Genomic DNA, 57,671 nt, shown 5'->3' with positions numbered 1-57,671 from the left:
TTCAATAATTCATTTTTTCTAACGGAATCCTGACATCCATCCGCTAATCTTTGAGCAAGTTCTGAATACCTTTCGGCATAATTTATCACAGCTCTACAGGAAATGATAACAGCTTTCCAAAATTCCCTTTTCTTCAAATAATCAGGATCGTTTTTATCTGCATTCTCAGCAGCTGTCTTCACTTCCTCTATGACACCGTTAAAACCATTGGCTAATATCTTACCATAATCCACGGAAACATGTCCTATCCCGTTGAAATAATAATTTCCAACGGTGAATACATTTGCATTCATAGCATCAATAGTTTCTTCAGGCATATAAGAAGTAGCCAGTTCATTGGTGGTCTTACCATCCCAATATTCAAATATATCTGTCAATTTAGACTTTACTTCTTCCGAAATTTGAAATGAATCACCTTTCCTTTTTCCAAGAGTGTCAAATTCGTCTTTCAACCACTTGTTTGAAAATTCCGGATAAATCTGAGATGATCTTGGATTCTTAGTTATACTTCCAACTATAAGTTCACCTTTTCTAATAACTATGGGAATTTCATTTAAGATTTTCTCCAGTGCCTTAGCTCTTCGAATTATTATTGGTTCACCTTCAGTTTCTTTGTAAGACTGAGTAACCAAAACAGCTCTTTCCACTTCAATACAAGGAACTGATGACAGTATTTGTTCCTTCAGCATTTCTACTCTCTTTGTTGGTTTGCTAAACCCCCTATTTAAAGCATCCATTACTTTTTCCTCCCATCTGAATATACAGATAAATTAAATTTCACTACACTTATTATCATATCAGTACAACTATATTTCTTTTAATATTTTTTTGTCCTCTTTAGATAAATTTTTATCCTATGACTATATTGATATTGCAAAAAATGACATGGGCTTCCAAAATATTCAGAATCCCATGTCATTTAATTTTATTTTTTATTTAATTTTTTTCTGTATTCAGAAGGCGTTATTCCCTCTTTTCTTTTAAAGACCCTGCAAAAATAATTGGGTTCATTATACCCTACGTTAAATGCCAAATTGTTTATACTTACCCTTCTATCACTTAAAATAATTTTTGCTTCTTCTATCCTGCGGCTGGTAAGATATTCATTGAAATTCATACCTATACTTTTTTTGAACAATTTGCTCAGATAACTTACGCTCAAATTTACATAGGCAGCAGCATCTTTTAATGTAATGTTACTTTTAAAGTTCTTTTCTACAAAATTCAATACAAACTTCATTTCATTTCCGTACAAAAAAAATTTGTTGTCAATTATTATATCAAATATCCCATCCAGTATACCCATCAAATAATTTTTGATATCCTCTATGTTTATAAATGTTTTAAAATCACAGATGGGAGCTCTCCTAAAATAAACATCCCCAAACATTTCACCTGCTAAATTTGTCATCTGTCTTGCCAACTTGATACAGTATCCATTGACATCGTCCATACTAAAATATTCAATGCATTTTATTATTTTAAGCAGCATTATCTTTGCCTGCCTATATCTAAACTCCTTAATATTCTCCAAAAGTTTAAACTTATACTTACAGGCAAAATACTTCTTATCACTACTTATAAACTTTCTAAGCAGCTGAATTATCTTTTCAGGTCTTACAGGTTTTAGCAAATAGTCATCAACTTTTACCCTTATAGCTTTTTGGGTATACTCAAAATCACCATAGGCACTTATAAGAACAATTGGCTTATTCTTGTCCTTCTCTTTTATCATCTGTGCAACTTCAAGTCCATTCATTACAGGCATCTTTATATCCATAAATATTATGTCAGGGTTTAAAGTCTCATTCATTTCAATAACCTGTTTACCATTACGTGCTTCACCAACAACGCTATTTTCTCCCATCTCTTTACTTATAATAGATTTTAAAACTTCTATCTCCAAATATTCATCATCAGCAAGTAGTATCCTACACATTTTATAATTCTCCTCTACCCTCAACTGTGAAAATTTAAGATTCTGCTTTAAATTTTTAGGTTGATTTCTATTAGCTTCATATATGCCAATATGTCAGTAGATTCACTTTTACATTTCTATTCCCTTTTGAATTTTAGAAGCCGCATCCACATATTTCACCCGTCAATATACCAGCTCGAGTAAACATTTACAGCCTTTTTATATTAACATATTACTATACTTAAAGATAATTTTCAACAAATTCAAAAGTAAAAGCCATGGATTTAAATTTTTCTATATTCATCTGGAGTAATACCTGTATCCTCTCTAAACTGCTTATAAAAATAGCTTAAATTGGAATATCCAACCCTTGAAATAACATCGGATATAGACATATTTGAATTTTTAAGCAAATACTTGGCACGCCGCATTCTTATATCCCTACGAAGTTCATTAAACGTTTTCCCTGTAATCTTTTTAACCAATTTACCCATATAGTCGGTACTATAATTAAAATGCTCGGCTAAATCCTTAAGCACTATGTTCCTATAATCGTTTCCTATATACTTCATAATTTCTACCGTTGCACTTGAATCTATTTTATAAATTATGTTATTAGGCAAATATCTGTTATAGTCTCTCAATAATTCATTGAACAACAGTATCATGTATGCCCTTATGGCGGTTTTCATACCAGTTTTATTATCGTAATATTCCATCAATATGTTGATCATAAAATCCCATACTTTTTTATTGTCTGAAGTCTTAAAATATAAAAAGCGCTTAAATTTATCCTTTTCATACAATGATTTGACAATAAAATTTGACATTAAATCATTGTCTGCAATCTGATTCATAAATACCCAGTCGAAAAATTCTTTTTTTATCAATACATTTATAGCTATATCATTTTCTCCTGATTCTTCAATGCTGTGCTCTACATTCATATCCATAATCAGAATTTCACCTTTTTTCATTTCAATAGATTTATCATCAACAATCTGCCTTATGCTCCCAGAATAAACAAACACCAATTCAAGATAGTCATGCTTGTGCTTATCAAACCTAGTAAACCGGTCATGCTTATGAATAGAGATATCCTCAGATTTCTTCATGAGCTTAGAGTTGTTTATCACCCAGCTGTTATCCCCGGTTTCATTTGAAAAATAGCCCTCAAGTCTCTTGCTATAATTTTTATCTTTCTTATATTTTGACAATTTCCTCAACTTTTTTTCACTGGGGCTCATTTCTCTGAGTTTTTTATCCAAATCTCCAATGTCCACATATATCACCTTTTATAATTTATTTTTATGGTCCAAGCAATCTGCAGTGACAGATTGGGGCCTGGTATTACTAGACCAATGCCCCTTACAGCTCTCCCGTATATATTTTACATTGAGTAGGATTAAAACACAATCTATCTTTTATTTAATAATTATTTCCATATCTTTTTTCCTCTATTTCATAAACACTCATTCCTCTGGTTTCAGGCGTATATACCAACCCAATAATCAGCTGAATAGCCAAAACTGCAATTAAGAGAAGACCTGTTCTCTGAAAACCAAAGGCCGTCAACATAGTCGGGAAAACCAAAGAAATTACCCCAACTCCACCACGTACCAAAAAAAATATAATTCCCTGTGCCTTGGCTCTATATTCTGTCTTAAACAGTTCCACACTCCACAGTGCAAAGAAGCATTGCGCGCTGAATCCTGCAGAGATTCCCCACAATATATCAAAAATTACAAGTGAAGTCCATTTCATAGGAGCAAAAACAAGGATAATCCACGCTATAACTTCCATAACACATCCTACCGAAAACACTACTTTTCTATTCCAAATATCTCCTTTCCTTATAAATACAAAATAAGTGGATACAACTATCATAAACCAAATAAACGCATTTAAACCATTGGATTGTAAATTATTCAAGTTGCCTATTCTGGTAAAAATATAAGGTAGAAAATATCCCTGAAGTCCTGCAACCAAATTCCACAGAGTATAAGTTCCCGCACATAAAACAAAAGCTTGCCTGTTTGCTTTAATTGTAAATATTTCACTAGTAGGAGATTTCACAAAATCCTTTGATTTCTCTCTCTGTTTTTCTTCTTTCCAGATTTTAGATTCTTCAATTTGCTGCTGTAAAATCCATGTGATCAATGCCACAACAAACAACATCCCAAACATAATCCTGTTGCCCAGAAGCCCAAGTCTGTTTAAAAAAATAGACATGATAAATATTGTCATAGGTGCAAACGACCAAGAAAATTGGCCCCATCCAATATTTGCACAGCGCTTTCCAGCGGGAGCCTGTTCCCCCAAATAACTCCATGAAGCCGGAACCACCGCACCTACTGCCATTCCCGTTATAATATAGCCTATCAAAAGCATAGGAAAATTGGCCGATAGAGCTATCAAAGCAACACCAAGCATATAAAACAGCAGATCATACCTATAGATAAATTTTCTTCCATATTTGTCAGCCAAAGGACCACCTATCAGTGCTCCAAGTGCTGCTCCAAACCCATTGGCACTAACTGCTCCAAGAAGTCCTAGAGACATATCATTCAAATGCAGGAAATTCATCCACAATGTCAGTCCGCTTGCGCCTGCCACTATTGCGCCCGCATCCAAAAAATTAGACATGGAAACAGTTAATGTTTCTTTAAAATTAGTTTCTTTACCGGACATCTAAATTCCTCCCAATTACCATTATTAATCCATATGAAATACTTCTTTTAAATCCACTGATACAGGACTATTGTCTGGATTCGTTTCCATTATGTCCTTCATATAATTCCACCATTTTCTACAGATTTTTGTCTCTGCACTCCTGTTCCACTTTTCTTCATCTTCTATTTCAATATACCCAAACAAAGTATCTGTTTTTTTATCCAGAAATATGGAATAATTTCTTGCTCCATATTCGTGCAGCATGTCAACCATTTCAGGCCAAATCTGGCTATGTCTTCTTTGATATTCATCTTCAAATCCTTTATATAATTTCATTATGGTTCCCTTTCTAATCACTTACATATACCTCCTATTTCACATAAAATATAATAAATATTTCTGCATTCCGCATCCATAACCCAGGGTATATAGAATACAGAATGCAAAATAACATTTTAAGTAATTTATTTTTCATATAAAAATTTTTCAGGTAAAGTAACATGGAAAGCTCCGGCAAGATCTCTAAAATCACTTGCAGTTATAGTCTGCCTTTTTCCTCCCATAGACAATACCTTTACAAGAATTTCAGCTGATTTCTCAACTGTATCCATAAGACCAAATGCGCTATCTAAGGTTTCACCTGCAGCAAAAACTCCATGATGAGCCCATACTACTACATCGAATTCCCTCATAAGTTTACTGGTTTCCTTTGCAATTGCCGTACCTCCCGGTACCATCCAAGGTACAACCCCAATTCCTGAGGGAAATATCACAGGGCATTCAGTGGCCATCTCCCAAAGTTCCCTTGTAAATACTCTGCTGTCAAGCGGCAATACAAAAGTAAGTGCAATCAGGTTAGTAGCATGCGCGTGGTATATGACCCTATTTCTACCGTCTGTAATTTCTTTTTTAACAGAATGACTCATGAGATGTGATGGAAACTCACTGGTGGGATTTGCACCATTTAAAAGTCCCCACACTTTTTTATAATTTTCTCCATTTCCATCTATTTTGACTATACCTATATTAGCTTTGGGAGCAAGCTTTACATTTCTCATATATTTTCCACTGCCAGTTACCAGAAAATACTCATTGGCTAAATTGGGAACAGATACACCTATAGATATAAACTCCGAATTTTGATCTAATTCCTCCTCTACGCCCTTTATTTCATCTTCTGATATTCTATAGCTCAAATTTCCACCATTACGCTCGTGCCAGCCTTTAAGCCAAGCATCATAAGTGAGTTTTATAAAATCTTTTACAAATTTTGAATCTTCAACTTTCAATTTTATCCCTACTCTCTCTTTGCTAATTCTTCTTTTTCATACCTCTTTATTTCATCAAGCCATGATTCTTTTATAGGGACATCATTTATTTTGCAATAATAATCCCATATAGCGCCAAAAGGATATGTCTTGAATTCTTCCATCAGGGCAAGTCTGTCAGTATAATTTTCTTCATCCTGGAGTTTTTTTAACTTTCCATTCGGCAGAAGCATCGCATACAAAAGTGCTTTTATCATATTTCTCGTTCCTATAACCCATGCAGCTATTCTATTGATACTTGCATCGAAAAAATCAAGTCCTATTATCACCCTGTCAAGTGCATTATCTCTTACTATCTCCTTTGCAATCTCCTTAAGTTCATCATCAAAAACTATAACATGATCACTGTCCCAATGAACCGGTCTGCTTACATGCAGGGCAATTTTATCGTAAAATAGAAGCATTGATGAAATTTTGTCTGAAACTTTTTCCGTAGGATGATAATGCCCTGTATCCATCAAGCACAGCACATCATTTTTTGCTGCAAAATTCAAATAAAATTCACTGGAACCTACAGTATAGGATTCAGCTCCTATTCCAAATACCTTTGACTCCACAGAATCCAAATTATACCTTTTATCTGTCTTTACCTGGAATATCTTCTCCAGAGAATCTTTGAGCCGTCTTCTTGGCCCTAGCCTATCACTTGGAATGTCCTTGTATCCGTCTGGTATCCAGATATTTGTCAAACAGGTTTGACCAAGTTCTTTTCCAAAATATTCTCCAATTTTTCTTGAAATGATACAGTGTCTTATCCAAAAATCACGAATTTCCTTGTTTGGATGAGAAAGTGTAAGACCATCATCAGCCTTTTCATGAGAAAATATAGTCGGGTTGAAATCTAAACCCAGGCCATTTTTCTTTGCCCAGGACACCCAGTTTTCAAAATACTCAGGCTTTATTTCATCTCTATCTACAAATTTTCCACCAGTTTCAGCATATATTGCATGAAGATTAACCTTATGTTTTCCAGGAATAAGGTTCATTGCTTCACTCAAATCTTTTCTTAATTCTTCCGGGTTTCTCGCTTTACCAGGATAATTCCCTGTGGCGGCAATCCCTCCTGACAGTTTTCGTGGGTTCACTTCAAACCCTGTAATATCATCACCCTGCCAGCAATTTATGGATATCTTGATCTTTTTCAATTTTTCCAAAATATCGTCAACGTCTATTCCCCACTTTTCATATTCCTGTTTCGCCGCTTTATATTTTTCTTCAACATTCATCTAATTTACCTCACTTTTCCATTTTTATTTTACTAGCCTAAATATTTTCTGATATTAAAAGATTTTCTTATTAGCTTTCTCACCTCGCTTATACCTTTACATACTCCAGTACTTAGAAGCTGTGCTGAAATATTTCCTATGGCCGTTGCTTCTGAAGGTCCGGCAATTACAGTTTTCCCGGTAACTTTCGCTACCAGTTCATTTAAAAATTCATTTTTACATCCGCCACCAAAAATATTTATTTTTTTAAATTTTTTTTCAAATATTTCCTCAAGAGACTCTACCGAAGCTTTGTAACTGCGAGCAAGGCTATTGAAAACACAAAATGCAATCTCCCCCAAATTTTGTGGAATATCCTGTGACGTTTCACTGCAGTACTTCTTTATCTCCTGAATCATATTCTGCGGTTTCAAAAATCTGTCATCGTCCACATTGATTATTGACTTGAAATTCATATGTTCTCCAGCCATATTTGCTATTTCCTCAAAACTGTATCTATTGTTTAAATTTTTTCTCACTTCCTGTATAATCCAAAGTCCCATTATATTTTTTAGAAATCTATATCTATAATCTATACCGCCTTCATTAGTAAAATTGTAGTTCATAGCCTGGGGTACACATATCGGAAAACTGTTTTCTACACCAATAAGTGACCATGTTCCAGAGCTCAAAAATATACTTTCATCATCATTGCAGACTGAAGCAATAAAAGCAGACCCAGTATCATGAGATGCAACCAGGATAACATCTGCATCAAAGCCAAATTCATCAGCAAGTTCGGACTTCAACCTACCTAACCTTGTCTTAGGCAGTCTTATCTTTTGAAAAATATCTTTATCTATTCCAAAAGTATCTAAAATATTGCTATCCCAGGTTTTATCAAAAGAATTTACAAGCTGTGTGGTTGAGGCATTGGTGTATTCTGCCGTCTTTTTTCCAGTTAATAAAAAATTCAAGTAATCAGGTATCATTAAAAATGTTCTTGTCCTGTCTAGATAATCATTATGTTTTTCCTTTACAGCCAGGAGCTGGTAGAGAGTATTAAATCTTTGAAATTGAATTCCCGTATGCAGATAGAGTATATCCTTTGGCATCTTTTCAAATGCTTTCTCCATAATTCCTTCAGTTCTGTCATCTCTATAGGATACTGCATTTCCTATTAGTTTATCCTTTTCATCAAGAAGTACAAAATCAACTCCCCATGTATCTATTCCTATGGTTTTAGGAATTTTACCTATCTCTCTGCATTTTTTTATACCCCTCTTGACTTCGTTGAATAATTTTTCAATATTCCAACAGTACTCGTCGTTTATTTTACTTATTCCATTTTCAAATCTATAAATTTCCTCAATTTTTAATTTGCCGTTTTCCATATGGCCTAAAATATGTCTTCCACTAGAGGCACCAATATCTATGCCTAAATAGTAATCCATAATTTTTACTCCCCTTATTTAAAATTTACTGACTTTAAAATATTTAATCACTTGATATTATCCCTATAGATTAATTTATATTTAAAATTATATATTAACTTAATCGTTATCACAGTGTCTAGAAAAGCTTTACTTACTGTCAAAATCAGACTTAAATAAAAAAAGGGTCACTGCTTTACGGCAGCTGGACCCTTTTTTTCAAATATCTCTTTTTTTAAATTCTTTTTCTCCCACAAGTGTAAATACTATAAACAAAATAACAGATACCGCATACATATAAGGAGGAAAATTAAAACTTTCATTTGCTGCACCTACCAATACCCTGCCCGGATAATCCCATGGGAAAAACATCCAGTATCCGGTATTGTCAATCAAAACCGCAGGGAGAGAAAATACAAGTCCAATTCCAAGAGGCACAGCAATATTTTCAAATTTCATACTCAGATAATATTGAACTGCTATAACAGGCAATGAAGCTATAATACAAAGCAGTGGAGCATATATGAACTCTTCAGGCATACTTTGATTCTGCGGTGCCACAATCAATCCGGCCAGAATTGTAAGAAGCATAAACAGTACAAGATTTAAAAACACTATGCCACAGGCCACAAGAAGCTTCGCCCTATAAAGCTGCCCCCTTTCCACAGGCAAAGTCAGCATCCACTTAAAATTATCCTCGCTGTTTTCTATTCTCACCAGAATAGCTACAACTATAGTAATAAACAATGCTATAATAAACAAGCCATAAAACAGCGAGCTTTGAATATATACTTGATTCCATACATTTTGTCCTTTTGATGTAAAAAGTTCTCTATACCTAAGAAAATTCGTAAGACCCAATATTACAAAGAAAAGTGGAACAAACATAACTATGTTCAATATTTTAGAGTGCTTCAACTTTAATAATTCCACTTTATATATACTTTTCATATTATTCACCACCTACTTTATATCCCTTCTATTGAATTCAAGTATACCTATCACAAGCCACAGTATTCCGGAAACTATACCAAAAAAAGCTGCCTTACATGCATCACTGCCATCTCCAACCGGCATTGCCATCAATACATTTGCATAGGGAACCAAATACGAAAGGAGCTTACTCTGTGCAAGCATATAGGCCCCTATACTTCCTGCAAAACCTACAGCTGCAGCTGCCAGCGAATTTTCCATATAACAGCTTATAAACTCCTGAAAACTCACCACTCCCAAAATTGTACACAATTCAAATCCTATATATCTTAAAATCAAGTTGTAACTGCCCTGGACATGGAACAAATTTTTTATGATTATCAGAAACATACCGTTTAAAATCACCAGGATAAATGCAGCTGCAAGCACTACAATCCACTTTGACAAATAAACTTTACTTCTTTCAACCGGTCTTGCCATAAGCTGCTTCCATGTTTTTTCGCTGTATTCCATGTAATTTACAATAACCGCCACTACAACAATTGATAAATTCAGTAGGACAAACCACAGGGTAGCGGCATGGCTCTCATAGATAAGAGCACCTACTCTGTCGTAAATTCCAAACTTGGACAGGGATTTTATATGCTCATCTGTCATTAAAAAACTGTATCTCATGTGTAAATCCATACTTAAAAGTATAAAGGAAAGAACTGGAATAAAAAATACACCCTTCCAAAGTATTGACCTCTTGTACTTCATGAGTTCGGATTTTAAAATTGAAGTAAATGTCATATATTTTCTCCCCCTCCAGTAAGATCAAGAAATATTTCTTCAAGAGATTTTTGCACTTCTACAAATTTAAATACTCTATTGTCCTTCAATACCAGCTGTCTTAAAATCTCCTCCGGCTCCTCTCCCCGGGGCTTTAATAAAACATCTTTTCCTTCTGTCCTGTACTCGTATCCGCAGCTGTCCAATGTATTTTTAAGTTTTTTAGGATCTCTGGCCCCTATACAGATCTGCCCCTTGCTTTTTGAATGAAGCTCTTCAAGAGTTCCCTGAAACAGCATATTTCCCCTGTTTATAATTCCTATATCATCTGCTACAAGTTCAATTTCACTCAGATTGTGGCTGGATATGATGACTGTCATGTTGTAGAGTTTGGGAAGTTTTTTAACAAGACCTCTTATCTCATGAATTCCAGAGGGATCAAGCCCGTTGGTTGGTTCATCCAATATAAGAAGTTCCGGTTTTGATATTAGAGCCTGGGCAATTCCAAGTCTCTGTTTCATGCCGAGTGAAAACTTACTAGCCCGTCTATCTTTCCACTCTGTTAGTTTTACAACTTCCAGAACTTCATCAATATATTTATAGTCAAGTTCCAGAAGTTCCGCCGATACCCTCAGATTTTCATAAGCTGTCAGATTCCCGTAATAAGATGGCGCTTCCACCAGGGATCCAACTCTCCTCAAAATATCCATCCTGTTTTTCTGAAAATCTTTGCCAAACACACGGACTTGTCCACTTGTGGGTTTTATAAGACCCAGAAGCATCCTTATAGTTGTAGATTTTCCCGCCCCGTTTGGGCCAAGGAATCCATATACTCTTCCTTTTTTTACAGATAAATTTATTCCCTTTACTGCATTGAAGTTTTTAAAACTTTTTGCTAAATTTACAGTTTCTACAATATTTTTCTCCATACAATTTCCTCCTTGAATCAGCTTAAGTCATATGATAGACCCTCCAGTTTAAATCCTATTTACCGCAACCTTAATGGAACCTTAAATTTCATCATATAAATAAAAAAGCCTTCTATGAAAATAGGCTCTATCATAAAAGGCTTAAAATTTTATCATATTTTTTATATTTTTGAAATGTATCTTTCTATTTTCTTCTAATGGTGAAACAGCCTTAAATCTGAAAAGGCCATTATAATATTATAATCATTGCAGGCTTCTATCACAGCATCATCTCTTATGGAACCGCCTGGCTCAACAATGTACTCAACCCCGCTTTTAGACGCCCTGTCTATGTTATCCCTAAATGGGAAAAATGCATCAGAGCCTAGAGAAACTCCCTTAAGTTTTGAAATCCAATTTTTCTTCTCCTCTTCCGTAAGCTTTCCCGGAACTTCAGTAAATACATCTTTCCAGTGTCGTGTCCCCTCTTCCGTTACATCATTACGAAGATACTGATCTATTGCATTATCTTTCTCAGCTTTTTTAAGCCCCTTTCTAAATGGAAGTGATAAGACTGAAGGATGCTGTCTTAAAAACTATATATCTGCTTTTGATCCGGCAAGTCTTGTGCAGTGAATTCTTGACTGCTGTCCTGCACCAACTCCAATCACCTGTCCATCAAGTACAAAACATACAGAATTGGACTGAGTATACTTAAGTGTAATCATTGATATTAAAAGATCTCTCTTTGCATTCTGAGTGAGATCTTTCCTTTTTGTTACTATATTTTTCAAAAGTTCATCTGTTATAATTGCGTCATTCCTTTTCTGCTCAAAGGTTACTCCAAATATTTTTCTTTTTTCCATTTCACAGGGCTCATAATCTTTGTCAATTTGAATTATGCAATAATTCCCCCTCTTTTTCTTCTTTAAAACCTCAAGAGCCTCCTTACTATAGGACGGCGCAATTATTCCATCAGAAACGGTACTTTTTAATACTTTAGCCGTAGATAAATCAACTTCATCACTTAAAGCCGCAAAATCTCCATAAGAAGACATTCTACCGGCACCTCTCGCCCTGCAATATGCAAGCTCCTCATTCTCAACACCATATACCTTCTTCAGTATGTCATCAAGCGGCACTGCAACTGCAGCACCGGCAGGACTTACATGTTTAAAAGAGGCCGCACTTGCAAGACCTGTAGTATTTTTCAATTCCTTAACAAGCTGCCATGAATTAAGTGCATCCATGAGATTTATATATCCAGGCTTGCCATTTATAATTCTAAATGGAAGTTCTCCTTTTTTCATATAAACCCTGGCAGGTTTCTGATGTGGATTACAACCATACTTTAATATAATTTCATTATTTTTCATCTGCATTACTCCCTTCCAAATTTGAACACAAAAAAACCCGGGTAAATTATTAATTACCCAGGCGGTCGATACAACTTCTATTCAATCATGCTTCCCATGGTAAACTCCATTTCCGCCAGTCACATGATCATTTATTTGTCCATTAAATTATATTATACTCCAATATCCATGTCAATGATTCAAACCTTAACAGAACATTAAAATTTTGTATCTTAGGGGAAGAATGCTTAAATGATGCTATAATTAAAATATATATATTTTTGACCATTGGAGGTAAAAATGCAGGATCAAATTTTAGATAGAAAGGTACTTTTAATAGATGATGAAATCGAGCTTTTAAAGCTTATGGAAACAGTTCTCAGAAAAGAGGGGTTCAGGAGAATATTCAAAGGGAAAAATGGATCAGAGGGTATAAAAATATGCAGAAACGAAAAACCTGACATAGTAGTCCTGGACATAATGATGCCGGATATGGACGGATTTGAGGTGTGCAGAAATATAAGGAATTTTTCTTTTGTACCAATTATCTTCCTGTCTGCAAAATCTGAAGATGTAGACAAAATACTTGCCCTGGGACTTGGTGCGGACGATTATGTGACCAAACCTTTCAGCCCCAAAGAGGTGGCCTTCAGGATCAAGGCACATTTACGAAGAAACGTATATATCAAAAATGAAATGTCAATGAAAAAGGAAAAAATAAGTTTTGGAGATATAGTGATTGACCCTGCAGGCGGCGAAGTGTCAAAGGCAGATAAAATTATAACTCTCACCCCCAAGGAATATCACCTGCTGTGTTATATGGCTCAAAATGCCAACCAAATTCTGACCAAACAAATGATATGCAGTGAAGTCTGGAAAGACAGCTATGAGGGATATGACAACACAATTATGGTTCATATAAGAAAACTGAGGCAAAAATTAGAAGACAATCCTTCCAGTCCAAAATACATAATTACAGTCAAGGGCCTGGGTTATAAGCTGAAAATTCAACGAAGAGGTAGCTTAATATGAAAATCAGGAATAAGATCAAAACCAATTGGAATATTACTACAAGATTTCTCGTGACATTGGTATTTATAATTATAATTGAATTATTCATAAATCTGCTTTTCTGGAATCAGCTAATTTTATATACCAAGAAAAACTTTACTGCCCCCACCCCGGAAAAATTCACATTGAATTTTTCCAAATATGTGGCCTTTAAAAATGGAATGCCCTTTGTAAAAGAGGAAGGTATAAGGCAAATTAAAAAAAATAGTGCCTGGATTCAAATAGTAGATGAAAACTTCAGGGAGATGTATTCTTTTAAAAAGCCCGCTGCAGTTCCCGTTAAATATATTCCCATAAAATTCGCCCATATCTATAAATATGACACAGCCAATTCTTCCATATTTATAGGTGAAAAGAAATACGGCGGCAGGAGCTTTTCCTATATAATAGGTTTTCCTCTAAACAGAGTGGCAAAACACACCCTTGTCTTCAATCCTTCTTCACTGAGAAGTTTTTTCTGGAACGGAGTTCTGCTGCTGCTGGGCATGGATATACTGGTGGCAATAATTATCTCCTATTTTGTATTTGGAAAGAGGATGGGAAAACCACTTCAAAATATAATCAACGGCATAGATGAGCTTTCAAAGGGCGCTTATGAAACAAATTACCAGGAAAAAGGTGTCTATAAAGGCGTTTTTTCAAACTTAAACAATCTGGGCAAAACTCTCGGGGAAAACAGGAAAAGAAGAGAAGAACTCGAGAAGATGAGAGCTACCTGGATTTCCTCCATATCCCATGACCTGAAAACTCCACTATCCTCCATAAAGGGCTATGCCGAAATAATGAAAGATCCGGACTACGCTTTTTCCAAAGAGGAAATTCAGCAGTATTCCGAGATAATATACAACAAATCCTCCTATATACAGTCATTAATCGAAGACTTGAACTTAACTTACAAATTGAAAAACAAAGCTGTACCTTTAAAAAAAGAAGAGACAAACATAACCCTGCTACTGCAGGATACAATCATAGAAATTTTAAACAATCCGCTTTACTCCAATAAAAATGTGAATTTCTATCCTGAAGATGAAAATATAAAAGCTTTCGTAGATAAAAAATTTTTAAAAAGGGCTCTGGGCAATTTAATTTTAAATGCCATAATTCACAACAAGGACAGCGTGCAAATTGACATTTCAATTTATAAAAAAAATAGGATCCACATTACAATAAAAGATAATGGCAGAGGTATATCTGAAAAAGATCTAAAATACATTTTTGAAAGGTATTACAGGGGAACAAACACCAGCTCTTCAATTGAAGGTTCAGGCCTCGGCATGGCAATATCCAAGCAGATAATAGATGCACAGGACGGGAGTATAAATATAGAAAGTGCCCTGGGAAAAGGCACAACTATAAATATAATACTGTAAATTCTACTACTTCCAGATTACATCTGCCTGTTTCCGCGGAACTGTTCTAAAATATCTTACATCAGGATATCCCATCATCATACAGGTCATAATTTTTTTCCTTTTTTTGACCTGAAGAAAATCAATAATATCCTGACTTTCATTTGCCGCCCTTACGAAGAAACCGCTAAAAAGAACACCAAGTCCTAGTGTATCGGCAACAAGCTCCATATTTGACGATGCCAATGCAGCATCTACCGCAGACAAAGCTGTGACGACCACGACCGCCGGTGCATTAAAAAATATCCTGTCATTTCTGGAATTCTGTCTATAGTCCCTGCACATTTTTATCCATATTTTTGCATACCTTCTATACAACCTAGCCTCAGCGGTTCTACTTTCAAGGACACTGTGAGCGATCCTTTCCATATTTTCAAAGGTAAGATCTTTTAACTGCTTTAGATTGTCCCTTACAACTATGTAGGATACATCCTGTGCGTTGCTTCCTGTCTCAGTAAATCTTCCAGCTTCTATTACCTTGTCAATCTTCTCCTGTTCGATTTTCTTATCTTTAAACTGTCTTATGCTCCTCCTAAATTTTATAAAATTCAACAGATTGTCCGGATCTACTGAAAAGTTTTTCTCATCATACTTTTTTACATCTCTCATATTGTACTCGTCTATGGATATGGCTCCCTTCGGACAGACAGCAATGCAGTGACCGCATTTAATACAGTAATTGTCATTGAGTTTTGCCGTATTTCCATCCATTTCTATACACATGGGAAAACAGTCCCTGGCACATTGACCACATCCTATACATTTTTCGGTATCTATTTTTATCACTTAATCCATCTCCTCAATAAAATCTCATTCATAACATATATATGGCTTCTTCTGCCTTTGAATAATTGAATCAATTTTATCTAATACTATTATAATATCATTTAAACTCTCATTTTACGAGTATCCCTTTTTAATATAAATGTCAGCACAAGGTAATATACAACCCCTATAGCCAGCCAAGCTAACCCTATGATTTTCGACATGCTGGCAAGATGTATCCAGATGTATACCACTATAATAAGCCCAATGGTGGGTAATACAATATGTTGAAAGAAATTATATTTTTTAGTTTTAAATACAAAATAATTAATAACTGCTATATGAAGTATAGCAAATGAAGTTAAAGCACCAAAATTAACCAGGCATGACAATACATCAATCGCATTGCTAAATATGCTGCATACTATTATAGCAATTACAGCTACAAAAATTGTCGCAACATATGGTGTTTTCAATTTAGGATGAACCTTTGAAAAAGCTTTTGGCATAAGTCCATCTCTCGACATGCTAAACAGCACCCTTGAAACTGCAGTTTGAAATGACAATGCACATGCAAATCCCAATGCAATAGTTATACCAATTTCACATGTAAGTTTAAGTGCATTTCCCCCTATGCTAAATGCAATTGCATAAAATGCTGTATCGGGATTTTTAAGGGCACGCCAGTTTGGATATACCATTCCGGCTATCCAGCACTGTATAAAGAATATAATGCCTGTAACCAATAATGCGATTATAGTAGCTTTACCCACGGTTTTGGCGCCACCTTGATTTTCTTCAGCCAATGTACTTATACCGTCGAACCCAAGATAACTCAAAACACAAATTGCTACTCCCGGCATTACCGCTGAAAGTCCAAGGTTTGGATTGAATAATGGTTTAATGGAAAACTCAGCACCATTCACCCCGTGAACTATTCCAGATATTCCACAGATTACAAAATACAAAAATATGATAAATTGAAAGACGAGAAGTATTTTATTGGCTTTTGCAGCTATTTCAATTCCCCTGATGTTGATCAAGGTATTACATATGATAAAAATAAATGCCCACAGGAAGATAGGAATCGAGGGCATTATATCATGAAGGGCAGCTCCGCTTAACAGATATAGAAGTGCAGGTATAAACGCATAATCAAGTAATATTGACCATCCAGCAAAAAAACCAACAATCGGATTCAAACCTTTACTCGCATAACAGTATACCGAACCTGCAATAGGAAACGCTTCCGCCATTTTCGCATAACTAAACGCCGTAAAAAGCATTGCAAACATACCAATGAGATATGCCAACGCAGCCATACCGTTTGCCGCCTTATTTACAATCCCATATATACCAAAGGGTGCAATTGGAACCATGATGATCAATCCGTAAATCACCAGATCTTTTGTCTTCAGCACTCTACTTAATTCCTGCTTGTACCCAAACCGTTCAAGGACAGTTTCTTGAGAATTTTCTTGATATTTTTCTTTCATAGTTAATAACCTCCTACTCATTAGTCTTAATGTTAACGTTATCAGAGATACAATTAAATTTAAAATATGATATTGTTACAGATATTTTAGAATTGATACAAGTTTTTGGAATAAATTGCAATATTAACAGTAATTTCTTTTGATATATGCACAATTATTACTGAAGTTGATGTCTTAATATTAACATAAATTAGAATATTCTGAAATTTGTTATTAGCACACAATATTTTCATACATCATTATTTCTTAATGACATTATACCATATTCTTTAATATACTTTCATCTTCATGAATAAGCTAAGGATTCAAGCAAAAAGGCATAAAATCCGTTCTCAAGTATTTATCCCTATAATTTTAGAAATTTTGCCTATTTTTTCGCGATTTTTATACTTTTTTTAATTTTACATCTGCAATGTCGCTCACTTAAAGTAAGAAGAGGTAGCAGTTCCCCCTACAGATGACAACTGCTATCTCTTCTTTACAATAACATTCCTATTCAAAAAAACTATTTGCATATTTCATAACTTCCGGATCTTTCTTTTTTACTTATATCAAAGCCTTGTCCCAATACTTCATAGGTATTGCTTATTATCACAAAGGCACCGGGATCAATAGATTTTATCAAAATTTTGAATTTATTCAATTCAGATTGACTCATAACAACCATCAAGACCATACGCTTTTGGTCAGTATATCCCCCTAAACCTGAAATCTCCGTAACCCCTCTATTCAGGCCCTTTAAGACTGCACTTCTTATAACTTCCGTTTTATCGGAAACTACAAAAGCTACTTTTGATGCCGTAAATCCAAGCTGGATTAAATCAATAGATTTACTGGTTATAAACAGTGCTATTACAGCATATAAAGCCTTGTCAGCGCCAAATACAAATCCTGCAGCCAATACTACGATTCCATCTATTATTCCCTGAGAATTTCCTATACTCATCCCCGTATATTTATTGACAATGCTCGCTATTATTGAAGTTCCTCCGGTAGATCCGTTGCTTTTAAATACAAATCCAAGTCCTATTCCTGAAAGTAAACCTCCAAATACGGTCCCTAAAAGAGGATTTAAAGTTACATAATGTAAATTTCTCATAAAAAATATACAAAATGGAAGAGCCAATGATCCAAATACAGTTTTTGTAGTATATTCTTTTCCCATTACAAATAGGCCTAAAAAAAGCAGCAGAATGTTTATATACCATTGCACAATAGCAGGTTCTACATTAAATAATCTCTGTATCACCAAGGAAATACCTACAACTCCACCACTGGCTATCTGATTGGGCTTTAAGAACAAACTGAATCCCAACCCTGCTATTATACATCCAACTAACATCTGCCCATATTGAATAAAATAATTATGTTTATTTTTTATAGTCATTTTTTTCAACCCCCAACTTTGATTTTCACAAATATACTGATAATATGTTTAATATTGTAGATTATAACATTAAATTTATCTGTTATAATTTTAACATTTATTCAGGGTCACAAACCCACTTTTTCATTTTCCGATCACAGTGCTCATATTTTCATATTAAACTATAAGATATCATTTTACAATATAACATACTCCCTTAATTCTTCACATATATTTAATTATATACCAAGCAGTACTTCTTTTCATCACTGTTAAACAGGGTCAATGTTGAGGTAAAAGCTAATATTCCCGACGATTATGACATTTATATTCTGTTCATAAATTCGGGATTTACCTTGATTTACCCATTTGACACAAATATGTATCTATCTTATAATTTATTTACATGACTATAAAAAGCAAGGAAGCGAATTTAATATGCTGGGCGTTATCAAAACTGCAATTATCACTATAGTAATATCGTTTATATCTGGATTGCTTTTAGATTATTACAAAAATCTGGCACCCAGATTATTATGCCGTGTGGGAGATGCCATCCCAATGAATCTAGAAGGTAAGAAAGTTTTTGCATACATTGTTACGATTGTCAATGTATCAAATAAAATAATTCATGAGATAACCTTAGATATACAAAATAGACAAAACAATTTAAAAATTGCAGAGACAAAGATAACAAAGGGGTTGAAATTTAGCTCTTCAATAAAAGATAAAACGTTAGATGTAAATATACCTTTTTTGAGTAAAGGCGATAAATTTTCAGTTACACTTTATGCAGAAGGTCAACATGCACCACTTTCTAAACCTGCTGTCATAGTTAGATCACCTGAAAAATTCAAGAGGATAGAATCCATGGAACAAAAAGGGCTTCTATTTTTATTGCTCAATATACCCAAAAATATAACTAACGCAGTTTCAAGACCAACTAAAAAAGATAATTCTACCAAAACCATGAATAAAAATTCTTATGGAAATAAAGAATTAGGTGGTCAAAAAAAACGAGGAACTTCAAAACCTGTTTTAAATAAAAAGGCTCTGATAGCTATGGCATCAATTGCCCTGGTCGTAATTGTGGGACTTTCAAGTAGAACTCTTTTTAAGGCAAAATCCAATAATACAAAAACCCCTCAAATAGACAACACCGTTAACAAAGAACCCACTACCAATTCAACGGGGGGAACAACCAAGACCAATGGCACGACTAAGTCGTCTTCAAAAGGTACAATTAAGAACACAAATACAGCCAATCCTTCTTACAAGAGTACTGAAAATAACAAAGGAACTACCGGCAGCGGCAGTTCCAATAAAATATACCCTGGAAGCAGCACTGGAAATACAAATTCAAACAGTTCTTATCCAGGAAGTACCAAAAATAATACTGGAAATACAAATACAGGCAATCCGTCTTCCGGAGGAAGCAATACCGGAAATACGAATACAAACAATCCGTCTTCTGGGGGAGGCAATACCGGAAATACAAATACAGGCAGTCCATCTTCCGGAGGAGGCAATACTGAAAATACGAACACAAACAGTTCATCTTCCAATAATAATAACGTAAAAGGAGGCACATCAGTCTCCAATTAGCAGAAAAATCTGGGTCTGCTGCACAATTTGGCATCGGACCCTTTTTATTATTTCAAATATTCCAGTTTTTTCTTTATCCCAGTAAAAACTTTTTTCAAGCGATTTTGGGTTTTTTCAAACAATTCATAATTTATTTTTGGCAGGAATTCTTCACCAAAGAATCTGTTTTCTATATATGCCGTATACCTTATCTCAATTTGTATAGTTTCAACATTCTCCATAGAGGCATAATGATATGTTATGTAGCCCCCTCTTAGTCCTATTTCATCAACCTTTACAGTAAATCCTTCCTGCACAAATGCACTGTATACAATATGCAAAAATTGTTCCGAACATGTTTTTCCATAACGAGTACCCAGTACTATATCTGACTTGGATTGAATATAAAAGCTGTGTAAATCAAGCAGATAAACTCTTCCTCTTTTTTTCAGGACGTCATTTATTTTATCAAGCAAGCAAAAATGATATGGTATATATATTTCATTTATTCTATAATTTATAATATCCTTATCTGGAAGCTCGGTGTAAATCTCCCTATTAAAGGTGGTTTTAAAATATATCAGGGATTTGGTATATTTTTCATGATTAATATTATCCTTAATACTTCTATTTACGTCAATTACATATCTGCTGTAATTGGCCGATACTGTAACTATATCCAATTCATCCAAAAAGCTATACAATTCCCTTAAAAACCAGTCGTTATTTGCCAATATTATATCAGATCTCAGGTTCTTTTCCATCTCAGGTAGAATCTTGTACGAGCTATGGGGAATGCTTGCAATTATCCCACAGGAATTTTTACATTGTCTTAAATTTACAGCTTTCATACCTTTTTCTATATTTCTCCCCTCTTGCTTTTTTCAGACAGTTCAATGTATTTAACCGGTACATTGTCTGTAAGCCAGATACCATTTTTAGACAGATAAAATTTAAATCCATCTTTCTGCATCCGTCCTGAAGCTATAATTAAAACAACTGGAGATCCGTGTCTTTCCCCAACCTTTACAGCCGTAGGATAATCTTTTGACAAATGTACATATTGTCTCGTTCTTTTAACTAACCCTATGGACAATATACTTGAAAGGTATTTCTTACCTGTACCGTGATATAATAAATCAGGCGGCTCAATTACCTTTAATCCGAGATCTACTTTTATTGAATGCCCCTGATTTGCCCTTATCTTAACCTTGTCTTTATCAAAGGAATATCTTTGTTTTTCATCTTCTGCTACTATTTTTTCTAATAAAGCCATGTTTATTTTATATCCATGTGCATTTATCCCGTCCAAAAGATCTTCTACAGGCATATATCCATTTTTATCTATTCTATTGCCTATTACCTGCGGTTTATGCCTCAGTATAAGTGAAATGAATTTACTCAATCTAGTTTCATATAATTTATTATTTTTCATATAACATCACGACACCCCTAATATTTTTAAGATCAATACAGATAAATTATATCACTTATAAGGCAGAAAAATTTTTCTTCAAAATATTACAGGCAGCCCTACTTAATAAAATTTGTCATGATATGACCTTCATCGGCGGGTAAAGGAAACTTTTCCTTTCCAAAGTTAACTACTTCAAGCAGCCAGGCCATAGCCCTCGCATTTTTACGAAGCGTCTGTACTCCCTCGCTGTCTTTCATAACCTCACCTTTATCCATACCATAGGCAGAAGTCCAATATTGGGATGGCGGCAAAATCGTCTCTGCCAGATTCAGATAATTATTCAACTGGTGAACTACATCTACGCCTCCTGCACGTCTGACAACCGAAATGGAAGTTGCCACTTTAAATCTGAAATAATTTGAACTTGTCAAGAATGCCCTGTCTAAAAAACACTTCATATTTCCGGCGATCCCAGCATAATAAGTGGGTGACGCCAGAATAAACCCATCTGACTCCCTCATTTTTTCTGCTGTTTCATTGACAATGTCATCTTTAAAAACACATCTGTTTTTTTTAGAGGAAGAACAGTATCCACATCCTGTACACCCATGAATATTCAAATGTCCAATTTGAATAGTTTCAACATCTATACCATGTTTTTTTAATTCATCTGCCATTACCTTCAAGGCTTGACTTGTATTCCCGTCTTTCCGCGGGCTTCCATTAATCGCTATAACTTTCATAATTAAACCTTCTTTCAGATATTTCTCAATAAAACTATACACCTTATAGCGAATCATTACCATAGTCAATCTCTCAACTTGACAATCGCAAAACAAAGTTATATACTAGGTTAGAATTCTTAAAGTTAGAATTCTAACTAATAACTATTTGAAAGGTGATATACATGACATATGAACAGCTTCAGGAGTTATACGACTTGTTATTTAAAACCATGGGTTTGTTCCATGAAAGATTTCTCCGCCAATTTCCAAAAGAAAGCCGTCAATACCCTGGAATTAAAAAAAATCACATCATGATTATAGGTTTTCTCTACCAGAATCATGTCCTCACTGCAACCCAAATTGCCAAAATGCTCAATATGAAAAAAGGCAGTTTAACGACTCTGATTGATCAATTGGAAAAGCTTGATCTAGTTGTTCGGCATAATGACACAAATGACAGACGAAAATCCCTTATATCTCTTACAGACGCCGGAAAATTAGAAATAGAAGATATAATGAAAAGCTCTGTTCAGTGCATGGGGAAAATCTTAAGTAATACAGATCCTGAAGATTTGTCGAAGTTTGTTGATAGCCTTAAATATGCTGTCAAATTCATGCAAAAATTAAGAAGGTGAATTACAAAATGAATAGTACAGTTGAACTCAAAAACGGAAAAATCGGCAGTCTATTGTGGAAATTTTCCTGGCCTGCCGTTATAGCCATGCTGGTGAACTCTATATATAATATTATCGACCGTGTATTTGTAGGCCGTGGAGTCGGCTCAATTGCCATCGCAGCAATAACAGTAGCCTTCCCGATTATGCTTATTCTTATGGCGGTATCCGTATTGATCGGTGTTGGTGCCACGTCGCTTATATCCATACGTCTGGGAGAGAAAAAGTCTGAAGAAGCTGAAAAAATTGCAGGAAATGCTATATTGCTGCTGATCCTGCTGCCAATATGTATAAGCATCATCTATTTTTCCTTCAGTGATTCCATTTTGACTTTTTTTGGAGCAAGTGCCAAAGTCCTGCCCTATGCCAAAGATTTTACACATATCATAATGCTGGCATCGGCATTTGGCTCTATAAGTATGGGTATGGTCAATTTTATCAGAGCGGAAGGCAATCCCAGAATGTCCATGTATACTCAGGTAGCTGGAACTATAATAAATATAGTTTTAAATTACGTTTTTGTAATGAGATTACACATTGGAATCAAGGGATCCGCATTGGCAACCATCTGCGGTCAAATATTTTCATCTATTTGGGTTCTTAGTTATTTTCTCTGGGGACCTAGTCTGCTCAAAATACGGTTAAAAAATCTCAGGTTACAAAAAAATTTAGTCACCAGCATCGTATCCATTGGATTCGCTCCATTTTCAATGCAGCTGGCCAACAGTTTGCAAAACCTTATATTAAACAAATCACTGGCATCTTACGGTGGTAATATGGCACTGTCGGCCGTTGGCATCGTCGGAAGCATAGCTACCTTAATGTTTATGCCTATTCTAGGTGTCAGCCAAGGTGCCCAGCCCATAATAGGTTTCAACCATGGTGCCAAGCAATTCAACAGGGTAAAAGAAACCTTGAAAAAAGCGGTAATCGTCGGTACTATAATAGCAACATTCAGCACTGCAGTGGTACATTTGTGGCCCATTCAGATCGCCAGCATGTTCAACAACAATAATACAGAACTAATCCGGCTCACTGCACATGCAATGTCAGTCTTTTTTTTAATGTTTCCCGTAGCCGGCTTCCAGATTATATGTTCACAATACTTTCAGGCAGTCAACAAGCCAATCCAATCTACAATTTTAGGACTATCCAGACAATTGCTGCTGCTGATCCCTCTTCTGTTGATACTGCCGCGATTTTGGGGCATTGAGGGTATATGGAGAACCCCGCCCATAGCTGATGTTCTATCCGCTCTTGTAACAGGAGTTTTTATCTCCATTGAGATGAAACGCATAAACAGCAAAGAGGAAGCTGAAATTGTCAACTTTGAAGATGATTCATTTTGAAAGCACTTCATCTCTCCCCTGTGCTTTCAACCATTTTTCGGCATTTGATCTTATCTGTGACTCCAATCCCAAATCGCGCCCCTCATCTCTCATGACTTTATCTGTATATTTATGAGGAAACATTTTCTTAATAGACGAACTATATTCTGTCCCGTCCTTAGGTTGTACAAATTGGGTAACAATAAATTTATCCTTATCCTTTTTCAATACAAGAAGGGCCGGATTCGTTCCGCCGCATGAAGCTCCAAATTTTCCATCAAAAAATGCATATCCTTCAAATAGTGTATAAATATAAACATTTATCAATTTATCTTTCTGTTCGATTGCATATAGCTTATGTGCTTCAAAAACCCTGTCAGCATTAGTCAATATATGAGAATAATAAACGACAATATAATTCGATATTGTTTCATCGATTGCCATTCTCTCTCCAGTTTCAATATTTTTAGCATCAGTTAATTTTGAATTACTGCACCCAACACCAACAACAAGCACTAAACAAAAAAGCACTAAAATAAAATTATTAATATGTTTTTTCAATTTCACCCCATCCCCAATTCCCAGCATAGGCAATTTTAATCTTTCTTTACAATTAAATATTACCATAATTTCACTGAAATATAATGTGTAAAATTTTATTTTCACAAGTTTTTTGCATCCAGTGCCCTTATTGAATTAAAGATTGCAATCAGTGCAACTCCCATATCTCCGAACACGGCTTCCCACATTGATGCCATATCCTGCAATCTCACTATAATTTTCAATTTTGCTTTTGTCGATCTTCCCACTGTAAGCGTCCATAATTGAAATTGCAATAGGATGGTTTGAATAGCTCTCCGCATATGCCGCACTTTCTATTAACTCTTCACCCGAATAATTATTTTGCGGATTTATTTTTGTAACTCTGAATACACTTTTAGTTAATGTACCTGTCTTGTCAAAAACAACTGTTTCAACGCTGTTCAATGCCTCAAGATAATTACCGTCTTTTACAAGTATTCCTCTTTTTGAAGCTTCTCCCATGCCGCTTATGAATCCCAGCGGTATTGAAATTATAAGCGCACATGGACAGGACACAACTAAAAATATCAAAGCCCTGTAAACATAGTCAGAAAAAGTTGCCCCTGCAATAACCAAAGGTGGTATTACCGCAAGTGCTAAAGCACCAAATACAACAATTGGAGTATAATAACGTGCAAATTTTGTTATAAATTTTTCAGTAGGAGCTTTTTTGCTGCCGGCATTTTGAACCAGATCCAAAATTTTGGATACGGTGGATTCTCCATATTTTTTTGTTACTTTAATTGTCAGGACACCATTTCCATTGATAAATCCACTTAAGGCATCCTTACCAGGTCCCAATTCACGCGGAACTGATTCACCTGTCAGTGCAGATGTATTGACCATTGAAGTTCCCTTTACAATCTTACCGTCAAGAGGGATTTTTTCTCCTGGTTTCACAATAATTATATCCCCCACGTTTATTTCTTCAGGCGATACTTTTTCCAATTTATCGCCAATCTTAAGATTTGCATAATCGGGCTTTATATTCATCAATGTATTGATTGATCTTTGAGAATGATCCACGGCCATGTCTTCAAGCAATTCACCTAGCATATAAAACAGCATCACGGCCACACCTTCAGGATATTGTCCAACACAAAAAGCACCAATCGTAGCAACACTCATGAGAAAATGCTCAGTAAATACCTGACCTCTAGATATTTCCTTCACTGCCCGCAAAACAACATTTCCGCCAACTACAACATAGCTTATTAAAAATACAGCCAGTTGAATCCAATCTTGAAGTTTTGGGATCACTCCTCCTGCAAATAAAATGCTCCCATAGGTATGCTGCCGCGAAAAAAATAATAGTTGGGCTTGCCATAGAAAATTTTGCGAACGCCGGTCTTTATTAAAGCCAAAAATTATGTTAACATATTAACATAGATGGAAGCGTAGGTGTTATATATGGATTTTATAAAAATACTTAAAGATACCCTGTCAACCTATTCTTATTGCACTAATATTTCGCTTTCAGTGATAAATGAAATAGGAAACGAATTCATGAGAATAGGTAAGCCCTCAAGCTTTTGTAGATTTTTCAAGGAATGTACTAATGATTTATGTCCCTGCTCTCAAACTCACCTATATGCTGCAAAGCAATCGGAAAAATTAGGTGAATCTTATATATTTTCCTGTCCTGCAGGGCTTATACATTATACTGTTCCAATAATAAAAAAAAATGTGTTCAAAGGTTCTGTACTTGCCGGTCCCATACTTATGAACTTTCCGGATGAATTCATGGTAAATGATATTATCCAAAAATTTGATTTGGATATACAGTTGAAGGGACTGATAGAAACTAAATTAAGTGACATCCAGGTAGTACAACCTTCAAAGGTACGACATCTGAGTAAATTATTATTCATAGTAGCATGCAGCCTTATGGGGGAAGAAAAATACGAGCTTTATGAAAAAAATAAAAGATCACACCAGCAATCTAAAATAGGTGAAAGCTTACAGGATTTAAAAAGTACTAATAATGATATGCTGCGTACTTATAAAATTGAAAATGAACTTCTTATCAAAGTCAAAAATGGTGACATAATAGGAGCCAGAAATATTTTAAATGATCTGTTAGCCCACATATTGTTCTATTCAGGAAATGATATTCGGATAATCAAAACCCGTACTTTGGAACTATGTACACTTCTTTCTAGAGCATCTATAGAAGGTGGTGCTGATTTCAACAAAGTTTTTAGTTTAAGCAGTGATTTTTTAATTAAATTAAATAAAATTAAAAAAGTAGAAGACATTTCATTTCTTTTAATAAATATACTTGATGCCTTTACAGAAAACGTTTTTAAAATAAATAAATCAAAGAATCCTGCTCTAATAAAAAAATGCATAGCTTATATAAATAAAAATTATAAAAACAACATAACCCTTGATACGGTAGCCAATATGGTACATCTTAATTCTTCTTATTTCTCAAGTATTTTTAAAAAGGAAATTGGAATGAATTTCTCAAGTTATCTCAATAAAATCAGAATTGAACAAAGTATGTTTCTTTTGAGGAATACAGACTATTCTATATTAAATATTGCCCTTGAAGTCGGTTTTGAAGATCAAAGTTATTTTTCAAAGGTATTCAAAAATTTTACCGGCATGACTCCCAAACAATACCGGCAGAAGGGAAACTTGACTTTTGTAAGTTAAGTTAGGCACTGGAAATTTGATGTTAATTTCCAGTGCCTTATTAAACGTTTATTAATCCAATCCATATTCCTTTGGAAGGAATTTGTCAAAATCAAGATCATCTTTAATCTGATCATAGAATTCAAGTTCATCATCCGGTACATCCTCAATCTGGTTCTCCATAATATCAATCCATCTCAATTCTCTCTTTTCAACTTTAACTTCCTTATTGGCAATCGCCTTCTTAAGTTTCTCCACTGTCAATTGTGCTGCCAATTTAGTTCTTTCAAACGGAGTCTTACCTTTTAAAATTCCCCTGCTTATGTCAAATACCACATCAGGTCTAAGTACATATGCCTGAGGATCAAGCCTTGAATCGGAATCTGCCAATAAATCTCTTAATTCAGTACCTTTACCTTGCCTCTTTGCTTCATTCATAAGCCTGCAGTCATATATAAGCTGTTCCATGGACACTACAGGTGCCATTCCTGAAAGAAGTTTAACCTGCTGAACGGACTCATTACTCCAAAGATCCGCTACTGCAGCTGCTACATTGCCTATAGGACTGAAATGTGCACATGCTGCTGATTTACCTTCCATTGCTATTGGAAAACCAGTTATTGCCTTCAGATATGCTCCTTCATAAGCACAGTCCTTGCTAGGTCCTACAGCACCTTCTTCAAATGCCACCAATGCTCTGGGAACAGCAGTCACTCTAACTACTGATGCAAATACCTTAGGAATAAATCCTCTTTCTGCAAGTACCATTGCCGTATTGGCAAATCCACAGGCGGAATCTCCTGATGGTATAATATTATTTGCATTGCTCATTTCAACCATCTTTTTCCACAAGAATTTCATATCACGGCATCCAAGAACTCCCAGTGCAAATATGACTTTTTGTATGTCTGCGTTTACAAGAGCATCATCATCTATTTCTTTTCCTCCAGTAGACTCTATAGCTAAAAAGTCTGCTCCTGCTTTACCAAAGCCCTCAAATATCTGCTGCATTTCCTCCCAGTACTCTCCTCCTCTCATTATAGGAGGTCTGTTCATCTCTCTTATATCATTAGGTGTAGCTCTCAAAGCTCCTTTGAGTCCATATTTTGCATTATATTCATTAAGTGCATCAACAATTATCTTACTTACTTCAATTCCCCATTCAGGATGTATTGTAAATTCTGGCAGTGTTTCATATTCCAATACCACTCCGGGAGCATGCAATTCTACTGCCCTTTTAAGCGCACCATCCATTATCTCTTTATATATCTTATAAGCATCCTTGATAGTATTAGAATCAACTGTCATTGCAGGTAACGTAAAATTTAGCTCCGGATATATTTCCCCTCCTCCAACTACAAGTCCGCTTTTAGTTTTCACAGGTTTAGGACACGAGCCATATATAAAATCATCCAGTTTGTCATATGCCAATTTGTCATATACATTTGCCATTATGCCAATCCCCCTTTTATTTACTCTTCTTAAGAACCGCACTCTTTGCAACTTCAGCTGCACTACCTGCATCGGGAGTATAGTAATCTGCCCCTATCTTCTTTGCATATTCATCTGATAAGGGTGCTCCACCTACCATAAATATATACTTATCCCTCACTCCTGCCTTTTCAAATTCCTTTATAGTATCATCCATAGCAGGCATGGTAGTAGTCAACAATGCCGACATACATACAATATCCGCTCCTATTTTTTCGGCCGTTTTTAAAAATTTAGCTGGTTCAGCATCAACTCCTAAATCAGTAATTTCAATGCCTGTGCCCTTCATCATCATTGCCACAAGATTTTTACCAATATCATGTAAATCGCCTTTTACAGTTCCTATTACAGCTTTACCTACAGGTTTTACTCCGGTCTTGGTAAGAATAGGTTCCAACACCTTCATACCTGCGGCCATTGCCTTTGCAGCCATAAGCATTTCCGGAACGTATATCTCATTGTTTTTAAATTTAACACCAACTTCTGACATAGCCTCTATCATACCATCGTTTAATATTTTGACTGGTTCAATTTTTTCGTCCAAGGCCTTTTTTACAAGTTCTTTGGATTTTTTCTGACTACCTGTTTGTACAACTGAAGAAAGTTCCTTTAAATCCATTACATATCTCCTCCCCTTAAGTTAAAAATCCCTTTAAAATTTTTAAATTTTTCTTACATGTTAATTATAGTCCGGACCATAGATTTAATATTGTAGTATATATAGTTTTTTATCAATACTTCAAGATACTCAAAGCATCTTCTAATAAATCCTGTAAAAGCCTTAATTTAGGCAAAATAAAAAACAACATTGGAATCAATAAATATCAGGCTAGATCCTTTATTATGTTCATTTTAGGGCTATATTGGCAGGAGAAAATTAGCAAAATATGGATATTACTCTTTTCCAAAAATTCCTATCGAATTAAACCTATAAGGTATAATTATTTTCAGTGCACAATATTTTATATGTTATATCATAGTAAAGAATTTTTTTAGATTTTTATAATTTTTTTTAGATCCATAATGAAAAATATCTTATGGTATTTTGGCTCACAACTTGTAATTTTTTATTCCATTATCATAGAATCAATAAAATAATCCTGAAAATCCGGTCTTTTTGATAATTCTATATACGCTGCCTTATTCACTACTAATTTAGTCTTATCTCTTACATTTTTGGACAGTAGGTACATTCTGGCACCACTTCCGGCACAATTGCCGATAGATCTGAGCTTACCACCCAATTCTTTAGGTATCATGCCAATTTGCATGGAACTTTTAATATTCATATAATTTCCAAATCCGCCGCCTATATAGACTTTTTCTATCTCATCAAAGCCAATATTCTTTTCTTTAAGCAGTATTTTTATTCCCGCACAAACTGCCGCCTTTGCCAATTGTACCTCTCTTATATCTTTTTGAGTGAAAATTATATTTTTCCGACTTCTACTGTTTCTTGCCACAATAAACTGCAGCATTTTACCTTCTCTGATAATTCTGTCTCTATCTTTTTCATCCTCCACTTTATCTTTTTCAAGCATTTTACCTGTTTTATCCACTATACCGTGAGATAAAAGCTGCGCAACCATGTCCATAACCCCTGAACCGCATATACCAAGGGGCTCAACATCACCTATGGTTTCGTATATTTTATCCTTCGACAGATCTATTTTGCTTATGGCACCAATTACACCACCCATCCCGCATTTTATATTTGCTCCCTCAAAAGCCGGTCCTGCGGCAGTAGAACAGGTTATTATCTCATTTTTATTTCCCAGAGCCATTTCACCATTGGTGCCAAGATCCAGCAGCAGAGAATATCTTTCCGAATTCAAAAGTCCAGAAGATATTATACCTGCTGTTATATCACTTCCCACATAACTTGAAATGCCGGGAATCAGGCTTACCATTCCTCCTGTATCTATCCCGATTTCTCTGGCCTTGAATTCAATCCCTTCTGTAATCATTGCAATATAAGGTGACATGGCCATGTATTTGCAGGTGAGTTTCAAAAGCAGATGAATCATTGTAGTATTACCCACTATGACTGTGTCATATATATCATCTTTTCCTATACTGTTCCTTCCACATAGTAGTCCTATTATATCATTGATCTGCTCTATGATGCTCCTATTTAGTACATCAAGCCCCCTGGGATTTTCCATAGTAAAATTTATCCTTGAAATCACATCGGCACCATAACTTCGCTGTCTATTAACCTGTGACTGTACGTCCAGTACTTTTCCATTTTCCAGGTTCAAAAGGTATACAGCTACTGTGGTCGTTCCTACATCTACTGCCAATCCATAGAGTTTTACATTGGATTTGCCGCTTTTCAATGACAAAAGCCTATTTTTAAAAAATATCCCGGTAACATCAAAATTCTCACTTCTCATGGTTTCACCCATTATAGGAAAACTTTTCAAGTTTATACTCAGATCCTCTTTTCCAAAACCATCACTTAATCTTCTATAATCATCCCTTTGATCCTCAATACAAGGTTTATCCAAAACCGCATGCTTTTTTTCGACTAAACAATCCAACTCGTAATTACATTCTTTTCCTTCTGTAAGTACTGTCATTGTCCCATTTTCTTCTGGAATCACTATTTCCAGATTCCCATTTACAATTGTTTCGCAACTCAGCCTAAATCCACTTTCTATTTCACTTTCAGTAAGATGTCCATTATTGTTTGCCGTCTTCTTGTCCAAATCCCTTATTATCTTGACCTTGCATTTTCCACACTTCCCTTTTCCATTGCAGAAACTCTCCACATAGACCTTATTATCTCTCAATATATTCAGAAGATTCCCACCTTTTTCAGCATATATAAGCTTTTCACCTTTACTGTAGTGTACTACGATTTTACATTTATCCATTTTTTATTATATCTCCTTCCCGCATATTTAAATAAACATACTTGATATATAATAGGCATTTGCGAAATGCCGTAACCCGCATAAATACGGTATATTTTTTATAGCAAAATAACCTCTCACTGATTTATATTAAAATTGAATGTATCCAAAACAAAAAAATCTTTATTAAAAAGTATAGTTTTTAAAAGATTAACTTTTAAAATAGTTTTATAATTATATTATGGTTTAGTATTTTTTAATAAAAACAAGGGGGATTATTTATGAATTTGAGTGAACTTTCTTTATATGTTCAAAAGGGTAATGCAAAAATGGCAAGGAAACTCGTTCTACAGGCACTTGAAGAACATATCGAGCCAACTAAAATATTACATGAAGGTTTAATAGATGCCATGGTAAAAGAAGGTATTAAATTCAAGAACAACGAAATATATGTTCCCGAAATGCTTGTAGCATCAAGAGCAATGTCCGTTGCACTAAAAGCACTTTATCCAATCATTTCTCAACATGGTAAAAAAATAATTGGCAAAGTTGTTATAGGTACTGTAAAAGGTGACATACATGATATTGGTAAAAATCTTGTGGCAATGATGATGAAGGGCACAGGCATTGAAATTACTGATTTAGGAGTTGATGCTGAACCAGCTAAATTTTTAAAAACGGCCGAAAAAATAGGAGCGGATATTGTATGTATGTCGGCATTGTTGACTACTACCATGCCTGCTATGGACGACGTAATAACTGCGTTTAAAAAAGCAGGAATTAAAGACAAATACACATTTATGATAGGCGGTGCTCCTATTACAACTAATTTTGCAAAACAAATAGATGCGGACTACTACACTCCTGATGCAGATTCAGCGGCCAAGCTCGCTAGAAATATAATCATCAAAAAATGAAAATATGAGATATCCTGTTAAATATATGGTGAGGCACCTTTCTAGGTGCATCACCATATAAAATCCAAACAATTATTCAAATAGTTTATTTCTATACGCTTGAAGATAATTCATACAGAATTCATCTTTACCAGCCAGAGTTTCTGCAGTTATAAGACTTCCCATCATTTCTTTATCCAATGGATTTATTATAAGACCATCAAGTCCCCTGCTCACAGCCATAACTGCAAAAATCCGATTAATAAATTTTCTATTTGGAAGCCCAAAAGATATATTTGACAATCCGCACATCATATGAACACCTTTAAATTCTTTTAAAATAGCTTCCACAGAATCCAAGAACTGTACTCCAAAATTATCATTTGTCCCTATAGGCTGTACTAATGGATCTACATATATATTATCCAGTTTTACATGATGCTGAACCAATCCATTTATCAGCTTATCTGCAATTTTGATTCTGTCATCGGAAGTTTGAGGCATACCCCTGGAAGACATGCAAAGTGCCACTATTTTAAGATCAGTGCCTTCAATTATAGGCAAAACTGCATCATATCTTTCTTTTTCAAGAGATATGGAGTTTATCATTGGAGTTTTTCCTTTATGCAGCGCTAATGCAGCTTCTATAGCCTTTGGATCTGGAGAATCTATACAACAAGGTGTATCTACCTCTTCCTGAACAGTTTGTACCAACCATTTCAAATAGTCAATTTCTTTTCCTACAAATATACCGGCATTTACATCTATATAATTAGCTCCGGCTTCAGATTCTTCCTTGGCAATCTTTTTTATATAATCTGAATCATTATTTTTAACTGCCTCTTTAATAGATTTACGAGTTGAATTTATTAATTCACCCACAATTATCATAATATACCACTCCCCCTAATACTCGTTTGTTACATAGCTTATTACATAATCAGTATATATTATGATTGACTGCAAGTATTGTAATTATTTTATATTTTTATAAATAACATAAGCCCTATTTCAATTTCTCTGGGGTTTAAAACTCACATAATGCAAAGCCGAAAATGCTATATAAGCAAAAAATGCTATCTGTATTATAAACACATAGGTAATGTTTTTTCCTCCTGCAAAGCCTATTATATAGGTCAGAAATGCAGCACCAAGGTTGTTGAAGATCACTATAACTGAAGATGCAGAAGGTATATTTTCAAAACTCACATGCTGTATTATGTACCCTTGAAGTGCAGGATATATAAGTGATATTGATATACCTATAATCGACAGTCCAATTAGTGCCTGCAATTTTTCCGTTCCCAACAAGATAACAAATATGCCTGCAATGGATGCTATAGGAGATATGAGTAAAAATTTAAGTTGTCCTATATTTTCGAGAAGCTTATCTCCAAAAGCCCTTCCCAAAGTAAACAATATCCAGAAGCCGAACAGAATATCCGGCACTTCTCCCTTATTAATGCCATAATCTCTTTCAAGAAAACTTCCGGTCCAGTTTGTCGTGGATATCTCTGCCCCGACATAAAAGAATACAGCTATGGAAAGTATTAAAACCATAGGATTCTTCAGTATGTGAAGTGAATTCCTATGCTTTAGATTATCCTTTGGAAGTGAAATCCCGCTGAGCCCTGTAGACAAAACAATTAACACAGCCATAAGTACTATATGAATAATATAGGTATAATTAAAGCTTATACCATTTCTGAGTACTAATCTGTCTATGGGTAAAATTAAAATTCCACCTATTCCAAAACATGCATTGGCAAATCCAAATTTCTGATATTTTTTAGGTAAAAGCGATATGAGCGTTCCCAAAAACAGTCCGCCCATTCCAAGTGCGAGTCCGGATAAGAAATATCCAAATAAAAGTATGTAAAATGATTTTGAAAGTAAGATTACAATACTTGAAAAAATTACAAGTAAAAAACTTATGTATAATCCTCTTTTAAGTTTCAACATATGCATAAACTTTGAAGCTGCTATGCTCATTATAAAAGAGGAACAGTACACTACGGACGGAAGCAGTACAATGATATTGTCAGAAACGCCGTAGATACTCTTTATGGTAGTTATAAAAGGTGACAATGTATTGGAAAACAATGATAGACAAAAGAACCCCCAAAATATAATTATCATATTTTTCAAATCTTTATTCATCAAGCACCTCCAGTATAGAATTTAAATTTTATCTTTTATATTATAACTCATTACCTGTTTTCAACAAGCTTAAATATATTTATTTTATTGTTAATTAATAAAAAAATAGCAGCCTCCACTTTTAAAGTGGATGGCTGCTATTTTTTCAATACTATATTCTAAAAGTAAAATTATCTATAAGCCTTACTTTTCCTATATAAACAGCTATGGCAACTAGAACACTGCCGTCAATATCACCTGAAACGGGTTTTAGATTCACACTGTCTGCAACTTCAACATAATCTATTCTGGCAAGCAGCTCTGAATTGAGTTTTTGGGAAATTATCTCTTTAATTCTACTGGCATTTCTCTCTCCCGAATTCAAAGCTTTTTCTGCCCCATCAAGGCTCCTGCTGAGCACTACAGCTGCTTTCCTTTCCTCTTCTGAAAGGTAGACATTTCTCGAACTTCTTGCAAGTCCATCTGCTTCCCTCACTATAGGACAACCTATTATTTTAACATCAAAATTGAGATCCCTTACCATCCTCTTTACAACTGCCAGCTGCTGTGCGTCTTTTTCTCCAAAGTAGGCCCTGTCAGGTGTTACAATATTAAAAAGTTTAGAAATGACAAGACAAACTCCTCCAAAATGGACGGGCCGTCTTACTCCACACAGCTCTTCCGTAAGGCCTTTCACATTGACAGTCGTACTTGCATCCTCACAGTACATAGTTGAAGGCTCGGGATTAAAAATCAAATCCGCCCCTGCACATTCACATAACTTGGCATCCCTCTCAATATCCCTTGGATAAATTTTAAAATCCTCATTCGGGCCAAATTGAGCAGGATTTACAAATACGCTTACAACAACCTTATCATTTTCCGAAACTGCTCTCTTAATAAGACTTTCATGGCCTTCATGGAGAAAACCCATGGTGGGAACAAGCCCAACGGTAAGTCCTTCCCTTTTCCACATCTTAACCTTATTTCTTACTTCATCTATTTCATGTACTGTATTCATTGTATTATTCTCCTTTAATTCAATTTGTCCAAAATACTGTCATCCATTTTAAAACTATGAGCTTCGTCCGGGAAAACTCCACTTTTAACTTCTTCTATATAATTTTCAAATGCCCCCTTCACAACATGTCCAACATTTGCGTAATATTTCACAAACTTGGGTTTGAAGTCGGAAAACAACTGGAGCATATCCTTATATACAAGTATCTGTCCATCACAATATTTGCCTGCACCTATTCCAATGGTAGGGACTGATACAGATTTTGTAATGATTCCCGCCAATTTATAGGGAATACCTTCAAGTACAATAGAAAACACGCCTGCATCTTCCAGTTTTTTTGCATCCTCTATTATTTTTCTGGCATTCATTTCATTTTTACCCTGAACCTTAAATCCTCCAAATACATTTACAGACTGTGGTGTAAGCCCAATATGTCCCATAACTGGAATCTGAGCTTTTACAATAGCTTTCACCTGTTCACAAACCGATGAGCCGCCTTCAAGTTTTACAGCATCTGCATGTCCCTCCTGTATCAATCTTCCGGCATTTTTTACCGCATCATATATGGAATTTTGATATGACATGAAGGGCATGTCTCCAACCACCAATGCATTTTTTACTCCCCTTGAAACTGCTTTTACATGGTGAATCATATCTTCCATAGTGACACTCAAGGTATCTTTGTAGCCAAGGCAAACCATTCCAAGTGAATCACCAACCAAAATTCCATCAATACCGGATTCGTCTATAAGTTTCGCCATTGAATAGTCATAAGCAGTAAGCATTGTAATCTTGACATTCTTCTGTTTCGCATCCATAAAAGTTAAAGCCCTGTTCTTTGTCATTTTCTAACCTCCAAATTTTTTTTTTATTAAATTATAGTAGCTCCTGCCGTGTTTTTTTTCAGATAATCGAGCCAGATTCATGGACAAACGCCTGTATAATTCCAGATCTTCCCGAGGTATAACATTGAGATGACGTCTCAATGTCCCAACATCGCCTCTTTCAACAGGTCCCGTAAGTGCATCTGTAAAGCCCTTGTTCTTTATATTTTGTATGTTATTTTCAATTAGGGGCATCAATGCACCTATACAATCTTTTTTATCAATCCCGCAGTTTTTCAGGTACTGACATCCTATATCTAAAAGTGAAAGTACTAAATTAGATACTGTAACGTTTGCAAGATGATACAAAGTTTTTTTGTTTTTATCAAGTACAATAACTTTATTTCCTATATGGTCAAAAATGGAAACCAAAGTTTCTAAGTACTTAAAATCCCCTTCAATTGAAAAATAAATTTTTTTTAGAATTTTATAAGTAGTAAATTTATCTGAAAAAGCACACATTGGGTGGATAGAATATCCGAATGCGCCTGAAGTGTTAATACATGAAAAGATTGATGAAGATAAAGAACCACTTGAATGACATATAATCTTGCCTTTCAGGTCATATTTTCTAATTTGGTTCCATATTTTTTCTATAATGTCATCGGGGGTTGTTATAAAAATAGCATTACAACTTTCAACTAATTTACCAATTTCAACATAAAAATTACTTTCTGTAAATTCGGCTGCTTCCCTTGCTGAATTTACATTCCTGCTGTAGTAGCCTTTTACATTTAATGCATTGATACTAAAATATTTGCCTAAGCTTACGCCTACTTTTCCGGCACCAATAAAACCGATACTCAATTTCACAGCATCACCGTCTCTTTCGTAGTAAATAGCTTATACCAATTCCCCTTTGACTTTTATATTAAATTTAATAACACTTACGGTGCAGTTCAAAAATGATACTACCCAAAGTTAATTTTATCACAAGTCGATTTCGTATTCAAATATTCAAATTACGAATTGCAGATTGTATATGAAACTTTTGTAATATTTTTATAGTTACTGTTATAATTAAAAATTGGAGTATATGATTTCGAAATAAACATATTCAGCACGGTAATAATTGTTGTTATTATAATTTTGTAAATAATATCATCTCCAGTATTATTTTCTTTTATCATTGATAGCCCTATAATAAATATTTAAAGCTTTTATTGACTTCAGGTAACTTTTTAATCTCCGTGTCAACTAATATAGATACATAATTTACCGCTCGGCACCTGGGATACAGTACAGGATTTAATTATTCGATTGAACTCTCCGTGCTGTTTTATCTTAATCATAGACTTTAATTTAGGTATTTTGTTCTGACACAGCCAAAAGTTTTAGCAAAATACAATTTTTGTTCCTTGTTCGGATAAATTTATAGGCTATTTACTTCAGTAAATAACCTATTATGATTTTTATATTATTATAGAAAACTTTTATATTTTTAAAAATCTATAATCTCAGCTCTTACATTACTGTCATATTTTTTGGATACATCACCAACTGGTGTAAGTAAAATTTCACCTGTTATACTTATAACTGCAGAAATAAGATGTCCTCCAAATACCCTGTAATCCGAACCTGATATGGAAATATGCATATGAACATAAGGTTTCCCATCGCATAAGCTGAAATTACCGATAAGACTGATTATTTCATAATCGCCTTTATCAAATACCTTTTTTGTAAAAACTTTTGTATCAGGTTCATAATAACCCAATGTTGCACTGCCGCAGGCACCAATTCCATCAATAGAAGCAAATTTTACATTATTTTCTGTACAGACCTTTGAAACAGATTCTGTTATCTCATCACCTTTATCAAGCCTCAATAATATTTTGCCGTTAAATTTTTTATAATCCAACTATGCTCACCTCATAATATATTACAGAATATAATTATTTTTTAACAAAATTCATATATCACAGCTTTTCTTTTACCGAATTAAGCTTCTGACTCATAGATGCATCCTTGTCTCTTCTATCATCTATGCTTATAGAAGTAATAACTCTCTTAGCACCATTTTGAAAAGGAATTTCATGCATTTTCCTCATAACTTCCAAAATAACATCTAAATCCCCCTCAAATACTGTAGCCATAGGGGTTAATTCATATTTGACACGTTTTTCATCCTGAAGTATTTTGTGACAATTGGCCACATATCTGCTTACACTTGTAGATCCTGTTCCAACCGGTACAATTGTTACCTGTGCTATAGCCAAGTTCAACACCTCCAAGTTCATTTTAAAACAATTTGCCGCAAAAAGAAAGGATCTTTCAGCAGCAATAAATTGGTATATGTTTTATATTGAAAACTTAATAGTATGTATTATCGTTGTATAATATAATTTAATTATGATAGCTGTACATTATAAGATTATCATATTGTTTGGAGTGTAAAATAGTTGGCATACAAGAAAAGAGGGTGAGCAGCATAAAAAAGGGTAGTTAATTTCACATTAAATCCGACAAAAAAAAGAAAAAATAGTTCTTGGATACCTGACCTATGCGGCCTCGAAATTGTGGAATACAGCAAACTATGAAAGAAAAGGCTGGTCAAAGGAGAGCGGCCTGGAGTTATCCTAACTGGTATAAACAGCAAAAAGAGCTGAAGGACCACTTCTGGTATAGGAACCTGCAGTCCCAGGCTGCCCAGTGTGAAGTACCTCAACAACGGTTTTGTTATAAATGGAAATACCATAAAGGTCAAAGAAAAAACCAGCCCAGAAATCGACCAACCAAATAATAATTTGAATAAAGAAAATAAAAAACAGGAATATATAAATAAATTAGACAATATCGAAGCAGGTTTTAAAGATTTTAACGATACTGAAAAAGCAACAGAAAATATAAGGAGGGACAATGGAATCTATACTATATACCAACTCATTAGCCCAATCAACAAAAGAAAGATGCTATGAATTGGTGGACAAGTACATGAAATAATATAAACTGTCAAAACTAGTTTCTTTCATAGACAATTGTTTTGGACAATTTATCATTTCGGCAGTTTTTTTAACATATAATCCCAGATAGCAAATGCCGAGTTTTTCCTGCCGTTTATAGAATTTAAAATATTTTTTAATGTTCTCATATTTTCTCTATAAGATGGTTTTCTAATTATTCTATTTACAGAAGACTGTATATTATGTGAACTCCACCTGTTTATCGGTATACGTATGCCTGCTCCTCTTATAACTATATTGTCAAGATTTATTTGCTGTTCCGGCTGCATTGCAAATCCGACGACCGGGGTACCACTTGCTATTGCGGTTTGTATAGTTCCCTGACCTCCATGAGAGATGACTATATCTGCAAGTGAATTTACCAGCGGTGCTGGTACAAATGAATCTGTTAAATAAATATTAGGATTACTTCCTGCATAGGCTTTTGCTTCATCGATTGGGCATACAGCTTCAGGGGCCAAAATCACCGCACTCCAATTCTTTCCTATTCCTTGGTTTAATGCCTTCATGACTTCAAATAAACATTGTTTTTCCCCTGAACTCCCCAGAGTACAAAAAATTTTCAACCTTTCATTTTCTCGATTAAATATATTCAGTATATTTTTATCTATTTCAATATTATTTGAAGCAGGTGCATATAACGGTCCCACAATTTTGTAATTATCTGGAAGTATATCATCTTTATAAAATTCCTTAAAGTCATTTATTATTGTCAAATCTGCCCTAAGCATATCAAACAAATTATTTATTGGTTCCTTATTCCATTTAAACTCATCAAGAGCTTTAATAATATTGCTCTGCTTAAAAATTGGGGCTCTCATTTTTAAAGACTTGGGAATCAGCTTTATAATTTTTCTGCGAAGCCTTAAAGGAAGATATGTGAGAGGTTTAATCACATCAGGAATATCTTTCATTAATGTAGAGGCAAAAATATTCTCCTGTAACGGTATAGGTAAATAACATATCCCTAATATTGGATTATTAACCATTCTTCTAGCAAGACTTGCTATAGGGTAAAATCCGTGAATAACTACATCTGGTTTTAATTCAATAAATGCGTGAACCTCACCTCTCAATAATTCACCTGCAAGTTTCATATCACCGATTAAATTAGTTTTTGTAGGTTTTAGATCTTGACGGAAACCTACTCCTGGCAGCACGGGTAAGCATTTATGAATCTTAAATCCATTATAAACCACCTTTTGTTCAAATTTGCTTCCATTAGATAAAAATATTATATTCAATTCATAATTATCAGGACAATAATCCTTGATCCCATTCGCTATTTCCAATGCACGAGTCGCTTCACCGGCATCTGAAAGTACAACAGAAAAAACGATTCGTAATTTTCTTTTACCAGCCATATAATTCACCTTTAACATATCATTTGTTTGCACATTTTTGTATCTCAAAAAAGAATAGTCTATCGATTCCCGCAATATTTGGAATTTACAGTCAAATAATTTTATTAAAAATCACTGCCAGTTCCTTTTTATATCTTAAAAAAGAATGATCTATCCCACTTCCTGCAATATCATGTATTTCATCGAAAGATAACTTCATTGATGAGCTGCCATTCTTTTGAATGTATTCCCATAAAGCAGTGTATTTACTCATAACATTTCGCTCCTTATCAATTAACAATTCAGTTTTTTATATAATTATAGTTTTTTTGACATTTTATCATTATAAATTTAAATGGAGGTTTATTTTTATATTATTATGTGGCTCAACAACTTTCCAAAATTCTGTCATACCTCTATCTCCTCTATATTTCATTTCAAGTATACGTTATTTACTTCATAAAACTAGAAATTTGTGAACTATTGTTTTGCTAAATGATTCATTAATTTGTATACGTTGAACACTAAACTCATCTTTGGGCAATAAATTTTCAATAAATGGAACTGATGGCGCATAAATCCATTTCCCTCCATTATCTAATGATTTTAATATTTTCATATAGGTTTGAGCATATAAAATATCTATACCATCATTTTGTGTAAAATGATGAATAAAATGGTTACTAAATGAAATATTCGAAATAATTGTACCCCATTTTAGTTGGAAGTAATCAAACTCTAGCCAATCAATGCTTCTAAAATATCCAGTATTTTCTTGTAATCTATCTATTCCATATGCCCTCAAGTGATTTTTCCTTAAATACTTGACTAAATTCCCCTGTTCACCACAACCTATATCTAATATTGGCTCTTTCAATGTACAAATATTTATGCCTAGTAACCTTATTTGAAATTTGGAAGAATATTCGGAACACATAAAACTTTTAGCATTTTTATTTGCATTATGATTTATTTTATAAACAACTCGATTTGTTTTTTTTATAAAAGTGCGAATTCTCTTATAATGACGTTCTTCAATTTCTTGTACTGACATATAATCATTAGTTATATCTTGAAACAATGATATATATATTTTTTTAATTTCTAAGTAATCTTTGTCTTTAAAGCTAATATATTGATCTACATTATAAAAGCTTTCAAGAAATCCTTTCAGAAGAGCATTTATAATATACTCTTTGTCACATTCAGATAATTTCTTCCATTTCTGTCCAAAGAATTCTATACTATCTTTAGTATTATTATTAAAATGGAGTTGATTTCCATCGGTACAAAAAATATTCTTCAACGAATTACTTTTTAGTTGTTTTCTGATAATTTCATTTGCCAATTTCATCAATACATCCATATATCTTTTCCTTTCATGTAATTCAAAATATCTTAATAATAAAAATATATATTTAGCTTTTCTAAACACATATATCACTTATATCACTATAAACTTTTGACATTCAGTAGATTTTTATATAAGGCTAATATTTTGCATTATATAATCATTTGACTTACTAAGCAAAAAAAATTATATCATACAAATCAATGAAATCCAATACATACGACTAAACATTGAAAATACTCATATCGTAGGACACCACACTATTCAATTTTCAAAGAGCATCCATATATATTAAATTTATAAATTAATATATATAAATTTAATATAGTGAATTAACTCTTACTTAATGCCCTCTATTTCAGATTTGAATTTATTCACCTAATTCTTTTCTTAAATCTTCTATATAACATAATTGCTGCCTTTTTAGATAAAACCTGCAAACAAATTCATTATAGGATTATTTACTGATACTTCTTCTGTAAATTCAACCTGTGTACCATCATTAACAGAACTAAAAACCCCAATCCAATGACCTTTCATATTTTTGTTAGTCATGTCAAGTTCATATCACTCATATTTTTTGCCTTAAATATGCCCACAGAACACGCTTTAACATATTCTTTAAGGAAAAGACTATCTTCAATAAGATACCATTTCATTTTGTTTTCCGGCAATGTTCCATTAGCCATTTCAATGACAAAGTTGTTTTTATGAATCCCATAAACATCTCTTTCTTAAATATTTGTAGTTTTAATCATAGTGATACGCAATGCCATCACCTAAAATCGAGAATTCTTACAGATAATAAAACATATAAATAGCACTTTTTGATGGGAAAATAACTGATTATACTCTATAAAAAATAATTTCTTCTCGTGCTTGAACTAGTATAGAAATTAAGATTACACTAAAAACAAAGCTAGGAAAAACATAAGAAGTATTGTAAATTATTGCATAAACCCAAACTGCTTGATTTTTTGGTGCTCCTGCACCAAAATAAATCATAGCCGAGATAATATGAATAATGAGCCGAGCAAAACTTCCAACGAAACATCCCAAAGTTATGAATGAAAACATTCTAAATTTATTTTTCTGTTTAGCCGATTTATAGACAGATTTAGCTGTGATTGCTGATAGTCCAACTAATGTAAAAGCTATAGGATAATCTAGCAGTCCTTGAATAGGATTAATTACATACCCAGTTATCAGTTGTAATAGACCAAATACTAAACCAGTACTTAATCCACCCCGCCATCCCCAACGGAAAGACATGATAAATATTGGTACCATTTGAAGTGAAATACTGCCACCTTGTCCCCAGGCTTTGAACGAGAATAAATCTAATATTGAAGCTAGTGCTGAAAATAGTGCCACTTCTACAATGAATAAAACCTTACTTTTTGAACGCATATTTTTTTCCTCCTAAAAAATACAACAAAAAACAATGTCCAATAGCCATAACAGAAAATATGGTTATTGAGCATTGTTCCCTACGCGAGGTTTACCTCACAGGTTCAAAGAGTTTAGATTATCCATCTCAGCTAAAATAGCACCCCTAAAGCTCATATTGTTTTTTGTGTTAGAAGTATTATATCAAAGAATCAAGTTATTTTCAATACACCTTTTTCAGATATTCTCCAATTTGCCCCTGAGTTAATTCAATCTATTCCTTTTTCTTGAATAATTATATTCATAGGCATTTTGTTATCTCAAAACATGGCACTAAATTAGAAATTTATCAACTTAAAAAGTCAAACGCATATCATACCAAACTGCTCCGCCATGTGTTGATTCTGAAATCCCTTCATTTTTAAAACCAAATTTTGCATAGTAGTGCAGCAGTTTTTCTTTGCAGGTAAGCACTAACCCCTTACGTCCTTGCGTCCTGGCATCGGCAATAATCTTATCGATTATTTTTTCTGCACAACCTTGTCTGCGATACTCAGGGATAGTATTTACACCAAAAATCATCTGCCACTGACCATTTTCATCATGTAAACTGGCATCTTCAAACATCTCATCGCATAATTTTGATTCATTTGTCACCATTCCATTTACAAAGCCAACTAGTCTTCCATCATCCTCCAAAAGCCAAAAATGATTAGGATACACAATTAATCTCTTTTTAAAATCGCTTTCTGAAGCAGCTTCCGCTGCCGGGAAGCATATTGACTCAACAGCAGTAATGGCTTGTAGATCTTCAATGGTTGCAAGTCTTATATTCATATTTATTAACCCCTTTATTTATTACAATTACTATTTGTCTACATATTGTTCAAATATTTTTTACTACACATTTAAGTGCTACAGGTAGATTATATCATTTTATACAATATCCTGTACCTTTGAATAGCTTTTTTTACATATATTAAAGATATTAAAAAGCCTTAATCACTGGCAAAACAGCAATTAAAGCTTTTTAGCTTTTTAGTTCTTTAGATATAAAAATAAATTTTTCCGGATTTTATCATTTCCATATACCCAATTATAGAAATAGATGACATACAAAAATCAAATGAGCAGGTAAAATACAAAAAAACAAAATTATATACCATTATAACTTCCATGAAGCAGCCTCCATCTGTATCCCGGTCATATGCCTGTATATTCCATTTCTTCCGGCCAGCTCGCCTGGTGCACCCTGCTCAGCTACAATGCCATCTTTCAATACTATAATTTTGTCAACACCTGCTACCGCTCTCATTCTGTGTGCAATGACAAGTACTGTTTTGTTTTTAATAAGCCTGGATAAGGATTCCTGTATCATAGTTTCATTTTCTACATCCAGAGAAGCTGTGGCTTCATCCAGCAGTATAATAGGTGCATCTTTCAAGAACGCCCTGGCAATGGATATCCTCTGTCGCTCGCCGCCGGAAAGTTCAGAACCATTCTCACCAATTAGAGTATTCCATCTCTGCGGCAGTTTCTCTACAAACTCATTGCAATGGGCCAGCTTTGCAGCCTCTATAACTTCTTCATCTGAAGCATCTTTTCGGCCAATGCGGATATTCTCCATGATGGAATTATTAAATAGGGTAACATCCTGAAAAACAACAGCATATAGAGACATGAGAGTCTCGGGATCGATTTTTGAAATGTCCATACCACCCACAGTAATTTTCCCTCTGCTGATATCCCAGAATCGTAGAGCCAATCTTGATACAGTGGTTTTTCCATCTCCAGAGGGGCCAATCAGTGCAGTAACTTCTCCCTGTCTGGCAGTGAATGATATATCCTTCAGTACAATTTCACTGCCATTATAGGCAAATGCAACATGATTAAATACGATGTCACAACCTCTATTTGTAAGGCTTTTTGCTCCCGTCTGTATTTCATGCTCAAGAATCTCATCCATACGCTGGCACTGGATATCGGCGGAAATAATTGCAGCCAGGTTCTGCAGTGACATTTGCATGGGATCGTATAATCTTGATACTAAAAGTAAAAACATAAAAAAGGTCAAAACATCCAAACTTCCATTCACAAGAAGTATTCCACCAACCAATGCAACCGTGGCAATTCCAAGTTTTAAAACCATCTGTGCAGCTACAACAAAAACAGCAGTTCCAAGTTCTGTAATAATTGCACGCTTTTCAACAGCTTTAATTTTTACATCAAGCTCATTCATATATGCCCTTTCTGCATTGTTTGCCTTAAGATCCCTCAAAGATTCCAGGCATTCCTGGATCCCATCTGCACAATTCATCTTTACCTTCATCTGTTTTTTCCCCAAGCTATGCTGTACTCTCGATGAAAAGAGGACAATTATAAAGGAAACAGGAAGCACCCAAAGTGCTGCAATAGCCATACGCCAGTCAAAGAAAAACAAACTCAGTGCAATGATAAAAGTTGAAATAATAGACCCGACAAGTTCCGGTATCCAGTGAGATGACGCTGCTTCCAATGTGGAACAATCTGCCATAATAGTACTTGTCAAATCCGATAAATCCTTCTTTCCGAAGAAAGAAAGGGGAAGCTTTCGCAATTTCTCAGCAAGTGATATTCTCCTGACACCACTTTCCAGGTATGTTGCAAAAAATGTTGAATTATACTGAAAATATGTTGTTGCAAATATAAGTACAATACACACTGCAGTTCCAAATACATAAAGTGAAATATGACCATCACCAATATTTTTATCCATCAAATCATAAACCAGATAATAAAGAAGACCTACAGGCAATATAAGTACGATATTGGATAATGTACATGCAGCAAATGCCTTTACCATATCTTCTGCGCCTTTTTCAGAAAGGGCATATTTATGCCGCAGTCTTTCAGTCAATCTCATTTTGCACACCAACCTTCCATTTTGCAGCACTGTTATACTCACTCCACATATGTGCATATAATCCATGCCGGCCTATTAATTCAGAATGGCTTCCAAATTCACATATTTCTCCATTTCTCATTACATAAATGCGGTCCGCCCCCATCACGGTGGATAATCTATGTGCTATCATAATTACCGTTTTTCCCTTTGACAAAGCAGAAAATGCAGCCTGAACCTTCGATTCATTGTCGGGATCGGCAAATGCTGTTGCCTCATCAAGTATAAGAATTGGTGCATTTTTTAGCATTGCCCTTGCAATAGAGATGCGCTGCTCTTCTCCACCTGAAAGATAATTTCCATTTGTTCCAATTATGGTGTCTATTCCATCTGAAAGTTTTGCTATAATATCGTCACACCTGGCATCCTTCAAAGCTTTAAGCACTTCTTTCCGTGATGCATCCGGCCTGGCAAGGCGGACATTTTCCAAAATTGACATTTTTAAAAGCCTGCTGTTTTGAAAAACAAAAGAAATACTATTCATCAATTCTTCTTTGGATATATTTTTTACATTCGCCCCGCCTATTGTAATCCTGCCGCTGTCAACATCCCAGAAACGCGGTATCAAACTTGCCAATGTTGTTTTTCCGCCGCCGGATGGACCTACAAAAGCCACGTGCTGCCCGGAGGCAATATGTAGAGAAACATGGTTCAGTACATTTTCCTCCGCACCTTTATAACAAAAGGACACGTCATAAAATACAACTGAATTATCCTGCGGCTGCTTATGTTCTTCACTGTCATGCAATGGTTTCATTTCCATTATGCTGTCAATTCTCTCCATTGCATCCTGAACAATCATAATATTTTCACTGGAGTACATAATCTTGTTCAAGGTAACTGTTATAACAGGTGTGATAATTATATAGAACAGCAGATTCAAAAGGAACTCCCCAGTGACCCCATCCGATGTAAAAAACAAAGCCGCTGATATAAGCACGGCAAAAATAGCATTAATAGCTGTGGTATAAAACATCATCGGCAGGCGCAAATCTTTTGTATAGGAAATTACCCATTTTTGATAATTATCAATTGATTCCTTAAATCGCTTAAAAGAAAAAACAGATTGTCCAAATATTTTTAATACTGATATCCCTCTCACGTATTCAACCGCCTCATTTGACATTTGCTCCAAGGAATTCTGATATTCCTTCATTTTTTGCTTCATTCTGCTTCCAGTCATTACAGACATAATTCCAAAAGCAATCACAACTGGTATCAAGCTTAAAATACCAAGCCGCCAGTCAAATACTAAAAGCATTGCGAGAAGACCGACAGGTGCAGCCATGGCACCTGCACGATCAGGTAATTGATGGGCCAGATAAGTTTCTGTAGCTGCACTCGACTCATTTACAATTCTCCTTATCTTTCCGCTTCCAATATCATTCATAAATCCTAAAGGCAGTGTACTGATATGGTGCATGGCCCTGGATCTTATATTTGCCTGAACCCTAAATGCGGCAATATGAGAGCACAGTAAAGCCGCTACATAAATAAGCATGGACAGTACAGAAAAAATTACGGCCATCCAGCCGTACTGCACCAGGTTGTTGGAATGACTAAAATTAGGAGAAGCCTCCAGAACTTCCTTGATAATCCTCCATATATAAATAAATGGTATCAGCGCCACAAGCGCGCTTGCTGCAGACAATACCCAGGAGGCCATTGTCAGGTATCTGAATTCCCCTGCATATTCAAATAGAGTTGACATGACAGATCTTTTTTCCATTTCAAATTCTCCTTTCCTGTTACACAATTTATTCTAATTTATGATGTTCTCATCTTCTACTCTATTTAGACCCCGATGCTCCATTTAGACATTTTTTCGATATATACTCGGATTCATCCCGATCACCTCTTTAAATGCCTTTGAAAATTTGCTCGCATTGTTATATCCAAGACATGCTGCAATATCATTGATCTCCCTGCCGGTGTTTTTAAGCAGCTCCACTGCCTTCTGCATTTTATATGTCCTTATAAAAGAATATATACTATCTCCGTACATTTCTTTAAATACAAGTTTCATAGTCGTAAGGGGAATTTTGAATTGTGATGACAGTTCATCCAAAGTAATTTTTTCAGAAAGATCTACTGTTAAATATTTTTTTATCTTCTTCACTGTATCCACCTGCTTTTTCGGGTAGTACCGTTTGCTCTGCTTCAATTCTTCTTCTCCCAGACTACTTAAAAAAAGAAGAATTTCCAAAACCTTCACTTTGTAATATCCTTTTCTTATTTTGTCAGACACTGAATACAGTTCAGAAAAAATATGGCGTATACTTTGATTTTCCCTTATTATTAAAAAGCTCTCATTATTTCCGAAAAATTTACTCTTCAATTTTGACAGATCAACTGAAACCTCATCTAAAATACAGGACAAACACTCGGGTACTTTATCAAAATCCAGAGCAACGGTAATTCCATGAAAGTGACTCAATGGAAAATAAGAGCTGTTATTTACACTGAATTTTCGATTTATCGCAAGACTGCCCCTGGAAAGGTATAAATACTCTCCTTTTCTGCTCTCACACTCAATTATCCCTTCCCTGCAGTGATTGATTTCCAAAATATTTTTTGGCGGTTCTACATCAACGCTTACAAATTGTGCATGAACGTCATTATAAATCAGTTCAATACCCGGAAATACCGAATAACTCGTCATAACGACACTACCTGTAGAATTGTGAATTTTATAAATTGCACAGTCTTTATCCTTTTTGATCACACATACCTGACTTCCATATAATTGCTTATCTCTGTCTGTTACATGCACAATACCACCTCACATATCAAGTGATTCTTAGGTTCAGATGAAGTTTGATTATTCGGATGAAATATACCTATAGATTGATAATGAGAATTATTATCAATCTATAGAAATAATAATACCATTCACATCTGAAGCAGTCAATAAAAAAACATCCACTCCGGCTAAACAGCCCTCTATACAACCCACATATAAGGATGTATACTAGAAATATAATCAATTTATTAGAATTAGCTTGCTTGTACTAATCCATATAAATTAAAACAGGAAAAGAGTTTGCAAATGAATAAAATATTAAAATTATGGAATTTGATAAAATTCAAGTTACTGTATTTACTGCTAATTTTATCTGTAATACCCAGGTTATTATATGCAAATAAATTATATCCCGCAGATATTATTTTTATAGTTTTAGTTATAGTACAGTTTATCCTTACATATATGCAATTTAACACCATGAAATACAATAAAAAGAAAGCATTGATTTCCCTTGTATCCTGCATAACATTGAGTGTAATACTCCTGCTTTTAAATTCAAACAACAATTTCATATTACTTTATTATTTTTTCATACTGGATAATGTATTTGAATTTGACAGCCGTAAAACAAGAAAGGCACTCATTTTCTGTCATATGTCAGGATTTATGCTGTATTTGCTGGTTGATAACATTCTAATAAACAAAATCCCCTTCTACACAGATATATCATCTTATGTATTTGGCATTTTTGTATATATTATAGTTTTATTTGTATATATCTGCATTCATGAATACAGATATGAAATGAATAACCTCAAGATGCTGAATTGTTCTTTAATCGACTATTCATTCAAAGAAAGAGAACATCTTATTTTAAACGAGCGAAATAGAATATCCCAGGAGCTGCATGATTCTCTCGGCCATTCACTCATGGCTCTCTCTATGAATGTAAAATACATTAAAGCAATAAAAGACAGGGAAAAAATAAATCATGAAATAAACGAATTGGAATCTCTAATAGGCAAAAGTATTCAAAGTTTACGGGAGACTGTATACAATCTCAGAAAACTCGATGAAAATTTCAGCCTTCATAATCAAATAACATCAATAATCTCCAAATTCAACAAGTTGAATATTATAAAAATAACACTTGATTATGATGACAATGTAGAAAAATCATCAATCACAATAAAAAATATTTTGATTTCAACAATAAAAGAATCTATAACAAATAGTTTAAAACATGGAAATTCAACCAAAATATTTATTTCCATTAAATTGATAAGCAATACTATGAGGCTTATAATTAAAGATAATGGGGATGGCTGTAGCTGCATAATCAAATCAGAGGGGCTTGCCGGAATTGAAAACAGATTTAAAACTTTTAATGGAACCATAAATTTTATAACCTCCCCCAATAAAGGATTTACTATAACAGCTTCAATACCGGAGGTAATTATAGATGATTAAAGTGATGATAGCTGACGATCAGATTATAGTCCGGGAGGGACTTAAAAAGATATTAAGCCTTGACCCCGAAATAGAAATAGTTTGCGAAGCTGAAAACGGCTGTGACGTACTAAAAAATTTAAGCAAATACATTGTAGATGTAATTTTAATGGATGTAAGGATGCCAAAAATGGACGGAATAAAAACATCCTGCATTGTAAAAGCAAGATACCCAAATATCAAAATAATAATTTTGACAACTTTTAACGAAGACGAGTATCTGTTCGACGGAATTAAAAATGGCATAAGCGGTTATATTTTAAAAGACAGTGAGATTGATTACATCATAAAAAGCATAAAAGAAGCTTACAACAACAAAATGATGTTTGATCCCAGTGTAACTCCCAAACTTATATCAGCCCTGACTCCCACAGATGCCAATGATACATCTTTTAAGGATAAAATTTTTGATCTATTGACTAAAAGAGAGACTGAAGTATTAAAACTTGTAATAAAAGGACAAAGCAACAGCCAAATTTCAAATGAACTTTTTATTTCCGAAGGCACAGTAAAAAATTACATATCAAATATTCTAAGAAAATTAAATTTAAAGAGAAGAACTCAGCTGTCAGCTCTTTTCATAAAAAAATGATAGATTATATATATGACTTTAGTCATTGTATATAGTCTATTTTTTTTGCAAATTATTACTTAATTCACCTTCCAATTTTAAGCATAAAATTTATAATGATAATTGTTATTATCATTATATCAGGGAGGATTTTAATAGCATGAATTTATTTGGTTATAGATTTTTTTCAAACATATTTGAGCACAATATCTTCCAGGACATTTTCTGCATATGGTTGACTGCCGAATGTGCAATTTTTGTACTCACTTTCCATAAATCATTTTCTAGAAAAAGCAGCAAAAAATTTAAAGACAAAGGTTCTTTTTTTACAATTGTAATTGGAATTTATGCCTGTATCTATTTTAGTTTTTTATTCAGGAACAAGTTAAATTTAATTTTACCACACCCTTTTTTCTTTATTGGAATAATTTTTATGCTGACTGGAATTATTATAAGATGCTGGGCGGTTTTTACACTGAGAAGGTTTTTCTCACTTTCTGTCATAATAGAGTCCAAACAATCCATTGTAAAAAATGGTCCATATAAATTAATAAGACATCCAGCATATACAGGAACCATACTCACACTTGTGGGAATCTCAATTTCAATTAGATCCATAACATCTATATTAACTGCCCTAGTCATAATCTCAATTGTATATGGATATCGAATAAAAATTGAAGAGAAGACTCTTATAAATTCATTTGGCAATGAATATCTTGATTATATTAAAAATACGTGGAAAATAATACCATTCATATTTTAAAATAAGGAGGTTTATTCCGCATTTTGCCTTTGACACTCATAGTTTTTCCTATTAAGGCGGCAAATAAAATACTTTCCTTTTATCCAAATGCTACCATCTATATATCCAATATACTCCAATGCTTTTTTTACTTCTTCAAAATTTTTGTCAATCACAACATCTATATCAATAATTGGTTTTGACGCTAATCCTTCAACAGATGTGCCCCCTACATGTTCAATTGAATTTATTTTTCCAGACAAAACTGTTAACAATTCATTCTTTATACGTTCAAATTCACTTTTCCATTTTGAATTATAATCTTCCACTACTACGTACTTAGTTCTCATTTCAAATTACCTGATATTCCTTAAATAACTTTTCAATATCGGTGCCATGGAGTTTTTTAAGTACTGCTTTAAGTGCCAATTTTTCGATCAATCTCTGATCCATATCCGTGATCTTTTTTCCATCTCGTAATTGAACAGTGGCCTTCAGCAAATCGCGGACGTCATAGGTACTGCCCCAAACTTCAGGCACACCACGGTCAATTCCAAGTAACGTATAAACAGCTTCCATTCCGGTACGGATCGAATATTCGGTTGTAAAAATGGTGTCACGCATTGTCTCTGCAAACTGTCCAATGAACGCAAAATTCATACTATCCTGCGGCACAACAGCGGGACGGTCTCCCTTACTGCGAGGCATGAAAAAAGCAGTGACATAAGGCATCATACATGGTACTGTGTTAGCACTGTGTTCCGCCATATCCTCGATCTTATTTCTCGGCACTCCCATATGATACAGCCATTCCATGCAGATCTCTTTGCCAGTACACTCACGCATGGCTTTTTTTACATAATTGCCAGGTTTGTCGCTAAACAGTCCATAAATCCATCCCACCAGTTGATCCTCCGGCTGGCTATGAAACTGCGGCTGACGGTTAAATGTCCAACTAAGCAGCCAATTGGAGTTCTTAACAGTTACGATTCCACCAGTAACCACCTTGCCACTGAAAGGATCACGTTTGCAGATCTTACGGATATAAGGTGGAATACGATCATCCAGCGTTGTCACGGTTGCAGACACCCAATTGCTCTGTTCGGGATCATGGCAGAATTTGTCCGGATGGCCGAATGATGGGACATGTGCCGCGATCTTGCGCCACATGTCCCATCCTCCTCCTTTTTTAATCTCTGCATTAAAAGGAGCACGATGATTTTGATCACCGAAGGATGAATTTTCAACACATCCTCCATTAGTGATAAATATCAGATCATCTTCGGTAAGGTCAATATTCTCCTCATTACCATCCTGGATAATCACAATACTTTTTGCCACTTTTTTATCTTTCCGAATATCAAACTCCACATTCACAACTTTGATGCCATAATGAAACTGAACATCATATGATTCCAGATATTTGATCATCGGTAGTATCATTGACTCATACTGATTGTACTTTGTGAAACGGAGTGCTTTGAAATCGGGCAAAGCACCGATATGATGAATGAACCGTTTTATGTAGAACTTCATCTCCAGAGCACTGTGCCAGTTCTCAAAAGCAAACATGGTGCGCCAGTACAGCCAGAAATTTGAATTCAAAACTTCATCGTCAAAAATCTCATTGATTCGTTTATCATACAGATCTTCATCCGGTGTAAAGAAAAGTTTCATAATCTCCATGGCTCCCTTATCAGAAAGACCGAATTTGCCATCAGTATGAGCATCTTCTCCACGATTGGCTGTTGCACGCATCAGAGAGTAGTTGGGATCATGCTTGTTGAGCCAATAGTATTCATCAAGTACACTGACATCATCAGTTTCAATGGAGGGGATGGAACGAAATAGATCCCACATGCACTCAAAGTGGTTATCCATTTCACGACCACCGCGCATTACATACCCTATGTTACTGTACCGGTAGCCGTCACAGGCTCCGCCAGGAATTGGATCTTTTTCAAGAATATGAATTCTTTTGCCACTCATTTGTCCATCACGGACAAGAAAACACGCAGCTGCAAGAGTGGCCAGACCAGATCCAATGATAAAGGCAGATTTGCGTTCAACCCCCTTGGGCTTTTCAGGGTGTGCAAAAGCTTCATAGTTTCCACTAGAATAATACATAATCATACCTCCATATGTGTTATTATTTGAATCTCCTACACTTTTAAGTTTACCCTTTATCAAAAAAATTACTATAATCAACAAAAATTTCATGATAAAACTTTTATCATATCAAACTATTTAAATATTTATTTTATAATTTTAATATTTTCCATAACACAATCTACCCCGTCAGGAAGATTTAAATATCCATTCTTATCTAATTTATATTCTTTCCCATCTATTATAAATTTTGACTTACTTGAATAACCTATCTCATCTTTAAACCAGTTAGTCGTTTTAAAGGCAGCCATTTGTTCTTTTATCTGATATTCTGGATATATCTGACCACCATCTGTCAAATAAAATTTATTGGATTTTCACCATATTTAATTTCAGACCACCCCGGCTTAATTCCAAAATTGTTTAATATCTTTTTATTTTCACTATCACTAGAATCTATATTTGCACAAAGAGCCGTTTTATCATCTGCAAGTTCTGCTATAAGTCTGAATTTCTCGTCTAGCTCACGTTCATCCGATTTGCTGTAACCCACAATTTTTATAATATGTTTGTGTATGCAGGAAGGTACCATCTTCAATTGTAAGCACAACTATTTTACCAGAATCTGTCTTAAATTTATAATAGGAACCCTTACTGATATCAAGTACATTATTATTTGCTGTCAGTTCTTTCAATGGTTTACCATTTGTTTCTGTAGCAGATGAAAGTTCCTTTTGATTTAAACTATACTGTTTTGCCATATTGCTAATGGGAATGCTGTCCGATGCATTGTTAGAATATAATATACTTAATTTTTTGATAGAGGCATCCATTTTAAGCTGCATTAACTCAATTTTCCAATTAGTAAAATTGTTATATGAATTTTTATTAAATAATGGATACATATAATTATTTAATTTAAACATAAATGTTCCTCCCTCTGTAAATTTATTTTTCTATTTATTATAAAGAACGTATAGTTATAAAAATATACTCTATTAAAGAATAAATTTATAAATTACTTAGGTAATACAGGATATACATAATTAAATGTAACTTAAGGCGTAAATTCCATATATTTTGATACATTTCCTTCAAGTTTATACGTCCATAAACTCTTTAAAGGGTTTTTATTTTCATTATTTGAGTACCTATATATAGATATCCATGAATAATCGCTATCTAATTTAATAATTATTTGAGCATTTGATATATCACTAACGTTTGGATAAGTTGAAGAAACAGAATATACTTTAATATAATAATTACCTGACTTTGGAATATTTACATTACTATAACCATACATCCAGATTATAGTATCGTGTTTACCAGATAAATCTTAATGTATATTTGTTATTTATTACTTATATTGTAAGTTGTAAATTACTCGATATAAGTATAAAAAATAAGCGACCATTTGAAATACATCTCAAATGATCGTAATTTATCGTTTGTCATTTTTGTAGAAGGACTGAACACATGGATCCCAGAGCAGGAATTCGAGATAGCTGTATGGTTCCAATCCATTGGCCTTAGCCGTTGTTTTTTATTGATTATTAAAATTATAAAGTTGCATTCCTACCACATTTAAAATTTCTTTTTTGATCTTCTATTTTCTTAAAATATACAGTAAGTACTGTTAAAGACATTGTGATTTATTTATATTTATATATTTATATATTCATGTGCCCATTCAGATAGACTTTCTAAAATTAGAATAAGAGTTTTCCCTGTATAGATAAGAGAATACTCCACTTTAGGCGGTATTTCATTGTATGCAAATCTATTAACAAGTCCATTTTCTTCAAGTGACTTAAGCTGCTGTGTAAGCATTTTTTGTGTTATTTTAGGCATTTTCTTTTTTAATTCTCCAAACCTTAGAGTATTGCTGATCATATTTCCAATTCCAAGAGGAACTATCAAGTAAGGAGCAAGTGCACTTAATGAATATAGTGCTGTAGCTATCCTTATCTGGTACTGACCAAATGCAAATCCCTGGGTAAAGTACATTAGTATAGCATATAATGCAATTACTATTCCCGATATTGCAATCTTTCTTGTACTAAAAACTTTTCTGTTTTCCATTTTCCCCCAATCCAGAGGTAAATACAAAAATAAAATATACAAAGAAAGAAGGAAAGTCTCTTATGGATAATATTATACAGGATTTTTGTGAAAATAGCATTAAAAAATTGTTTACAGTGTTTGGCGAAGTTAAATATCAGAGGACATATTATAGATCTAAAAGTACAGGGAAGCATAAATATCTGTCAGATGAATTCTTAGGAATAAACTCACATGATAGAATAGACATGTCGTTAAAAGCCAGACTCATAGATAAAGCTGTAGATACTGCCTATGGCAGGAGTGGAAAAAAGCTGTTGAATCTGCTGAATTATCTTCTCAAACAGTAATGAATACAATAAGGGAAATAAAAAAATATACCCAACTTGACCAAAAGGGATCTAGCAGAGAAAGAGCAAGATGAAAAAATAAAAGTTAAGTATCTGTATATAGAGGCAGATGAGGGCCATGTATCACTACAGGATGGAGGATATGTTGAACCACGCCTTATATATGTTCATGAAGGCTCTGAATTGATTTCAAAGCACAGAAACAAATTAAAAAATATAAAGTATTTTTCCGGAATATATGCAAATAGTGATGAATTGTGGCTTGAAGTAGTTGATTATATTTATAATAAATATGATATTGAAAGCATAGACAAGATATTTATTTCAGGCGATGGTGCAAGATGGATAAAGGAAGGGTTGGGTTGGATCCCTAAAGGTGTATATTTACTTGATAGATTTCATCTTAGTAAATATATTATGGGAGCAACGGCACAGAACCACAAATACAGACCTGATTTATGGAAGAACATAAATACATGTAACTTGAAAGGATTGAAAAAAACTTTTAAGGATTTGATTTCAGATACTGAAAATGAGAATAAGATCAAAGAGATAAAAGAATGCAGGAAATATATAAATAACAACTGGGAAGGTATTGTTAACTATTATATTATAGGCTGCAGTGCAGAAGGTCATGTAAGCCATATTCTGTTGGATATGCTGAGCAGCAGGCCGCTTGGATGGAGCATAAGAGGAGTAGATCAAATAGCACGACTTAGA

At 34.3% G+C, this 57,671-nt stretch carries 54 protein-coding genes, 5 pseudogenes and 2 riboswitches (1 of these 61 running past the window's edge); of the genes and pseudogenes, 12 read left to right on the top strand and 47 right to left on the bottom strand.

The window, feature by feature from the left end; all coding sequences use genetic code 11:
* The 12 genes and pseudogenes from AB8S09_RS11650 to AB8S09_RS11595 all read right to left on the bottom strand — a co-directional run.
* Positions 1-737, bottom strand: partial view of a glycyl radical protein gene (locus tag AB8S09_RS11650; RefSeq protein WP_369869170.1) — the 5' end (the start) only. Its footprint begins 1,819 nt before the window's first position; the window shows 737 of its 2,556 coding nt (coding positions 1-737); the start codon lies at positions 735-737; its stop codon lies beyond the left edge, outside the window.
* 188 nt (positions 738-925) lie between these two features.
* Entirely contained in the window at positions 926-1,939 is a 1,014-nt protein-coding gene (locus tag AB8S09_RS11645; RefSeq protein ID WP_369869169.1) for a response regulator transcription factor, read from the bottom strand.
* A 263-nt stretch (positions 1,940-2,202) separates the two neighbouring features.
* The gene (locus AB8S09_RS11640; RefSeq protein WP_369869168.1) at positions 2,203-3,210 is read right to left on the bottom strand and encodes an AraC family transcriptional regulator; all 1,008 of its coding nucleotides are present in this window, start codon (positions 3,208-3,210) and stop codon (positions 2,203-2,205) included.
* A 136-nt stretch (positions 3,211-3,346) separates the two neighbouring features.
* The gene (locus tag AB8S09_RS11635; protein ID WP_369869167.1) at positions 3,347-4,609 is read right to left on the bottom strand and encodes an MFS transporter; all 1,263 of its coding nucleotides are present in this window, start codon (positions 4,607-4,609) and stop codon (positions 3,347-3,349) included.
* 24 nt (positions 4,610-4,633) lie between these two features.
* Entirely contained in the window at positions 4,634-4,948 is a 315-nt protein-coding gene (gene rhaM, locus AB8S09_RS11630; RefSeq protein WP_369869166.1) for an L-rhamnose mutarotase, read from the bottom strand.
* Between the two features lie 107 nt (positions 4,949-5,055).
* Positions 5,056-5,880, bottom strand: coding sequence for a rhamnulose-1-phosphate aldolase (gene rhaD, locus AB8S09_RS11625; RefSeq protein WP_294183791.1), 825 nt, complete (start codon positions 5,878-5,880; stop codon positions 5,056-5,058).
* Positions 5,881-5,888: 8 nt separating this feature from the next.
* Positions 5,889-7,145 carry an L-rhamnose isomerase gene (rhaA, locus tag AB8S09_RS11620; protein WP_294183789.1) on the bottom strand — a complete coding sequence of 419 codons (1,257 nt, stop codon included), beginning with the start codon at positions 7,143-7,145 and terminating at the stop codon, positions 5,889-5,891.
* Between the two features lie 32 nt (positions 7,146-7,177).
* On the bottom strand, positions 7,178-8,578 hold the full coding sequence (gene rhaB / locus AB8S09_RS11615) for a rhamnulokinase (RefSeq protein ID WP_369869165.1): 1,401 nt from the start codon (positions 8,576-8,578) through the stop codon (positions 7,178-7,180).
* Between the two features lie 198 nt (positions 8,579-8,776).
* On the bottom strand, positions 8,777-9,508 hold the full coding sequence (locus AB8S09_RS11610) for an ABC transporter permease (protein ID WP_294183787.1): 732 nt from the start codon (positions 9,506-9,508) through the stop codon (positions 8,777-8,779).
* A gap of 12 nt (positions 9,509-9,520) precedes the next feature.
* Complete coding sequence (locus AB8S09_RS11605; protein ID WP_294183785.1) at positions 9,521-10,282, bottom strand: ABC transporter permease; 762 nt, start codon at positions 10,280-10,282, stop codon at positions 9,521-9,523.
* Positions 10,279-11,190, bottom strand: coding sequence for an ABC transporter ATP-binding protein (locus AB8S09_RS11600; protein ID WP_294183784.1), 912 nt, complete (start codon positions 11,188-11,190; stop codon positions 10,279-10,281). Before AB8S09_RS11600 ends, AB8S09_RS11605 begins: the two co-directional genes overlap by 4 nt.
* A gap of 194 nt (positions 11,191-11,384) precedes the next feature.
* Positions 11,385-12,545 (bottom strand): annotated as a pseudogene (locus AB8S09_RS11595) (phosphoribosylaminoimidazolecarboxamide formyltransferase).
* 48 nt (positions 12,546-12,593) lie between these two features.
* Positions 12,594-12,678: riboswitch (ZMP/ZTP riboswitch) on the bottom strand.
* 146 nt (positions 12,679-12,824) lie between these two features.
* Here AB8S09_RS11595 and AB8S09_RS11590 point away from each other — a divergent pair.
* Together AB8S09_RS11590 and AB8S09_RS11585 are read left to right on the top strand one after the other, a co-directional pair.
* Positions 12,825-13,556 (top strand): response regulator transcription factor, encoded by a 732-nt coding sequence (locus AB8S09_RS11590; RefSeq protein WP_294183780.1) that lies wholly within the window; start codon positions 12,825-12,827, stop codon positions 13,554-13,556.
* Complete coding sequence (locus AB8S09_RS11585; protein ID WP_369869164.1) at positions 13,553-14,965, top strand: HAMP domain-containing sensor histidine kinase; 1,413 nt, start codon at positions 13,553-13,555, stop codon at positions 14,963-14,965. The genes AB8S09_RS11590 and AB8S09_RS11585 overlap by 4 nt, the downstream gene beginning before the upstream one ends.
* A 6-nt stretch (positions 14,966-14,971) precedes the next feature.
* Here the strand turns inward: AB8S09_RS11585 and AB8S09_RS11580 are convergent, their stop codons facing one another.
* The 3 genes from AB8S09_RS11580 to AB8S09_RS11570 all read right to left on the bottom strand — a co-directional run bounded on the left by AB8S09_RS11580 (position 14,972) and on the right by AB8S09_RS11570 (position 18,652).
* Entirely contained in the window at positions 14,972-15,790 is an 819-nt protein-coding gene (locus tag AB8S09_RS11580; protein WP_369869163.1) for a nitroreductase family protein, read from the bottom strand.
* Positions 15,791-15,891: 101 nt separating this feature from the next.
* A complete protein-coding gene (locus tag AB8S09_RS11575; RefSeq protein WP_294183774.1) occupies positions 15,892-17,265 on the bottom strand; it encodes an APC family permease in 1,374 nt (457 codons plus the stop codon).
* A 505-nt stretch (positions 17,266-17,770) separates the two neighbouring features.
* Entirely contained in the window at positions 17,771-18,652 is an 882-nt protein-coding gene (locus AB8S09_RS11570) for a YitT family protein (RefSeq protein WP_369869162.1), read from the bottom strand.
* A 417-nt stretch (positions 18,653-19,069) separates the two neighbouring features.
* On the opposite strand from AB8S09_RS11570, the gene AB8S09_RS11565 reads away from it, so the two are divergent.
* A complete protein-coding gene (locus tag AB8S09_RS11565) occupies positions 19,070-20,236 on the top strand; it encodes a hypothetical protein (protein WP_369869161.1) in 1,167 nt (388 codons plus the stop codon).
* 47 nt (positions 20,237-20,283) lie between these two features.
* Here the strand turns inward: AB8S09_RS11565 and AB8S09_RS11560 are convergent, their stop codons facing one another.
* The 3 genes from AB8S09_RS11560 to AB8S09_RS11550 form a co-directional block, all read right to left on the bottom strand.
* Positions 20,284-21,066 (bottom strand): N-formylglutamate amidohydrolase, encoded by a 783-nt coding sequence (locus AB8S09_RS11560; protein ID WP_294183770.1) that lies wholly within the window; start codon positions 21,064-21,066, stop codon positions 20,284-20,286.
* A gap of 8 nt (positions 21,067-21,074) precedes the next feature.
* Positions 21,075-21,650, bottom strand: a complete 576-nt coding sequence (locus AB8S09_RS11555) for an RNA 2'-phosphotransferase (protein WP_369869160.1) — start codon at positions 21,648-21,650, stop codon at positions 21,075-21,077.
* A gap of 98 nt (positions 21,651-21,748) precedes the next feature.
* Entirely contained in the window at positions 21,749-22,375 is a 627-nt protein-coding gene (locus tag AB8S09_RS11550; protein ID WP_294183766.1) for a flavodoxin family protein, read from the bottom strand.
* Positions 22,376-22,539: 164 nt separating this feature from the next.
* On the opposite strand from AB8S09_RS11550, the gene AB8S09_RS11545 reads away from it, so the two are divergent.
* Together AB8S09_RS11545 and AB8S09_RS11540 are read left to right on the top strand one after the other, a co-directional pair.
* Positions 22,540-22,992, top strand: coding sequence for a MarR family winged helix-turn-helix transcriptional regulator (locus AB8S09_RS11545; RefSeq protein ID WP_369869159.1), 453 nt, complete (start codon positions 22,540-22,542; stop codon positions 22,990-22,992).
* 8 nt (positions 22,993-23,000) lie between these two features.
* Positions 23,001-24,380, top strand: coding sequence for an MATE family efflux transporter (locus tag AB8S09_RS11540; RefSeq protein ID WP_294183761.1), 1,380 nt, complete (start codon positions 23,001-23,003; stop codon positions 24,378-24,380).
* Here AB8S09_RS11540 and AB8S09_RS11535 read toward each other — a convergent pair.
* Both AB8S09_RS11535 and cadA read right to left on the bottom strand, forming a co-directional pair.
* Positions 24,372-24,920: a hypothetical protein gene (locus tag AB8S09_RS11535; protein WP_369869158.1), complete on the bottom strand. Its 549-nt coding sequence runs from the start codon at positions 24,918-24,920 to the stop codon at positions 24,372-24,374. The genes AB8S09_RS11540 and AB8S09_RS11535 overlap by 9 nt on opposite strands.
* 183 nt (positions 24,921-25,103) lie before the next feature.
* Positions 25,104-26,309: pseudogene (gene cadA, locus AB8S09_RS11530) on the bottom strand (cadmium family heavy metal-translocating P-type ATPase); the annotation flags it as partial.
* Between the two features lie 42 nt (positions 26,310-26,351).
* Here cadA and AB8S09_RS11525 point away from each other — a divergent pair.
* Positions 26,352-27,602 carry an AraC family transcriptional regulator gene (locus AB8S09_RS11525; RefSeq protein WP_294183756.1) on the top strand — a complete coding sequence of 417 codons (1,251 nt, stop codon included), beginning with the start codon at positions 26,352-26,354 and terminating at the stop codon, positions 27,600-27,602.
* 51 nt (positions 27,603-27,653) lie between these two features.
* On the opposite strand, the gene AB8S09_RS11520 is transcribed toward AB8S09_RS11525, so the two are convergent.
* From AB8S09_RS11520 to AB8S09_RS11510, 3 genes are all read right to left on the bottom strand, one after another.
* Positions 27,654-29,033 (bottom strand): methyltransferase MtaB domain-containing protein, encoded by a 1,380-nt coding sequence (locus tag AB8S09_RS11520; protein WP_294183754.1) that lies wholly within the window; start codon positions 29,031-29,033, stop codon positions 27,654-27,656.
* A 16-nt stretch (positions 29,034-29,049) separates the two neighbouring features.
* Positions 29,050-29,691, bottom strand: coding sequence for a cobalamin B12-binding domain-containing protein (locus AB8S09_RS11515; protein ID WP_294183752.1), 642 nt, complete (start codon positions 29,689-29,691; stop codon positions 29,050-29,052).
* 448 nt (positions 29,692-30,139) lie between these two features.
* Positions 30,140-31,951, bottom strand: coding sequence for an ASKHA domain-containing protein (locus AB8S09_RS11510; RefSeq protein ID WP_294183750.1), 1,812 nt, complete (start codon positions 31,949-31,951; stop codon positions 30,140-30,142).
* A gap of 260 nt (positions 31,952-32,211) precedes the next feature.
* Between AB8S09_RS11510 and AB8S09_RS11505 the strand changes: the two genes are divergently transcribed.
* Positions 32,212-32,847, top strand: a complete 636-nt coding sequence (locus tag AB8S09_RS11505) for a cobalamin B12-binding domain-containing protein (RefSeq protein WP_369869157.1) — start codon at positions 32,212-32,214, stop codon at positions 32,845-32,847.
* A gap of 72 nt (positions 32,848-32,919) precedes the next feature.
* On the opposite strand, the gene AB8S09_RS11500 is transcribed toward AB8S09_RS11505, so the two are convergent.
* The 9 genes and pseudogenes from AB8S09_RS11500 to AB8S09_RS11460 form a co-directional block, all read right to left on the bottom strand.
* Positions 32,920-33,717, bottom strand: a complete 798-nt coding sequence (locus AB8S09_RS11500) for a methyltetrahydrofolate cobalamin methyltransferase (protein ID WP_294183746.1) — start codon at positions 33,715-33,717, stop codon at positions 32,920-32,922.
* Positions 33,718-33,837: 120 nt separating this feature from the next.
* On the bottom strand, positions 33,838-34,986 hold the full coding sequence (locus AB8S09_RS11495; RefSeq protein ID WP_294183744.1) for an MFS transporter: 1,149 nt from the start codon (positions 34,984-34,986) through the stop codon (positions 33,838-33,840).
* A gap of 151 nt (positions 34,987-35,137) precedes the next feature.
* On the bottom strand, positions 35,138-35,986 hold the full coding sequence (gene panC, locus AB8S09_RS11490) for a pantoate--beta-alanine ligase (RefSeq protein WP_369869156.1): 849 nt from the start codon (positions 35,984-35,986) through the stop codon (positions 35,138-35,140).
* Between the two features lie 14 nt (positions 35,987-36,000).
* Positions 36,001-36,831: a 3-methyl-2-oxobutanoate hydroxymethyltransferase gene (gene panB, locus AB8S09_RS11485; RefSeq protein WP_369869155.1), complete on the bottom strand. Its 831-nt coding sequence runs from the start codon at positions 36,829-36,831 to the stop codon at positions 36,001-36,003.
* A 3-nt stretch (positions 36,832-36,834) separates the two neighbouring features.
* Positions 36,835-37,683, bottom strand: coding sequence for a Rossmann-like and DUF2520 domain-containing protein (locus AB8S09_RS11480; RefSeq protein WP_369869154.1), 849 nt, complete (start codon positions 37,681-37,683; stop codon positions 36,835-36,837).
* 346 nt (positions 37,684-38,029) lie between these two features.
* A pseudogene (locus tag AB8S09_RS11475) lies at positions 38,030-38,183 on the bottom strand (RNA-guided endonuclease TnpB family protein); the annotation flags it as partial.
* On the bottom strand, positions 38,168-38,218 hold the full coding sequence (locus AB8S09_RS11470) for a hypothetical protein (protein ID WP_369869173.1): 51 nt from the start codon (positions 38,216-38,218) through the stop codon (positions 38,168-38,170). The pseudogene AB8S09_RS11475 and the gene AB8S09_RS11470, both read right to left, overlap by 16 nt.
* 93 nt (positions 38,219-38,311) lie before the next feature.
* Positions 38,312-38,731 carry a PPC domain-containing DNA-binding protein gene (locus tag AB8S09_RS11465; protein WP_294183734.1) on the bottom strand — a complete coding sequence of 140 codons (420 nt, stop codon included), beginning with the start codon at positions 38,729-38,731 and terminating at the stop codon, positions 38,312-38,314.
* Positions 38,732-38,789: 58 nt separating this feature from the next.
* Positions 38,790-39,089, bottom strand: a complete 300-nt coding sequence (locus tag AB8S09_RS11460; RefSeq protein WP_294183733.1) for an MTH1187 family thiamine-binding protein — start codon at positions 39,087-39,089, stop codon at positions 38,790-38,792.
* A 435-nt stretch (positions 39,090-39,524) separates the two neighbouring features.
* Here AB8S09_RS11460 and AB8S09_RS11455 point away from each other — a divergent pair, with 435 nt between their 5' ends.
* The gene (locus AB8S09_RS11455; RefSeq protein WP_369869153.1) at positions 39,525-39,788 is read left to right on the top strand and encodes a hypothetical protein; all 264 of its coding nucleotides are present in this window, start codon (positions 39,525-39,527) and stop codon (positions 39,786-39,788) included.
* A 77-nt stretch (positions 39,789-39,865) separates the two neighbouring features.
* Here AB8S09_RS11455 and AB8S09_RS11450 read toward each other — a convergent pair whose 3' ends face one another.
* The 9 genes from AB8S09_RS11450 to AB8S09_RS11410 form a co-directional block, all read right to left on the bottom strand.
* Positions 39,866-41,197 carry a glycosyltransferase gene (locus AB8S09_RS11450; protein WP_369869152.1) on the bottom strand — a complete coding sequence of 444 codons (1,332 nt, stop codon included), beginning with the start codon at positions 41,195-41,197 and terminating at the stop codon, positions 39,866-39,868.
* 91 nt (positions 41,198-41,288) lie between these two features.
* Entirely contained in the window at positions 41,289-41,450 is a 162-nt protein-coding gene (locus tag AB8S09_RS11445) for a hypothetical protein (protein ID WP_294183812.1), read from the bottom strand.
* Positions 41,451-41,633: 183 nt separating this feature from the next.
* Positions 41,634-42,542 (bottom strand): class I SAM-dependent methyltransferase, encoded by a 909-nt coding sequence (locus tag AB8S09_RS11440; protein ID WP_294183730.1) that lies wholly within the window; start codon positions 42,540-42,542, stop codon positions 41,634-41,636.
* A gap of 536 nt (positions 42,543-43,078) precedes the next feature.
* Complete coding sequence (locus AB8S09_RS11435; RefSeq protein ID WP_294183729.1) at positions 43,079-43,216, bottom strand: thiaminase II/PqqC family protein; 138 nt, start codon at positions 43,214-43,216, stop codon at positions 43,079-43,081.
* A 157-nt stretch (positions 43,217-43,373) separates the two neighbouring features.
* On the bottom strand, positions 43,374-43,937 hold the full coding sequence (gene thiT, locus AB8S09_RS11430) for an energy-coupled thiamine transporter ThiT (protein ID WP_294183727.1): 564 nt from the start codon (positions 43,935-43,937) through the stop codon (positions 43,374-43,376).
* A gap of 58 nt (positions 43,938-43,995) precedes the next feature.
* Positions 43,996-44,094: riboswitch (TPP riboswitch) on the bottom strand.
* A 176-nt stretch (positions 44,095-44,270) separates the two neighbouring features.
* Complete coding sequence (locus AB8S09_RS11425; protein ID WP_179977294.1) at positions 44,271-44,753, bottom strand: GNAT family N-acetyltransferase; 483 nt, start codon at positions 44,751-44,753, stop codon at positions 44,271-44,273.
* Positions 44,754-45,081: 328 nt separating this feature from the next.
* Entirely contained in the window at positions 45,082-46,812 is a 1,731-nt protein-coding gene (locus AB8S09_RS11420; protein ID WP_369869172.1) for an ABC transporter ATP-binding protein, read from the bottom strand.
* Complete coding sequence (locus tag AB8S09_RS11415; RefSeq protein WP_369869151.1) at positions 46,805-48,586, bottom strand: ABC transporter ATP-binding protein; 1,782 nt, start codon at positions 48,584-48,586, stop codon at positions 46,805-46,807. The genes AB8S09_RS11420 and AB8S09_RS11415 overlap by 8 nt, the downstream gene beginning before the upstream one ends.
* 84 nt (positions 48,587-48,670) lie before the next feature.
* Positions 48,671-49,630, bottom strand: a complete 960-nt coding sequence (locus tag AB8S09_RS11410; protein WP_369869150.1) for a helix-turn-helix domain-containing protein — start codon at positions 49,628-49,630, stop codon at positions 48,671-48,673.
* A gap of 450 nt (positions 49,631-50,080) precedes the next feature.
* Here AB8S09_RS11410 and AB8S09_RS11405 point away from each other — a divergent pair, with 450 nt between their 5' ends.
* The 3 genes from AB8S09_RS11405 to AB8S09_RS11395 all read left to right on the top strand — a co-directional run bounded on the left by AB8S09_RS11405 (position 50,081) and on the right by AB8S09_RS11395 (position 52,449).
* Positions 50,081-51,073 (top strand): sensor histidine kinase, encoded by a 993-nt coding sequence (locus AB8S09_RS11405; protein WP_294183719.1) that lies wholly within the window; start codon positions 50,081-50,083, stop codon positions 51,071-51,073.
* On the top strand, positions 51,066-51,704 hold the full coding sequence (locus AB8S09_RS11400; protein ID WP_294183717.1) for a response regulator: 639 nt from the start codon (positions 51,066-51,068) through the stop codon (positions 51,702-51,704). The genes AB8S09_RS11405 and AB8S09_RS11400 overlap by 8 nt, the downstream gene beginning before the upstream one ends.
* A 139-nt stretch (positions 51,705-51,843) precedes the next feature.
* Positions 51,844-52,449: a methyltransferase family protein gene (locus AB8S09_RS11395; protein WP_367112696.1), complete on the top strand. Its 606-nt coding sequence runs from the start codon at positions 51,844-51,846 to the stop codon at positions 52,447-52,449.
* Positions 52,450-52,540: 91 nt separating this feature from the next.
* Here the strand turns inward: AB8S09_RS11395 and AB8S09_RS11390 are convergent.
* From AB8S09_RS11390 to AB8S09_RS11365, 6 genes and pseudogenes are all read right to left on the bottom strand, one after another.
* Positions 52,541-52,778 (bottom strand): annotated as a pseudogene (locus AB8S09_RS11390) (GrpB family protein); the annotation flags it as partial.
* A gap of 1 nt (position 52,779) precedes the next feature.
* Positions 52,780-54,555: an oleate hydratase gene (locus AB8S09_RS11385; protein WP_294183711.1), complete on the bottom strand. Its 1,776-nt coding sequence runs from the start codon at positions 54,553-54,555 to the stop codon at positions 52,780-52,782.
* Positions 54,556-54,683: 128 nt separating this feature from the next.
* Positions 54,684-54,896: a hypothetical protein gene (locus tag AB8S09_RS11380; protein ID WP_294183709.1), complete on the bottom strand. Its 213-nt coding sequence runs from the start codon at positions 54,894-54,896 to the stop codon at positions 54,684-54,686.
* Positions 54,893-55,090, bottom strand: coding sequence for a hypothetical protein (locus AB8S09_RS11375; RefSeq protein ID WP_294183707.1), 198 nt, complete (start codon positions 55,088-55,090; stop codon positions 54,893-54,895). The genes AB8S09_RS11380 and AB8S09_RS11375 overlap by 4 nt, the downstream gene beginning before the upstream one ends.
* The gene (locus AB8S09_RS11370) at positions 55,068-55,463 is read right to left on the bottom strand and encodes a hypothetical protein (protein ID WP_294183706.1); all 396 of its coding nucleotides are present in this window, start codon (positions 55,461-55,463) and stop codon (positions 55,068-55,070) included. Before AB8S09_RS11370 ends, AB8S09_RS11375 begins: the two co-directional genes overlap by 23 nt.
* 739 nt (positions 55,464-56,202) lie before the next feature.
* Entirely contained in the window at positions 56,203-56,622 is a 420-nt protein-coding gene (locus AB8S09_RS11365) for a winged helix-turn-helix transcriptional regulator (RefSeq protein WP_294183704.1), read from the bottom strand.
* 62 nt (positions 56,623-56,684) lie between these two features.
* Between AB8S09_RS11365 and AB8S09_RS11360 the strand changes: the two are divergent.
* Positions 56,685-57,671 (top strand): annotated as a pseudogene (locus tag AB8S09_RS11360) (ISLre2 family transposase); the annotation flags it as partial.

Source organism: Clostridium lapidicellarium, assembly GCF_041224415.1.
Lineage (GTDB): Bacteria > Bacillota > Clostridia > Clostridiales > Clostridiaceae > Clostridium_B > Clostridium_B lapidicellarium.
Note: the sequence above shows the minus strand (reverse complement) of the source record. Positions and strands in the feature narration are given on the sequence as shown.

What these genes read in the sequence shown, in the direction of transcription:
- AB8S09_RS11645 (WP_369869169.1), bottom strand. Translation starts at nt 1,939, where the DNA reads ATGTGTAGGATACTACTTGCTGATGATGAATATTTGGAGATAGAAGTT.
- AB8S09_RS11635 (WP_369869167.1), bottom strand. Translation starts at nt 4,609, where the DNA reads ATGTCCGGTAAAGAAACTAATTTTAAAGAAACATTAACTGTTTCCATG.
- rhaA (WP_294183789.1), bottom strand. Translation starts at nt 7,145, where the DNA reads ATGAATGTTGAAGAAAAATATAAAGCGGCGAAACAGGAATATGAAAAG.
- rhaB (WP_369869165.1), bottom strand. Translation starts at nt 8,578, where the DNA reads ATGGATTACTATTTAGGCATAGATATTGGTGCCTCTAGTGGAAGACAT.
- AB8S09_RS11610 (WP_294183787.1), bottom strand. Translation starts at nt 9,508, where the DNA reads ATGAAAAGTATATATAAAGTGGAATTATTAAAGTTGAAGCACTCTAAA.
- AB8S09_RS11605 (WP_294183785.1), bottom strand. Translation starts at nt 10,282, where the DNA reads ATGACATTTACTTCAATTTTAAAATCCGAACTCATGAAGTACAAGAGG.
- AB8S09_RS11600 (WP_294183784.1), bottom strand. Translation starts at nt 11,190, where the DNA reads ATGGAGAAAAATATTGTAGAAACTGTAAATTTAGCAAAAAGTTTTAAA.
- AB8S09_RS11590 (WP_294183780.1), top strand. Translation starts at nt 12,825, where the DNA reads ATGCAGGATCAAATTTTAGATAGAAAGGTACTTTTAATAGATGATGAA.
- AB8S09_RS11585 (WP_369869164.1), top strand. Translation starts at nt 13,553, where the DNA reads ATGAAAATCAGGAATAAGATCAAAACCAATTGGAATATTACTACAAGA.
- AB8S09_RS11575 (WP_294183774.1), bottom strand. Translation starts at nt 17,265, where the DNA reads ATGAAAGAAAAATATCAAGAAAATTCTCAAGAAACTGTCCTTGAACGG.
- AB8S09_RS11570 (WP_369869162.1), bottom strand. Translation starts at nt 18,652, where the DNA reads ATGACTATAAAAAATAAACATAATTATTTTATTCAATATGGGCAGATG.
- AB8S09_RS11565 (WP_369869161.1), top strand. Translation starts at nt 19,070, where the DNA reads ATGCTGGGCGTTATCAAAACTGCAATTATCACTATAGTAATATCGTTT.
- AB8S09_RS11560 (WP_294183770.1), bottom strand. Translation starts at nt 21,066, where the DNA reads ATGAAAGCTGTAAATTTAAGACAATGTAAAAATTCCTGTGGGATAATT.
- AB8S09_RS11555 (WP_369869160.1), bottom strand. Translation starts at nt 21,650, where the DNA reads ATGAAAAATAATAAATTATATGAAACTAGATTGAGTAAATTCATTTCA.
- AB8S09_RS11550 (WP_294183766.1), bottom strand. Translation starts at nt 22,375, where the DNA reads ATGAAAGTTATAGCGATTAATGGAAGCCCGCGGAAAGACGGGAATACA.
- AB8S09_RS11545 (WP_369869159.1), top strand. Translation starts at nt 22,540, where the DNA reads ATGACATATGAACAGCTTCAGGAGTTATACGACTTGTTATTTAAAACC.
- AB8S09_RS11540 (WP_294183761.1), top strand. Translation starts at nt 23,001, where the DNA reads ATGAATAGTACAGTTGAACTCAAAAACGGAAAAATCGGCAGTCTATTG.
- AB8S09_RS11525 (WP_294183756.1), top strand. Translation starts at nt 26,352, where the DNA reads ATGGATTTTATAAAAATACTTAAAGATACCCTGTCAACCTATTCTTAT.
- AB8S09_RS11520 (WP_294183754.1), bottom strand. Translation starts at nt 29,033, where the DNA reads ATGGCAAATGTATATGACAAATTGGCATATGACAAACTGGATGATTTT.
- AB8S09_RS11515 (WP_294183752.1), bottom strand. Translation starts at nt 29,691, where the DNA reads ATGGATTTAAAGGAACTTTCTTCAGTTGTACAAACAGGTAGTCAGAAA.
- AB8S09_RS11510 (WP_294183750.1), bottom strand. Translation starts at nt 31,951, where the DNA reads ATGGATAAATGTAAAATCGTAGTACACTACAGTAAAGGTGAAAAGCTT.
- AB8S09_RS11505 (WP_369869157.1), top strand. Translation starts at nt 32,212, where the DNA reads ATGAATTTGAGTGAACTTTCTTTATATGTTCAAAAGGGTAATGCAAAA.
- AB8S09_RS11500 (WP_294183746.1), bottom strand. Translation starts at nt 33,717, where the DNA reads ATGATAATTGTGGGTGAATTAATAAATTCAACTCGTAAATCTATTAAA.
- AB8S09_RS11495 (WP_294183744.1), bottom strand. Translation starts at nt 34,986, where the DNA reads ATGAATAAAGATTTGAAAAATATGATAATTATATTTTGGGGGTTCTTT.
- panC (WP_369869156.1), bottom strand. Translation starts at nt 35,986, where the DNA reads ATGAATACAGTACATGAAATAGATGAAGTAAGAAATAAGGTTAAGATG.
- panB (WP_369869155.1), bottom strand. Translation starts at nt 36,831, where the DNA reads ATGACAAAGAACAGGGCTTTAACTTTTATGGATGCGAAACAGAAGAAT.
- AB8S09_RS11450 (WP_369869152.1), bottom strand. Translation starts at nt 41,197, where the DNA reads ATGGCTGGTAAAAGAAAATTACGAATCGTTTTTTCTGTTGTACTTTCA.
- AB8S09_RS11445 (WP_294183812.1), bottom strand. Translation starts at nt 41,450, where the DNA reads ATGAGTAAATACACTGCTTTATGGGAATACATTCAAAAGAATGGCAGC.
- AB8S09_RS11440 (WP_294183730.1), bottom strand. Translation starts at nt 42,542, where the DNA reads ATGGATGTATTGATGAAATTGGCAAATGAAATTATCAGAAAACAACTA.
- AB8S09_RS11435 (WP_294183729.1), bottom strand. Translation starts at nt 43,216, where the DNA reads ATGGCTAATGGAACATTGCCGGAAAACAAAATGAAATGGTATCTTATT.
- thiT (WP_294183727.1), bottom strand. Translation starts at nt 43,937, where the DNA reads ATGCGTTCAAAAAGTAAGGTTTTATTCATTGTAGAAGTGGCACTATTT.
- AB8S09_RS11425 (WP_179977294.1), bottom strand. Translation starts at nt 44,753, where the DNA reads ATGAATATAAGACTTGCAACCATTGAAGATCTACAAGCCATTACTGCT.
- AB8S09_RS11415 (WP_369869151.1), bottom strand. Translation starts at nt 48,586, where the DNA reads ATGGAAAAAAGATCTGTCATGTCAACTCTATTTGAATATGCAGGGGAA.
- AB8S09_RS11405 (WP_294183719.1), top strand. Translation starts at nt 50,081, where the DNA reads ATGAAATACAATAAAAAGAAAGCATTGATTTCCCTTGTATCCTGCATA.
- AB8S09_RS11400 (WP_294183717.1), top strand. Translation starts at nt 51,066, where the DNA reads ATGATTAAAGTGATGATAGCTGACGATCAGATTATAGTCCGGGAGGGA.
- AB8S09_RS11395 (WP_367112696.1), top strand. Translation starts at nt 51,844, where the DNA reads ATGAATTTATTTGGTTATAGATTTTTTTCAAACATATTTGAGCACAAT.
- AB8S09_RS11385 (WP_294183711.1), bottom strand. Translation starts at nt 54,555, where the DNA reads ATGTATTATTCTAGTGGAAACTATGAAGCTTTTGCACACCCTGAAAAG.
- AB8S09_RS11370 (WP_294183706.1), bottom strand. Translation starts at nt 55,463, where the DNA reads ATGTTTAAATTAAATAATTATATGTATCCATTATTTAATAAAAATTCA.
- AB8S09_RS11365 (WP_294183704.1), bottom strand. Translation starts at nt 56,622, where the DNA reads ATGGAAAACAGAAAAGTTTTTAGTACAAGAAAGATTGCAATATCGGGA.